This window comes from Candidatus Neomarinimicrobiota bacterium, assembly GCA_012964825.1.
Classification (GTDB): domain Bacteria; phylum Fidelibacterota; class Marinisomatia; order Marinisomatales; family S15-B10; genus UBA2125.
The window spans coordinates 1-44,071 of the sequence record DTTI01000022.1; the positions used below are offsets into that span (position 1 = coordinate 1).

The following is a 44,071-nucleotide window of genomic DNA, read 5'->3' on the forward strand; positions in this document are numbered from 1 at the left end:
TGTCATTTTGTTAAGCACTGCGACCGCACCCACCTCTCAAGCAGTTCATGAACATTCGGGTGTTGGTATAGTTGCGTATGGCAGTGATGAAAATCTTTCTGCCGCGACGGAGGCGTCCCTTTCAATCTCAGGTTTGACAGCAAGCACTGATTATTCTATCTATGTGGTTTTGGAATACAATGAAGAGCTTCAGTCAAGTCCCACAAGAATAGACATTTCCACAGACGTGGTTGCGCCGGCTTTTGCCAGTGGTTATCCAGCCATAAGTAATGAAGGTCAGACATCATTCACTCTCAAAGTGAAAGCGGGGGAAGCCGGAACGGCATACTATGTGGTTCTGGCTGATGGAGCAACACGCCCTGATACGACAAAGATTAAGGCCGGGGACGATGCCAGCGGAACTGACGCTACCGCAAGCGGAAAAATGACCATTGCGGCCAGCGTTGAGAATACAGCCAGTATTACTGGCCTTACGGCGGGAATCAGTTACGATGTCTGGGTAACGGCGGAGGATGCCAACGGCAACATTACAACAGCATCGAAGAAAGATGTGACTACCCTTGCGCTCCCGAAAAAACTGACCGTGAAGCAGGATGGGAGCGGTGATTATCCAACCATTTCATCCGCCATTAGTGCCGCATCAAGCGCAACTGCAGATACGGTTGTGGTCTATGCCGGGACTTATCAAGAGAATGTGAATTTCGGTGGAAAAAATCTGGTGGTCAGGAGCGATACTGGAGCGGAAAACACCATCATTACACCTTCTAACAATGGTCTTGCTATTGTCTGGTTTTACAGTGGAGAACCGTCAACGGCAAAACTGATTGGCTTTACATTAAAGGACGGTGGCGCTCTTCAGGGGAGTGCCTTGAATATTGAGACCAGTTCAAGCCCCACTATAGAAAACTGCATCATCACCAATTCAAAAGGTTATCCTGTCCGATTCTACAATTCTGCTTCCGTTATCAAGAATACACTTATTTACAACAACACCGGCGATGGAGTCTTTTATTTCGATAACTATACTACTACTTCTTATCCAGAAATCATCAACTGCACTGTAGCGAATAATACTGGTTATGGCATCCAGAACGCCAAGTCGTACAAGCCCATTGCTAAGAACAGTATTTTCTACGGGAACAGTTCCGGCGGCGCCTTTGGAAATCTGGATATCACCTATTCCATAGTTGAGGGGACTTATACAGGAACAGGTAACAAGGATTCAGATCCACTTTTTAAAGGGAGCGCAAATGCTTCTGATTACAAATTAACCGACTATTCACCGGCCATTGGTTCGGCCACTGCTACCGGTGCTCCCACAACTGATTTGGCAAGTACCAACCGAGGTTCCCCTCCGGACATAGGTGCGTACGAAAACAGCCTCAGCACGCCCCTTTCAGACACCTATGTGCCTGTAGTGAGTCACGTAAGGGAAGGCTCCGCAGGTGATCTATCTTTTATCGGTACACAGAGCCAGATGTCAGCACATTGGAATGGAAGTGATGAAGGGAGCGGAATTAGCTATTACGAGTATGCTGTTGATACTGATAATACAAATATCACCGGCAGTGTAGTAGCATGGACCAACGCAGGTACGGATACGTCCGTTACCATTACTGGGCTTAGCCTAACTGAGGGAACTACCTATTATGTTTCTGTCAGGGCTTACGATGTGGTAAAAAATGTATCGGTTGTTGTTACGAGCAACGGAGTAAAAGTGGATATAACAACACCCATCGCTGGAATAGTTGTTCACGGTACCGATACTGGTACGCACTTCTATTGGACCGGTAACAGCAGTTCAATAACAGCCACCTGGAGTGGTTTTAGCGATGCGGCTAGTGGGATAAAGGAATATGAGGTTCTTCTGCGTGATACCTTGAATAATACTAATATTGTAGACTGGACAAATACCGGTACAGCTCTAACAAAGACTTTTTCAGAGCTGACATTGGTAAATAATGGGCAGTATTATTTTAAAGTGAGAGCATCAGATCTTGTGGGGAATCTCTCGCAATTTGCCGCATCAGGTATTGTTCAGGTTGACACAGAAAAACCGGTTGTCACCACACTTGTAGAAACAGCGGAAGGTTCAGAAGAAGATATTGACTGGGTTGGGCCTGGTATGAATGTTATACATCGCTGGAAGGGTCAAGACAATGGCCAAATATTGCACTATGAGTTTTCAGCTGGAACCAGCGAAGGTGCTACAAATGTCATTGCTTGGGCGAATGTCAGTCTGGACACAACTGACACAACTTCTTCTGAGAATTATGAGGAAGGATTAACCTACTTCACCAATGTTCAGGCAAAAGATAAGGCAGATAATCTCAGCGATGTACTTACAAGTGACGGTTTTCAGTTTGATGAGACTCCGCCAAAAACCGGCAGTGTAAGCGATGGTGCATCCGCAGATATCGATTTTTCTGGATCCGAGAGTTCCATAACCTTCAACTGGACCGGTTTTGAAGATGCGGGGAGCGGTATAAATCACTATATGGTAGCCCTGGGGACGACACCGGAAGGGGAGGATGTTCTTGAGTTAAAAGATGTGGGCGATGTTACGAGCGAGACACTTTCAAATCTTTATCTAGATCACGGTGTTACCTACTATTGCTCAGTGATGGCCGTTGACGAAGTAGGTAACGAATCAGATCTTGTCTCATCTAACGGATTTACTGTAGACATTTATCCCGGTCCTCCCACCGTAGCAAGTTCGTCTCCGGCAGGAGAAGTGTTCCTTTCTCTCATCAGTGAATCTGAGATCGTTTTCAAGTTTTCTGAACCAGTCGATTACGGTGATTTTGACATTTGGTCAGATATGAGCGAACTCACCTTCTCTACATCGGAAGACCAGGACAGCATTGCATTTATCCTAACTCCGCCATTGACAAGTCTCGATACAGTCTACATAAACCTGAGCAATTTAACGGATCTAAGTGGGCTCACAGGGGAGGATACTCTCTTTACATTTGCCACAGAGTTAATCGCTGATTATAACCATGATCTTGTTATCGATGCCTCTGATCTATCCTCCCTGGCTAGCGGTTGGATGAATGAGGACTACACCTATGAGTTGGGTCCCGTCACTGGGGAAGCGCCTCATTTCGTTCCCCAGCTGGATGGTGATTACGATCTGAGGGACGTCATGGCCTATACCCGTATGTGGCACTGGTATCACGAAACTCCAAAGCTATTGAACCTTGCGCGGGCTAATCTGGGTGAAGAGCTTGAAGTTACGGTTAATGACAAATCGCTGGCCGTCACCATTCCCGAACATGTTATTGCGGGGCAGCTGGCTTTCCAGATGACCGGCAGTGAGGCTATTATCACACTTCCGGCAGAAAAAACTGGAGATATGATCGTGTTGAGCCACGTTGAAGAAGGCCTTCAGCAAAGTCTCATCGATTTTGCTTATCTTGGAGGTGAAGGGAAAAGAAATTTTGTTCTGCCGCTGGAGTTCGGCAGGTACAGCTCCACCATCACTGTCTCTTATGCACTCTATGCAGAGGGCGGAACCATCGACCGCCAGGGTGTGAAGACCATGGATATTACGCCTGTCCCGGTTGAATTTGTCTTAGATCAGAATTACCCTAACCCTTTCAACCCTACCACACGGATCGAGTACGGCTTGCCTGTAAATGGGCAAGTGAAACTGACTGTCTATGACCTGCTTGGCCAGGAAGTCCGCACCCTCATTCCCGGTTCGGATCAGATCGCGGGGTTCCATAATATCATGTGGGATGCTAGGGATGAGAGAGGTGTGGCCGTCAGCGCTGGTGTCTATATCTATCGCTTAGCGGTAAGGGGAGAGGACGGTCAGAAATTTTCCAGGACGAAAAAGATGGTACTCTTAAAATAGGCCTTATCAATTCCTCCTTCTTTCTTTTTTCTATTATAATTTTCACATAATTTGAATTTCCATGGATTTTCTTAAAGATCTTACCATCGGTATCGAGGAAGAATACCAGATCGTGGACAAGGAAAGCCGCGAACTGACCTCATTTGTTTCAGACTTTTTGGAACAGGGGGCGATCCTTTTTCGAGATCAGGTGAAGCCGGAATTCCTCCAGTCACAGATAGAGGTGGGGAGTAAGGTTTGCAAAAATGTTCAGGAAGGGCGGGAAGAGATCTGCCGTTTGAGGAATATAGTTGCGGAGATTGCCGAAAAAAATAACAGGATGATTGTTGCGGCAGGGACACATCCTTTCTCAAGCTGGCAGGATCAGCTGGTCACCGATAGGGAACGCTACCACGGGCTTCTCGATTCCATGCAACTGGTGGCCAAACGTCTGCTCATCTTTGGCATGCATATTCATGTAGGTATCGAAGACAGGGATCTACAGATAGATATCATGAACCAGATGAGTTATTTCATGCCCCATATTCTGACCCTATCAACTTCTTCTCCTTTCTGGCTGGGTGAGAAAACAGGTTTCAAGTCTTACCGCAGTATCGTGTTTGAAGATCTTCCCAGAACGGGAATACCTGAAAGGTTTGATTCAGCCCTGGAATATGATAAATATGTGAATACCCTCATTGATTGCGGCAGTATCGATGAGCCTTCCAAGATATGGTGGGATATCCGTCCGCATTCGAAGTTTCCCACACTGGAATTCAGAATCTGTGATTGTACCACCAAGGTGGATGAGGTGATAGCCATTGCGGCCCTGATTCAGGCCCTGGTTGCAAAACTGATCCAGTATCGAAGAAACAACCAGACATGGCGAACCTACCGTCCTTCCATGATTGCTGAGAACAAGTGGCGAGCAATGAAGGATGGGATTAATGGGAGTCTCATCGATTTTGGAAAAAAGACAGAAGGGCTTGTCCCTTCACTGATTGAAGAAATTATTGATCTGGTGGATGACGTTTTAGACCCTCTTGGTACCAGAGAAGAAGTGGAATATGTCCGGACTATATTGAAAAATGGAGCCAGTGCTGACAGGCAGCTAACCTGTTTTGAGAAAACCGGCAGTATGAAATCGGTGGTGGACCAGCTGGGGGCTGAGACTTTGGAAGGAATCTGAAGCAACACAACCCGTATCTTTTGCTTTAAACCCGATTTTTCAGATCGGGTTTATTGTTTTCTGAGCTATTTCTATCAGTTATTTTCTCCCTCATGTCATTACCGTTCTTCAAATGTCCAACCCATTTGCGAACCAAATGGCTCATCACAATTTACTTGCTTCAGCTTTTCACAGGATGCGCAAGGGATGATCTTTACAGAAGCGAATGGCAAACACCTTCCATTTTATCAGTTAACCGTCTTCCAGCCAGAGCGTCATTCTTTCCTTTCGAAAGTGAAGAGCTGGCCCTGGAGAATGATCCCCGGAAATCATCCCGTTTTGTCTCTCTCAACGGAAGGTGGAAGTTTCACTATGCAATCAATCCGGACGATGCTCCCGGACGATTCTGGGCCCGTGAGTCGAAGATAGATAATTGGTCTGAGATCAGTGTCCCAGGCAGCTGGGAGTTACAGGGATTCGGTGTTCCTATTTATTTAGATGAGGAGTACCCGTTTGATCCCGATCCGCCCAGAGTGCCCCATCACTATAATGCGATCGGTTCATACTTCCGTACGTTCACTTTTCCCGATGGGTGGATTGACCAGAGAGTCATCATCCATTTCGGCTCTGTACGGTCGGCCATGTATCTGTGGGTTAATGGAAAAGAGGTAGGTTATGCCCAGGGGTCCAAGCTGCCGCACGAGTTTGATATTACTGATTATGTGAACCGGGGTGAAAACAGGGTGGCGGTTCGGGTCTACCGCTTTTCCGACGCTTCCTATCTTGAAGGGCAGGACACTTGGCGAGCCAGCGGCTTAGAAAGAGAAGTCTATCTTTATGCTCGTCCCACTACCCAGTTTGAAGATTTCTCAGTAGTGGGCGATCTAGATGCACTCTACACAACTGGTCTTTTTTCTGTCAGTGTAAAGGTTGCGGTGTCGGAGAAGCTTGAAGGATTAAGTTTAGAGGCATCTCTGTCAAAGCAGAGTGAAAACCAACCTGTTCTTACCTGGTCCAAAAAAGTCCCTCCCGAAATCGGTACAGTTGCTTTAAACGGACAAGTTGATGACGTGGCCAAGTGGACAGCAGAGACGCCGAATCTGTACCGATTGCATTTGACACTGAAGAAAGCTGACGAAGTTCTGGAATCGACATCGGTCTGGATCGGTTTCAGAAAAGTGGAAATGAAGGGCGGACAGCTGCTATTGAACGGGAAACCGCTTATGTTCCGTGGTGTTAACCGTCATGAACATGATCCTGTCAGGGGCAGGGCTGTATCGGAGAAATCCATGGTCCGGGACATAGAACTGATGAAACAGTTTAACATCAATGCCGTCCGGGCAAGCCACTACCCAAACCATCCTTTGTGGTATGAACTGTGCGACCGGTATGGTCTGTACATCATTGATGAGGCGAACCTGGAAGCACACGGTATGCAGTTTCACGCTAACAGTTACGGTGAGTTAGCTGACAATCCCGAATGGGAAAAGGCATGGCTGGACCGCGGGCTGAGAATGATGGCTCGTGACAAAAATCATCCTTCCATCATTATGTGGTCCATGGGGAATGAAGCGGGAGATGGAGAAAATTTCAGAACAATGTATGCCGCTATGAAGAAAGCAGATCCCACACGACCGGTGGCCTATGAACCGGCAGGGCTGAACAGTCACACTGATGTGGTGTTTCCTATGTATAAGTCCATTGAGTACATCAGGGATTATGCTGAGAACCATAATAATACTAGGCCCCTCATTCTGTGCGAGTACGCCCATGCCATGGGAAACAGTGTCGGCAATCTTCAGGACTATTGGGATACCATGGATGAATATGATCAACTCCAGGGCGGTTTCATCTGGGACTGGGTGGATCAGACATTCCTGAAAAAAGCTGAAGACGGTTCGCCTTACTGGGCTTACGGTGGTGATTTTGTTCATGAGCACGTTGAGGATGATTCGAACTTCTGCGCCAACGGTCTCATGGCAGCTGACCGGTCACCCAACCCTCATGCGTGGGAAGTAAAAAAAGTTTATCAACCGGTAAAATTTGATCTGGAAAATTGGGAAGAGGGAAAAATTGCTGTACTGAATCGCTACAATTATAACGACCTTTCTCATCTCGACTTCATATGGGAGATTCATAGAAATGGATATCTTATGGGAAATGGTCGCTTTGAAGTTCCAAAAATCTTAGCCGGGGAACATCAGCAAGTGTCAGTCAACTTTCCTGAGCTGAACCCAAAACCAGGCGGTGAGTACTTTCTGACTCTCCGGGCAAACTCCAGACACAGTGATGCCGTATTACCAGCTGGACATGAGGTGGCTTGGGACCAGTTCAGATTACCAATAAACTCACCCGCCGTGGCAAAGGCTGAGAAATCAGGAAGCGTGATTTTGCATCAGGGGGATAGTATAATTACGGTCATAGGTAATGATTTCGAGATCGAATTCAACAGCGAAGCGGGGAGTATGACACAGTTCTGGTATGGAGGCCAAAATCTTATACTGACAGGCCCCCTGCCAAACTTCTGGCGTGCTCCCACCGACAACGACTTGGGGAACGGTATGCCGCAACGTTTAGGGATTTGGAGAAACGCGGGAGAGGAAATGGAAGTCCGGCTTTTTCAGGGTAATATGAAAAGTGAGAAGGGGGTAGTGACCATTCAAAGGGAACATATGAAAAGCGGGTCTTCAACGAACACTGTTTACTCTATTGCGGGTGATGGAAGTGTTGAAATTCATCACAGTTTTCAAGTTGGGAGTAAAGAACTTCCAGAGCTGCCCCGTATCGGAATGATTTTTTCACTTCCCGGCGATTTCACTGAATTAAAGTGGTACGGCCGGGGACCCCACGAAAGCTACTGGGATAGAAAAACTTCCGCAGCCGTAGGTCTCTATTCTGGAATCGTTTGGGAGCAAACATTTCGATACGTTCGCCCGCAGGAAACGGGGAATAAGACCGATGTTAGGTGGATGAGTCTTTCTAACGGTAAAGTTGGTTTGAAAGTGATCGGGAATCCCACCTTTGACGGGAGTGTTCATCACTATCCTTATGATGACCTTGACCATATTCCCCACAGTCAGCGGCACGGTGCCATCCATATCCAGCCTACAGATATAGTGACATGGCTAGTAGATTACCGGCAGATGGGTCTGGGTGGTGATAACAGCTGGGGCGCCCGGACTCACCCTGAATACACTCTGCCGGCGAAAGATTACGAATACAGTTTCACCATGAAACCATTTATTGTCCAGAATGCATTAGTGGGTGGAGTAAGGGAGTGATGAAATATCTTTTATCACTTCTCCTTAAAAATGCTTATCCTAAAATAATTGCTGAGCTAGGTTGTTGATTTCCAATAAAAAAATAGATCCATGAATGTAATCTCTATTGCTTCGTTCATTTTTGCAACGGGTGCTGTTGCCATTGTTACCTATCTCATTGTAAGTAGAATGAAAAAATCAAAGAATGCTACTGAAGAATATTTCACGGGGGGTAGGGCATTGTCATGGCCCGTTGTAGGTGGTTCGCTTCTTTTGACAAACCTTTCAACAGAGCAGCTTGTAGGATTGAACGGTGATGTCTTTGGGGACAAGGCTTTGGTAGGAATTGCATGGGAAGCTTTGGCTGCATTCGCCATGATTGCAACAGCATTATTGTTTTTACCTACCTATTTAGCAAGTGGTTTTACTACGACGCCTGCGTTCCTGGAAAAACGATTTGACAAAATGACTCGATCCATGGTCTCAGGACTATTTTTGTTTGGATATATAACAGTGTTATTACCGGTCGTGTTATATACTGGATCTTTGGCACTGATCGGAATGTTTGATCTCAATTTTCCATTATGGCTAGTGGCTGCTACTATCGGAGTGCTGGGAAGTTCTTACGCCATTTTTGGGGGACTCAAATCGGTAGCAGTTAGCGATACTCTTAACGGCATTGGTCTATTAATTGGCGGGCTAGCGGTACCTGTCCTGGCTCTGATTGCTCTAGGTGGCGGTTCTCTGTTTGAAGGCTTGAGCATATTAGGAAGTGAAAATCCAGATTACTTGGCCGTTCTCACCCGCAGCAATGTTGATGGGAAGACAGTGACTGTACCCTGGCCCACGTTGCTGACGGGAATGATGTTTATTCAGGTGTTTTACTGGTCAACCAACCAGGTGATTGTTCAGCGGGCGATGGCGGCTCGCAGCCTGGAGGAAGGGCAGAAGGGAGTATTGTTTGCGTCGGCAATGAAACTGGTAGGTCCAATAATGCTCTGCTTGCCTGGCATTATAGCCCTTCATTTACCTCAATTAAATATCGATAAACAAGATCAGGTGTACGGGGCGGTAGTTCGGTACGTTCTGCCGGATTGGTCCCTTGGGCTTTTTGCGGCCGTACTTATGGGTTCTATTTTGAGTTCTTTCAACAGTGCCCTGAACAGTGCATCTACCCTTTTTTCACTACAATTTTATGAAGGCTATATCAACCCGGGTGCACAGGGAGATCAAACTGTTAAGGTGGGAAGGATTTTCAGTATAATCCTGGCTGTAGCTGCAATAATTATTGCGCCGTTACTGGCACAGTTGGAGTCAATTTTCCAGTACCTTCAGCAGGTCAACGGTCTTTATAGTGTCCCCATCATCGGAATTTTCCTTATGGGTATCCTTACCAAGCGCGTTCCTGCTCTCGCCGCCAAGGTGGGGATGCTGGTTGGCATGGGGGCTTACGCATTTTTTACTTTTGTAAACATCAAATCTGTCCCGTCCTTTTTAGCCAATGCAGATGGCGAACTTCACTTTTTACACGGCTATTTCATCAGTTTTGTGGCTGCCGTCAGCGTAATGCTGTTAATAGGTTGGATTAGACCCCGGTCTAAATCAGAAATTGCGACCAGCACAGTCTCCGTTAAGTCTCCGGTGGACATGACCCCTTGGATCTATGCCAAAACTGCTTCTTGGGCTATCATGGGCATTACAGTTATAATTTATATATTTCTTACTGGGATTTCAGGATAGCAACAATCCAAATGGACCTGATTGACATTTCAAATCTGGGGAATTGGGAGGCTCCGAAAAGCTGGTTGAAGATTTCAACAATTGATGCCCACACGGGTGGTGAACCTTTACGAATTATTACAGATGGTTTTCCTGATTTGGAGGGCACCACAGTTCTGGAAAAAAGGTCCTTTGTCCGTGAACATTACGACTATCTTCGTACTGTTTTAATGTGGGAACCGAGAGGCCATTCTGACATGTACGGTGCCATCATTGTTGAGCCCAACTCTTCTGATGCTGATTTTGGTGTCATTTTTATGCATAACGAAGGTTACTCCACGGGGTGTGGGCATGCGGTGATTGCGCTGGCGAAAGTATTTATTGAGACGGAGCTTATCCCCATGGAAGGTCCTATAACTCCTGTTGTCATGGACGTTCCTTCCGGCAGGGTATACGCCGAGGTGCTTTCTGAAAAAGGGAAAGTGACTGGTGCACAATTCCGGAATGTCCCGTCCTTTGTTCAACATCTGGATAACGAAGTTGATGTTCCGAATCTTGGTTCTGTTAAAGTTGACATCGCATTCGGCGGTGCGTTCTATGCATATGTTGATACAGTACAAATAGGACTCGACTGTTCTCCTGAAAATATTTCGAATCTCATTGAAGCAGGGATGGCCATAAAGAGAGCAGTGTCACAATCCGTGGCAGTGGATCACCCAACTGCACCAGAAATGAATTATCTTTATGGAACCATTTTCGTGGGGAAAAGCGCCAGTCCAGATCATCACAGTCGGCATGTCTGTATTTTCGCTGACGGGCAGGTAGATCGCTGTCCCACAGGGACGGGCGTCAGCGGCAGGCTGGCCATTCTCCACGCAAGAGGTGAGATTCAAATGGGGCAGATGATAACCATTGATTCGATCCTTGGTACTACGTTTACCGGACAGATCAAGGAAAAGGTGAAAGTGGGAGAGTGCGACGGTGTGATTCCCGAAGTGGGTGGCAATGCTCACATTACCGGTCGCCAGACATTCTTCATCGATCCCGATGATCCGCTGAAGGATGGCTTTATTCTTAGATAGCAGGGATTAATATGTCACAATTTTTCTCTATGGGTTCTGGTGACAGGTGGTACCTCTTGGTTATCACTTTTTTTTCAGTTGTGGCTTTCATGCCTTGGGCACGGACGGTGGAAGTAGGAGGGATGGCCGTCTTTGGTTGGCTCATGGCAATCCTTATGGTTTTCTCACCGGCAATCGCTCTAGTTCAGCTTTTCATCCGGCGGAAGCGGGGAGAGAACAATGGCCCTTGAACGGACGTTTGTAATTCTTTATCTCCTGGGATGTATTGCCATAGGTATCCTCGCTTCACGCAAAGTTTTGGCGTCCCGGGATGAATACTGGGTGGCTGGGCGGCGAATCGGGACTTGGGTGAACGCTATGGCCATAATGGCGGCGCTTGCCAGCGGCGGTTCCATCATTGGTGTTATGGGTCTGGCCTACGATCGCGGTGTCCCCTATACCTTGTCACTTTTTGCAGGGGCTGTTCTCGGTTTTCCACTGGCGTCTATTCTGGTGGCAAAGCCGCTCCGTAACTTTGGAAAATTCACTATCACAGATTTTCTCACATTCAGGTATCCCCACGTTATTTTCCGATATCTCGTTCCTACACTCATTGTTGTGAGCTTCACGGTGTACATTGTGGCACAGATGAAAGCGGTGGGAATCACCGCCCAGACATTGCTGGGGATCCCATACCAGCAAGCTGTCACTCTTTCGGCGGTTGTATTTGTTCTTTACGTCTCCATTGGAGGCATGCTGGCCATTACTTGGACAGATGTGATTCAGGGAACCCTTATGCTATTAGTGATACTTGGGACTGCCTTTGCTATGATGATGCAAAACGGGACACCCTTGGCCATCATTGCCGATGCGTCAGTTAAAGCGCCTGAACTGGGTCAGGTAGCCAATCAGCCGCTAGCCAGCTATCTAGGCTCATTCGTTATTTGGGCAGCGGCTATTCCTGTCATTCCTCACATTGTCATGCGGGTGTTTACCGCCAAAGATTCCGGAGGAGCACGGCTGTCTCTCAATATCGCCATGGTGATGTACAGCATTATGATCCTCGCAGCGGTGATGGTAATTGTTCCGGTGGGAAAGATGTCCTTTCCTAATCTTCATGATGCAGACCAAATTTTCCTGGAAGTGATGAAAAACCAGTTCCCTCCCCTTGTAAGGGGTCTTGCAGTGGCAGCGGTCATTGCGGCTGTCATGTCCACCACCGATGCTTTGCTACTGGCTTGCAGCTCGGCCATTTCCCACGACCTTCTGGGTGGTTATTTAAAGGAACACGTTTCAGAGAAAACAGAGAACATAATCAATGTGGCCATTGTCTGGGTTGTGGGTATAGCCGCCATGATTTTCGCCTACTCGCCTCCAAAACTGATCACTGAGTTTTATTCCGCCGCCATCGGTATGCTCAGCGCCGGGCTTTTTGTTCCGGTAGTTGCAGGATTGTGGTGGAAGAAAGCCAACCTTTCTGGTGGTATTGCTTCTATTGTTTTGGGAGTTGGTGTCTATCTTACCGTTCAGTTCAATCCGGATGCCCCGCCTTTGGCAGCTATCCTTTACGGACTGCCAGCGAGCGCTTTGGCCATGGTAGTCTTCAGTCAATTCGGTCCGGTTACCTCTGATGATATCCAGTCTAAAGTAGAAGGTCTCCACCGTTAAACAATGAATTCAATCGATCCCGGCATACTTTTCGGCATTAGCCTTTACCTGGCCGGTATGCTTGGGGTTGGGTTCTATGCAAGCCGTAAGATCAAAAACTCAGATGATTTTCTCCTCGCCGGTCGGCGACTTTCTCTCTGGCTCTGCACCGCCACACTGACAGCTACCTGGATGGGCGGCGGGGCCATCCTGGGCGGCGGCGGCGCCGCTTACGAGCGGGGTTTCCTTGGGGTTATTGCTGACCCCTTTGGCGCATCCCTCTGTCTCTTTCTTGCCGGTCTTTTTTATGTCAGGATGATGCGACGGATGAAACTGGTGACTATTATCGATTTCTTCGAAATGCGATTCGGCCGGACCGCCGGTATTTTTTCATCTATCATAATGATTATTGTTTTTATCGGTTGGACAGGTTCGCTGCTTGTTTCCATCGGTTTTGTTCTTCATGCATTGATGGGAATCCCGGAAAATGTGGGGATTATCATCGGTACCGTTATTGTTCTTATTTATACTGTCCTAGGAGGCATGTGGGCTGTCTCCCTCACTGACTTTTTTCAGGTGATCATCCTTATGACTGGGCTGGCTGTTGCCTTTCCTATCATTGCCCAACAGTTCGGCGGCATCCGGGAATTTTTTGCCGCTGCTCCAGAGGGTAGTTTCCGTATGTTTCCTCAGGATGCGACAATTACCGAGTGGCTCGGGTACATTCGAATGTGGATGGTGGCGGCGTTTGGCTATCTTGCTGGACAGGACTTGATCCAGAGAGCACTTTCGTCAAAGGATGAAAATGTGGCACAGAATTCAGCTTACCTGTCATCTATACTCTATTTGATATTCGGACTGCTTGCTGTACTGATGGGTATTGCCGGAAGCGTCCTCATGCCTGGGCTTGAGAACCCGGAGCTTATCATCCCGAAGTTGGCAATGGCTTATTTGCCGCCGTTAATGATAGTTGTTTTCATCAGTGCCCTTCTGGCCGCAGCCATGAGCAGTGCCGATAGTTCTATCCTCGCCACTGCTTCTGTGTTTGGCAATAATCTTGTTCCTCACCTGCCTGATAGTCTTAGAGAAAAAGGGACTCTCTGGTGGACGCGTTTCACTGTTCCAATCTCAGCCCTCATTGCCATGTTGGTAGCTCTTTATGTGGGAGAAGTGTACAATCTGTTACTAGACTCATTTTCCATTCTTTTAGTTGGACTCTTTATACCGCTGACGGCTGGAATCTGGTGGCCGAAAGCTAACACACCGGGAGGGCTCGCCTCCATGTTCAGCGGTACTTTAGCTTGGCTTCTCTTTATGTGGCTTACGCCTACACTGCCGGCTGACGTAATCGGGTGGTGTGTTGGTCTGGCGATGTTGGTAATCGTTTCTCTCATCTCTTCAAAGTCTTCACCTGCACTTCCTCTTAGTGATGTGAATGGAAACGGGTTGGAATACAAAGACCGCTTGGGCACACTTTCTCCTTTCAATCAAACACCGGTGACCTAAGAAAGTATAACCGTGATAAAATCGGTCATTGTCGATGCTGTCCGTTCACCTATTGGTGTAAAACGAGGCCGAATGGCAGACAACATCCGTCCAGATGAACTCACAGCTCAAATACTTAAAGTGTTACTTGAAAGAAACCCCAATTTACCTCTACAAAATATAGAAGATATAATTTTGGGATGTGGTTATCCTGAAGGGAGCCAAGGGATGCTTTTGGCCCGCTCAGCGGCGATCCTGGCTGGAATTCCCATCGAGACTGGGGCCAAAGTGGTGAACCGCCTGTGCGGCTCATCTATGGATGCGATTCATCAGATCAGCAGGGCGGTAGAAATTGGTGATCTTGAAGCGGGAATCGCAGCTGGCGTGGAGGATATGTTCAGCATACCAAGGGGCGGCTTCAATCCCGATTACCATCCAGAATTGGAAAAACAGAATTACTATATCGAAATGGGGTTGACGGCGGAGAACTTGGCAGCGGAACTCAACATATCCCGGGAGGATCAAGAGGCCTTTTCCATAGCGTCCCATGAAAAGGCCCTGGCGGCACAAGCCGAAGGCCGCTTCCACCATGAAATTGTCCCCGTGGAATTGGAGGACGGAACAACCGTCGAAGCAGATGAAGGACCCCGTACGCCCGATTTGGAAAAGATTCGGTCATTGAAACCTGCTTTTTTCAATGAAGGTACGGTAACCGCCGCCACAAGTTCACCCTTGTCCATTGGGGCTGGTGCAGCCATTGTCACGAGCCGCCAGTTTGCTGAAAATCATAGTCTGAAAGTTCGGGCTGAGATCGTCTCCCGAACTGTGTTAGGTGTGGAGTGGGAGCGGATGGGTATAGGACCGCTGCCAGCAACTGAAAAAGCGGTTAGCTTGGCTGGTCTCAGTCTAGACGATATTGACGTTATGGAACTGAATGAAGCCTTCGCTGCTCAGGCACTTTATGTTATCAGAAAAGGTGACTGGTCCGAGGAGAAGATTAATCTAAACGGTGGCGCCATCGCCCTGGGACATCCCCTTGGCTGCTCCGGCGTTCGTATCCTGACAACTCTCATCAATGTGATGGAACAGCGGAAGGCGACCTACGGGCTTGCAACCATGTGCATCGGGAAAGGGCAAGGGATCACAACCATTCTTCGCAGACCGACTTAGTTTTCCCTAAATTTCTATCTCATCATGAAAACCGATGTAGCACCCTACACTCTACCATGGTATTGTTCAGCTGTCACCTTGGCAGCAACGGCCATCGTAATCGGTCTCCAATGGGACATTTCATGGCATGAAACCATCGGCCGGGATACTTTCTGGACGCTGGCTCATATCGTTATCTACATTGGCGGGATCATTGGTGGCCTCACCGGCGGTATTCTCGTGTTAAGAGCTTCATTTGGCGGTCCGTCGCCTCTTAGGGATGCATCGGTGAAAGTGTGGGGCTTCCGGGGTCCTCTTGGCGCATGGGTTTGCATTTGGGGAGCCGTTGCCATGCTCACATCTGCGCCCTTCGACGACTGGTGGCACAACGCCTACGGGCTCGATGTGCAAATCATCTCCCCGCCTCACATGGTTTTGGCGGCTGGTTTTTTCTCGACCATTTTCGGAGCCATGTTCCTTCTTGCGGCCTGCCAGAACAGGACAAAATCCGAGGTTGTCCTTAACACCATGTATGCCTATACGGGGGGTGTTCTTATCCTCATGCTTGTGATCCTCACAATGGAATACATGTTTCCCAACAAGCAGCACTCACAGGAGTTCTTCAACGTTTCTGCTATTGTATTTCCTTTTGCGCTCGCGATGATCGGGAAATCGAGCGGACTTCCATGGCCCGCCACAACTGCTTCACTCATCTTTACCATTCATCGTCTGTTGATTATCTGGGTCCTGCCCCTTTTTCCGGGTGAACCTCAACTGGCACCCATCTACCGTGAGATCACCCATTTTGTCGCGCCTCCTTTCCCACCACTCCTTATCGTGCCCTCAGTTGCGATTGATTATATTTTGAAGAAAGCCGATCTTAAGAATGACTGGCTTGCTGCTGGGCTGTGTGGTGTTTTTTTTGCTGGGATCTACTTCCTAGTTCACTGGCCATTCGCCGAGTTTTTACTCTCCGAGAATGGTAGAAACTGGTTCTTTGCCACTCATGTGAACAAACCTTACTGGGCTCCTATAGGTCCGAATGATTACGACTTTTGGCAATACGATTACAGTCCTCTGGGCGGGGCCATCCCTCTTACGGTTGTTTCTTTCGCTGGGATTCTAAAAACTGTCTTGATGGCCGCAGGTTCCAGCCTTGTCGGTATTTGGAGCGGGAGCTGGCTGAGCAGACTCAAAAGATGAAGTGGTTTTCTGTTGTTTTCGGTATTTTCCTGGCGGTCAGTCATTTGATGGGCCATGTGGGTAACCTCAACGTTTTCTATGAAGGGACTGCAGGGCCTTATCCCGTACGCGTCATCATTCGACCTCCGGGTGTGGTTCCAGGTCTAGCGGAGATTACCGTTCGCGCTCTGGGGGAAGGAGTCAACCGCGTCACGGTTCAGCCCATCAAGTTCGATGCCGGACCTGAAGGGGCACCACCGCCGGATGAAGCTGTACAAATCTCTGATGACAAATTGTTGTACAGCAGTGAATTGTGGCTCATGGATTTCGGTTCCTATAGTGTCAATGTGCATCTGTATGGGGAGAAAGGTCATGGAACAGTCATCGTCCCCGTTAATTCAATCGCCACGCGAACGCTAGAAATGGCCGCTAGCCTGAAAGCAATTCTCTTGATCTTGATGATCTTGCTTGTTGGAGGCGGTGTCTCCGTTATCGCCGCCGCGGCGAGGGAGAGCACCTTTGAAACTGGTCAGCAGCCGAATAATGCACAAATAAGGCGAGGCCGGATCGCTTTCTTAGTTGGTGCGATTTTTTGTGTTGGAATGCTTCTTGGTGGTAGGAACTGGTGGAGTACCGTGGAGGCCCAGTACCGGGCTAATATGTTTAAACCGTTAAAGATAGAGTCCCAGGTCCGTCTGGAGAACAAAGTCAGAATCCTTTCTGTTAATATAGTAGACGATCGGTGGACATCCGGTCGCTTGCCACCTCTCATTCCAGATCATGGCAAGATGATGCACATGTACTTTATCCGACTGCCGGAATTCGACGGCTTTGCCCACATTCATCCGAAGGTCCAGAGCGATGACCAGTTCGATGTGATTGTGCCGCCCCTCCCTGATGGGGAGTACGCCATTTTTGCCGATATCACTCATGAAACAGGTTTCTCTCAGACCTTAATAGATACTGTTACAGTGCCGGAATATCATCCCGATGAAGAGTTGCTCAGCGCGTCCCTGGAGCGCGATATGGATGATTCGTGGCGGGAAATCAAACCGTACCGTAAGACTGCTCAAAGCAAAGACGTCAGTTTTCTTGAGGATGGATCGACAATGACATGGTTGAATATGCCTGATGAGATTGCCATCGATGAGGAACTGGAGTGGCAATTCAGAGTCAATCTCTCTAGTGGCTCACCCGCAGTTCTGGAGCCCTACATGGGGATGATGAGCCACTGTGCCGTACTCAGGACAGATGGAAAAGTCTTTGTTCACATGCATCCCACCGGTACCATCTCCATGGCTTCGCAGATGCTGTTTGAGAGACAGGCCGGAGAGATGGATCATTCCATGCATGGCCAAATGCAGGGAAATGAAAACCAAAAAGGAACGGTTACCTTCCCACCCTTTGAATTCTCTGAAGCGGGTGATTACCGAATATGGATTCAGGTGAAAGTGGGTGGGAAAGTGTTGAGCGGTTACTTTGATATGAAAGTTAATCCGCCAAGAACGTAAATAGTACTAAGGGAGAAAGATCATGAGAACAATCCTTCTGATATGCTTAGTTCTTTTTTCGAACATTCATGGACAGTCCGATATTGATAAAGGGAAAGCATGGTATGACCGGCGGTCTGAAGGGGCAAGCGGCTCTAGGGCCGTGTCTACTCCCATAGATTCAGCCATTTCATACTTTGAAGGCTTACTGGATGGTGGAGATGGAAAAGAGGCCGCTCTCATGCTCGTTAAAGCTCTCTATTTTAAAGGTGAATACACTACAAATAACAAGGAAGAGAAAAAGGCTATTTTCGACCGCGGAAAGCGCTTTGCGGAAAACTACATAGATCGTTACCCTAACTCAGTTTCATTTCGCTACTGGTACCTGGTCAATCTGGGAAGCTGGTCAAAAGCTTATGGTATTCTTACTGCTGCCCGGGAAGGAGTAGCGGACCTTATGAAGGAACATTCTGAAAAGATTATTGAACTCGATCCCGTTTACGAGAACGGAGGGGGATATTTCATGCTCGGGGCTGTCCATTATGAATCACCCTATATACCCTTTTTACTCTCTTGGCCGGATAATGACGATGCTATCGTATGGCTCCGCAAAGCCGTAGAAACCGGCGACGCAAGGTTAGTTCAGATGGTCTATCTTGCAAAGGCATTGCACAAAGATGGGCAGAAAAGTGAGGCCATCACCTTGCTGGAGAATGTGGCAAATACAAAGCCTTCATTCTCATCGCTGGTAGAGGAACGAGACGAGGTTCGCGAAGCCAAAGATTTGCTCGAAGAATACAGATAGTCACTGAATCGTATTGAACTCTCGACGGAATCGTTATAAATTATCCGTCGTGAAGCTGCGAATGAAACCTCGGAGCATTTTCATTCCGGTTCTTTTCATCATGGGGTTGCTCTCAGGTGGCCCGGTGACGGCTCAGACCGATGAGGATTTTCTAGGAATGGGGCTAGCCAAACCCACTTCTGGATTTTCCCTGGAAACTGCTGATTTCGGGAACGGTATGAGTCTTTTCTTCACTCGTCCTATCAATATAAAATTGCAGTGGTTCGGACAATTCAAAATGATGGACGTTACTGGTGAAGCTGAAATGCCTGTTGTTGATTACTGGACAGGGTATGTTTACAAGGCTAATCCGTTCAACCTGTGGCTCATGCCGGCTTTAACTGGTTTCAAGTTCCATCCTTTCATTGGTTTAATCGCCAATAATTTTTCACCTTTTGTTATGGTGGCAGGGGGCCCCGTTATTATTATGGATGTTCCCGAGTACGGGAAGTTCACCTACAAAATGAATAATATTGAGACGACATTTAATGGAGGTTTTGTATTTGGTGCCGGTATCGATTTTATGATGCAGCCCGAACGGGTCATGTCTCTTTTTCTTGGCTACGATTATATTAGTATCGGCGATGTGGTTGAAGGGCGGGACCACTACGGAGGTACTGTCCTGAAGATTATGATCGGCCGAAAATTAAAATAGCCTTGCCGGAGCGCAGACACTTTATCATCAATCCCAAAAGTCTTAGGGGGGACCGTTTTGTCCTGAACGGTCAGGAGGGCCGTCATGCTGCCAGAGTGGCTAGAATGAATTCGGGTGATGGAATTACATTGCTGGATAGATCGGGTGCTGCCTACGAAGCGGTTGTGGAAACTGTGAACGGTGAAAGAATAGAGGGTAGGATTGATTACAAAATCGACCGCTACCACGAACCGGCAATTAACATCTATCTTGGAGTCGGTATTTTAAAAGGGGCGAAGATGGATGCCGTTATCGAAAAATGTACGGAATTAGGTGTTCGTTCTATCACACCACTGGTTCTGGAAAACAGCGTTAAGCTGAGCATCAACCTGCAACGGCTTCAAAAAATTTCCCTTTCCGCCATGAAACAGTGCGGTAGGGGTGGGCAGCCTGAAGTAAATGATGTCCAAAAGCTTTCTGCGTGGGTTGACAAAAGTTCAGGAGAATCCAAATTCGTGCTTCACGATTCACCTGAGAGTGTTACCCTTGCTGCTCATCTAACGTCGTCTTCGCCCTGTTCTGAAGTTTGGCTTGCAGTTGGTTCTGAAGGTGGTTTTTCGCCCACGGAAGTAGAGACCTTTTCTGCTGCTGGCTTTAGGCATGCGTCACTGGGCTCCAGACGTCTCCGGGCCGAAACAGCCGCTATTGTGTCCGTGGCGCTTAGTGAGCAGATTCTAAGTCAGGAGCCGGCTGTTGAGTGACTGTCTTTTTTGCAAAATTGTGGATAAGGAGATTCCTGGTGATATTGTCTATGATTCTGATTCCGTTCTCGCATTCAACGACATCAGTCCTCAGGCACCACATCACGTTTTGATCATACCTAAGAAACATATCCCAACTTTGAATGACATTTCCATTAATGACCGTGATGTAGTAGGTGAACTTCATCTGGTGGCAAAACAAGTCGCTGATGAGCGAGGCATCTCCGGAAGCGGTTACAGGACAGTTTTCAATTGCAACAGCGATGCGGGTCAGGCTGTTTTTCATATTCATCTTCATCTACTTGGGGGACGAAAAATGAGCTGGCCGCCCGGCTAGGTTTCTCAATCGCGGAGAAATTTTCAGAATGATACCTCGGACTTATCTTTTTATAAGAATCATATTTAAATCTTAATCAGGGATAGGTATGTATATATCAGAACTGGAGCTGCACGGTTTTAAATCATTCGCAAATAAACAACGTCTATCGTTTGGTGAAGGGATTACAGCTGTGGTGGGTCCCAACGGATGCGGCAAAACGAATATTGTGGATGCCGTTCGCTGGGTTTTGGGAGAGCAAAAAATCCGCTTGCTTCGGTCAGCCCGCCTTGATGACATTATTTTTAACGGGTCGGATGCCAAGAAGGCATTGAGTGTCTGCGAAGTTTCTCTCACTGTTCACAATAACAAGGGGATGCTACCGCTTGAATACAACGATGTGGAGATTACCCGCCGCATTTTTCGCAATGGTGAAAGTGAATATATGATCAACCGCAACGGTTGCCGTTTGAAAGACATTCACAACCTTTTTGTCGATACGGGTATGGGTGCCGATGCCTATTCCGTTATTGAGCTTAAAATGATCGAACATATCCTCAGTGAAAGCGCCGAGGATCGCCGCCGCATGTTCGAAGAGGCTGCAGGAATCAACAAGTACCGGCATCAGCGGCGGGCGACACTCTTAAAGCTCGACGCCACACATGCGGATCTGGAACGAGTCGATGACATCGTTAGTGAAGTGGAAAATAAGGTGCACAGTCTGCAGCTTCAGATGAAGCGGTACAAACGGCATGCAAAGCTGGTAGAACAGTTGCGGGACAGCGAGATTGCTCTTGCGTCTCTCAGGCGTCAGTTCATCCTGAAAGAATTGGATCCTCTCAGGAAAAATGTTGACACCTTTGGCAAACAACATTCCACCCGTATGGATGAAGAGAAAGGTCGGGAGGACTCTCTTGAAAAATTACGCAAGGAATATGAGAAGCAGCGGGAGGAACTGTCCAAGATCCAGTCTGAAATTGATTCACTTTCCGAGGAACGGCAGATCTGCAGTAATCAAATGCTTATCCTGTCTGAGCAGGAGCGAGGTGCTGAACAGACCATTGAACGCCTGAATGATGAGAAGATTGACGGTGAGAGGAAGAAAAAATCTCACTATCACCGCATTAAGGAGCTGGATGCCGAGTCCGCGGCCTTAGAACCGAAAGTTAAATCGGTGACATTAGAGTACGAGTCTTTGAAAGATACCCTTGACAGTAGCGATGCAAAATATAGTGATTCCAGAAAGCGACTTGATTTTTTGTCCGAAACACAGATAGAACATCTAAAAAAACTAAATAATTCACGTTCTCTTCGGGAAAGAACGGAAGAAATCGTTGATGAAAAATCGCAGGCTCTTTCAGAAATGGAAAAGCGTTCAGCCAATCACGATGAAGATATTAAACGGCTTAAGTCGGAACAGAAGTTGCTCATTGCAAAAAGAAAAAAATGTGAAAATACCGTTCATGAGAAAAAAGTGGAAATGGAAGAGCTGGAATCGTCAATCACCCAGTTTAGGGCTGAGAAACATGACAATACACTGGAGTTTCATCGCATAGCGAACCGTGTGGAGACTCTGGAATCTCAACTTCAGTTTTACAGGGAAGTGGTTGAGAGAGGAGAAGGCTATTCCGGCGGCGTTCGCCACGTTTTGAATAACAGAGGAAAATTTCCGGAAGTGCTCGGTACCGTGGCTGATGTTATAGATGTGAAGGAAAAATACCGCCCGGCGGTGGAGGCGGCACTGGGACCCGTCTCTCAAAGCCTTATTTGCGAAAAGAGGAGCGACGCCTTGCAGCTCATTGAGCAGCTTTCAGATGATGGTATGGGCAGAGTGTGGATCATTCCGCTGGATGCCGTTCTCAACAGAGTATCGACAGCTGAAGAATCCCAGATCGGTGTTGATGCGTCATCTGTTGTAAAGTGCGAAAGCAGGTACCAGCCTATCGTTGACTGTTTTCTTAAAGGGATTCCCATTGTGAAAAAATCCGCTGATGCCGAAAAGTGTCTCACCGGAGGTGATTATTTTAGTAATGTGGTAGACTTGCAGGGTAACCTTTATGCAGGCACAGGTCTCATTATGTCACGGGAGAGCAGTAATGGGATTACACTTCTTGGCCGCAAAGAGAGGATCGATTCTCTGGATAGAGAGATCGGCAAACTGGTTAAACATAGTGAAAAGGTGAAATCGAAGATCAACTCTATGGACGTGGCCCTTGATCATGCTGAGAAAAAACATGGGAAGCTATCAACTGATCTTCGGGATGTTATCGATCTACTAACCCAAACTGAAAACGATATCAACAGAATAGAATATGGTATTTCACAGAATCTAGAAGCACAGCAAGCTACAACCCATGAGATCATTTCCGTGAAATCTGAATTGCTTAACTATCAAAAAAGTCTGGATAATCTTATCCCGATTCTGAAAACTCAGGAAGAACAGCTGGCCACATTTCAGACAAAACTGAATGAGGCAAAAAGGCGGGTGGAAACTGCTCAAAATGAAAGAGAAGAGAAAAACCAAAATGTCCAAGATTGTAGAATTCAGCTCATTTCTCTTGAAGGCAGTCAGGACAATATTGAATTCAGAATCAAAGCATCCGGTGAGGCTATCAAGGAAAATAATGAGAGAGCAGATGCTATCACAATCGAAGTATCATCTTTAGGAGAGCAGATCAAAGGGATGAAGTCAGAGCGTTCGGACGCCAAAAAGAACCATAAAAAACTGTCAGCCAAGTTGAAAAAATTACTTTCGGTCAAAAATCTTAAGGATGATGCTTTTCAGGAGACATATCGCCAGATTGAAGAGGAGGAGCAGGTCATCCGGGTAGAACAGCGTGAACGGGAGCGAATGGCTGAGGAAGCTAAAAGAATTGAGCTTCGTATTGCCGATCATGAAGGTGAGTTACGCCGCATCAAAGAGAGGATTCAGGAGAAGTATGGTGAAAAGATTCCTGATGTGGTGGAGCGAAACATATCAGACAGCGATTTGGCACTGGAGATTGATAAAATCGAGAGAAGTATTGAAAGAATTGGTCCAATCAACATGGCCGTTAAAGATGAGTTCGAAGAGGAAAACAGCCGCTTGAGATTCTTACAGCGCCAGAAGACCGATCTTTTGGAATCGGAACAAAAGCTTCTTGAAACAATGAAGAAGATTGATACGGAAGCCAGAAAACAGTTTTTGGAAACATTTGAGCAGATTCGGACCAATTTCAAAAAGACATTTACCATGTTTTTTGAGGGAGGGGAATCGGATCTCGAATTGATAGGTGACGATGATCCGCTGGAAGCCGACATTAATATTATCGCCAAGCCACCTGGAAAGCATACCAGAAACTTGCGGATGCTCTCCTCAGGTGAGAAGGCGCTGACAGCTATTTCGCTTCTTTTCGCTATCTATCTTGTGAAGCCCAGTCCATTCTGCATTCTCGATGAAGTGGACGCACCTCTGGATGATAACAATATTACCAAATTCACTCGCGTACTCGGGAAGTTTTCCGAAAAGACACAGTTCATCATTGTGACGCATAATAAACTCACGATGGAGGCGGCGCAATTTCTTTACGGTGTCACCATGGCCCAGTCGGGTGTCTCAAAGATTGTTTCGGTTCAGCTCGACTGAGCACTCACATTCATCTCAATCTCTGTTTGTATCTTTTACCTTTACTATGTAATTATAGATAATGACTCGTCTTGAAGTCACCTCACCACCGCAGTGGAATTACCATGATCTAATTCCTTTTCGTGTTCATGAGATCCTAATGGTGGCATCCCCATATGATGCTTACATCCTGGAAGAAGACGGGCGTTTAACTGAACAAATTCTCACTGAATATATTGGGATGCACCTTCATTATGCACCTCATGTGTCTCGCGCTTCTACAGCTTCCGAAGCCATGAAAATGCTGGAGGAGAGAAGTTTTGATCTAATCATTACCATGCAGAGGATTGCGGACATGGATCCCATCACCTTTGGAAAACTGGTGAAAAAAGATCGCCCCGATTTACCCGTTATTCTATTGGTATTTGATGCCACAGAATTGAAAAGAATGAAAGTACTCTTGAAGGGGGATGCTATTGATAAAGTGTTCGTTTGGAGTGGCAATGCGAACGTACTTCCAGTAATCATTAAATATGTTGAGGACAGGAAAAATGTTGAAAGCGATATGGAGATGGGAGATATACGTGTTATTGTGGTAGTGGAGGACAGTCCCCGGTTTTACTCCATCATTTTGCCGCGCATCTACAGAGAAGTAATGCATCACACCATATCCCTTATAGACGAAAGTTTGAACGATACTCATAGGCTACTCCGGTTGAGAGCGAGGCCGAAGATCCTCCTTGCCTCTAATTATGAGGAAGCTGTTGAGTTAATTGCCATGTGTGGTGATAATCTTATGGGTGTTATCTCTGATATCAGATTCCCAATAAATGGAAAATCTGATATTTCGGCGGGGTTCAAACTTGCCCGTTGGATTCGAGACCGGGAAACCGCAATGCCCATTCTTTTGCAAAGCACAAAGCCTAAGGGAGAGACTTGGGCTAGTAAACTTGATGCAAGATTTCTCTATAAAGAATCCTCGACCTTTTTACAGGATATGTCTGATTTTATACGTCAGAATTTTGGTTTTGGTGATTTTGTTTTTCGTCTTCCTAGTGGTAAGGAAGTTGGGAGGGCTTCAACGCTCAAGGAAATGGAGAAAGTGCTCGAAACAGTATCGCGCAAATCCATTGAATATCATGCATCCAGCAATCATTTTTCGAATTGGCTGGCCGCCCGCAGTGAGTTTTGGATCGCTTCCCGCGTCAGGAAGGTTAAGACATCGGATTTTAAAAATGTGGAAGGCTTGAGGCAGTATCTTATTGAAGTTGTGGGAATGACCAGGCAGGCCAGAGTACATGGTCGTGTGATCCAGTACAGGGGTGGAGATGAGGACACGACTGCTGATTTTATCAAGTTTGGAAGAGGCTCTTTAGGGGGCAAAGCTCGCGGACTCGCATTTGCTCAGTCCCTCGTGGAATCAGATGAGTTTAAACAGAAGTTTCCTGGCGTCAATATCAGCATTCCTAAGGTGGCTGTCATTGGTACGGATCAGTTCGAAATGTTCATGGATAAGAATAATCTTTGGACTACAGCGCTGAAAACAAAGAATTCAAAGCGTTTGGCGAAAAGATTTTTAAGTGCACCCATTCCCAAAGAATTAATGATTTTTTTGAAAGCTTACTTAAAAAAGATGAAATCACCTGTAGCCATACGCTCATCAGGGTTGTTTGAAGATATGCAGTATCAGTCGCTTGCGGGTCTCTATTCAACATTTTTACTACCCAACAATGACCGTTCACTGAAAATTCGTGTTGCAAAGGCTGCTGATGCCATTAGGCTTGTGTACGCGTCCATGTTCTCTCAGGAGGTGAAAAGCACCACCGCTTTAAGCGGTCATCACTTGGAAGATGAAAGGATGGCGGTAATCATGCAGGAGGCTGTAGGGCAGAGACACGGTTCCCGGTTTTATCCCACTTTCAGCGGCGTGGCGCAAAGCATTAATTATTATCCCATATCATACATGAAACGGGAAGACGGTGCTTCATACCTTGCTCTCGGATTGGGCCGGATGATTGCTGAAGGGGGAAAAGTTCTTCGATTTTCACCAAAGTATCCGCGCCTTATGCCGCAGTTTTATTCACCTGATGCCATGCTGGAAAATTCACAAACAGAGTTTTACGCACTTTCCCTCGATGCTCAGCAGGATTTGCTAAGCGCCGGAGAAGATGGGAATCTATTGAAAGAAACACTCTCAGTGGCGGAAGAAGATGGGGTATTACGTTATGTGGCAAGTGTGCTTTCTACAGAGGACAACATTGTGAGAGATTCTCTCAATTATAACGGTCCTAGGATTGTTACTTTCTCGCGCATCCTTCAGTCCCGCGGATTTTCGCTTCCTGAACTGATCAGTGAAATACTGACCCTTGGTTACGAAGCCATGGGGTGCCCAGTTGAAGCGGAGTTCGCATGTAATTACTCTGTCAAGCCCGATGTACCATCTGAGTTCTGCTTGCTCCAGATCAGACCCATGCCCAGCGATACATTTGATAGAAGCGTTCAACTCAAGACAGCGGACAGACACGAGGTTGTCTGCTCCAGCACATTGGCTCTCGGTAACGGTTACCTCAATGACATCTACAATCTAATTGTTGTAGATCCTGAAAAATTCGATTTTGCTAATTCAAACAAAGTTGCCGAAAAAATAGAAAAGATTAACAAAAAGATCAGGCAGGGGAGTTCAATTTTGATCGGACCTGGGCGGTGGGGGAGTGCTGATCCCTGGCTCGGTATTCCCGTTCGCTGGAATCAAATCTCCCGGGCGAGGGTGATTGTGGAAGTAGGGCTAGATGGAAAGCCTATTGACCCGTCTTTCGGCAGTCACTTTTTCCAGAATGTCACCAGCTTCAGGATTGGTTATTTTACTGTGACGGATAATAAAGACTTTATAGACTGGGACTGGCTCAGATCTCAAAGGACGCATGAATTCTCAGATGACGTCCGGTGGATCAAGCTGAAGAATCCTGTTGCTGTCTGGATCGATGGGAACACGGGTGATGGACTTATATTAAAAAATCGTCTTGAGTTTTCCGAAAACGGTCGCCAGAATGGTGTCACCTAAACAACTCCCTGATCCAGCATTGCATCGGCTACCTTAATGAAACCACCGATGTTTGCCCCTTTTACATAATCAACTTTATTGCCGTTATCACCGTATCGGACACACTGATCATGAATGTTTACCATGATCCTTTGAAGCTTTTCGTCAACTTCTTTTCTTGACCACTGAATGCGCATGGCATTCTGGCTCATTTCCAAACCTGAGACAGCGACACCACCGGCGTTGGCTGCTTTACCGGGTCCGAACAGGACGCCATTTTCCTGGAGTATGTTAACGGCATCAGGTTCCGTAGGCATGTTGGCCCCTTCGGATACACAGAGACAACCGTTGTCGACAAGTATCTTTGCTTCTTCAGCGTTAATCTCATTTTGCGTGGCGGATGGGAGTGCCACCTCACATTTAACTTTCCATGGTCGTTCAGCTTCGAAAAAATCACAGCTGTACTCTTTGGCATATTCCTGAATGCGGCCACGCCGTACATTCTTTAGATCTATAACGTAGTTCAGTTTTTCTTCATCGATACCGTCAGAATCATAAATGGAACCGGAAGAATCGGAAAGCGTCACCGGTTTGCCTCCTAGCTGGTTCACCTTCTCAGCGGCGTATTGCGCTACATTGCCCGAACCTGAGATGGCCACTGACTTTCCTTCAAATGATTCGCCTTGTGACTTAAGCATCTCATCAGCAAAGTAGACGCAGCCGTATCCCGTTGCTTCCGGCCGAATGAGACTCCCGCCCCAGTTGAGCGCCTTACCGGTCAGCACACCTGTAAATTCGTTTCTTAATCGTTTATACTGACCGAATAGAAAACCAATCTCGCGAGCGCCCACACCGATATCTCCTGCCGGAACATCTGTGTTTGCTCCGATGTGGCGTTGAAGTTCAGTCATAAAGGACTGGCAGAAAGACATTACCTCATTGTCAGATTTACCTTTGGGATCGAAATTAGAACCGCCCTTGCCGCCGCCCATTGAAAGAGTAGTTAGACTGTTTTTAAGAACCTGTTCAAAGCCAAGAAACTTGAGAATGGAAAGATTAACGGAAGGGTGAAATCGAAGGCCTCCTTTGTAAGGTCCGATGGCAGAGTTGAACTCCACCCGGAATCCTCTGTTTACCTCTGTCTCTCCGCGGTCGTTTCGCCATGGCACGCGAAACATCAATACACGTTCGGGCTCCACAAGACGGTCAAGAATCTTTGCATCCATGTAATGGGGATTCTCTTCGAGGAACTCCCACAGTGATTCCGCCACTTCGTGGACTGCCTGGTGAAATTCAACCTCACCAAGATTTCTCGATTTAACAGAGTTCATGAATTCATCAACTGAGCTGTACATGATTTATCTCCGAATTTGATTATTAACCGATCCTATAACTGGTATAATATTACGACACTTCAGCAGAAGCAAAATAAACCTTTTTCGAACGGGTGACAGTTCTCAATGATTATGTAAATTTCACCGAAGGTTAATTTTATGTCGACTTTATTTCTGAACTCACTGTTAAGAACAGGATTGTTTGATCTTCTATACTCACCTTTTTACCGCTTGTGCGATCAAAGGCTCATCACAGATGAAATAGTTTACTGCAGCTCAATGTTTTGACATCCGTTCCACTGCACCCCGTGCGGTTACCTGAGAGAGGATACAATCAGAGCGTCCTGCTCGGTGAGGCCGTCTCCAAGCGTCTTGATTTGCCTTACTCAGCCAATCTTTTGCAATGGTAAAAGAATACGAAATCAAAACAAATCTGACTGCGAACGAGAGGATGGATAATGTCACTGAAGCTTTTACTTCAATTACTCAGATGCCTGTGAGAATTTTGATCATTGATGATGTGCTCACGACCGGGTCTACAGTTTCGGCATGTGCCGGGGTCCTGAAGACGTCCAGTGCGAAATATGTTGCAGTATTAACTGCGGGAACGCCTTATTTTCACGGCCTGAATTTGCGAGGAAAAACATGAGATCGTTGGAGTCTCAGGAGTTTGACAATAAGCGGGTATTGATCAGGGTCGATTTCAATGTTCATATGAAAGAGGGAAAGGTGGTTGACGATTTCAGGATCCGTGCCGCCTTGCCTACCATTAAGCATTGTCTTGATCAAGGCGCATCTATTGTTCTCATGTCACACCTTGGTAGGCCAGGAGGAGTTCCATCGGATCATTTGAGTCTTGTACCGGTGGGTGAGGCCTTATGCGATCACCTTGAAATGTCCATCAAGTTTTCCAACGATTGCGTTTCTGATGATGCTATTGATGTCTCTCAGGATCTCCAGGCGGGGGAAGTTCACCTTTTGGAAAACCTTCGATTTCATATCGGCGAAACCAAAAACGACCTCGATTTTGCTTCTCGGCTTGCGCAGCACGGTACCTGCTTTATCAATGACGCTTTTGGCACAGCACATCGCGCCCACGCTTCCAATGTAGGGGTCACTGATTTCCTACATAATGGCACCCCAGGATTTCTCATGGAAAAGGAATATAAATTCCTTCATTCTGCTATGATCCGCCCTAAACAACCCTTTACAATTGTTCTTGGTGGTGTAAAAATAGGAACAAAACTTCCGCTTGTGACTCGCTTCATTCGCGAAGCTGACAATGTGATCATAGGCGGCGGTATGGCTTTCATGTTCCTGAAAGTTGCTGGTAATAAAATTGGTAAATCACTTTATGATAAGTCATTATATCAAAAAGCTAAACAAACAATTGAAATGTTGAATTCACTGGACTGTGAGTTTCAGCTACCGAGCGATGTTGTAGTTACCAAGGATATATCCTCAGGTCAGGATTCAACCGTTCGTAAGGTATCTGAGATATATGACAATGAAATTGGAGTTGACATCGGCCCTGAAACTATAGATCAATTTTGTGAGACGATTAATAGAAGTAGCACCGTTATCTGGAACGGTCCTATGGGAATTTTTGAGACTGCGGCCTACAGCGGCGGCACCAAGGCTGTAGCAGAAGCCATGGCAAATATTATTGGGAAGGGAGGTCTCTCCATCGTTGGCGGTGGTGATTCAGCATCGGCTGTCCGGGACTTAAATTTATGGAATAAAATGACACACATTTCCACAGGCGGTGGTGCGTCACTGGAACTGCTTGCTGGAAAGGAACTCCCGGCCATGAAAGCTTTGGAAATGGTGTGATGAAAAAACCTGTTGTAGCGGCAAACTGGAAGATGTATAAAACTCCTGAAGAATCGGTGAACTTCGTCGAGAAACTGAAGAAGAAGCCTTTGGATTGGGATGAGGTCAACATTATATTATGTGCTCCCTATACTTCGCTCTTTGAAATGGGAAATTCCCTTCGGGATGATGGCTTTGTGAGTCTTGGTGCTCAAAACCTGTTTAGTGAACGGGAAGGGGCATTCACCGGCGAAATATCCGTCGAAATGCTCAAAGCCTGTGATGTCGTGTGGGTAATTGTCGGCCATTCGGAAAGACGAACGTTGTTTGGCGAATCCGATGAGGATGTCTGTCGTAAAGCTAATGCGGCACTGCAAAGCGGTCTTTCGGTTATTTTCTGTGTAGGTGAATCACTTGAACAGAGAGAGAACGGCAAAACCGCCGATGTACTCCAACATCAGGTGACGGCTTTACTGTCCAAGTTAGACGAACAGCTGTTGAGTATGGTTGTTATTGCTTACGAACCCATCTGGGCAATTGGAACTGGATTAAATGCCACGGGCGACCAGATTGAGGAATCTCACCGGTTAATTCGCGGGTTCATTGAAAAAGAATTTACCAGTACTTCTGGAGAGGTGTCCATCCTTTACGGTGGGAGTGTCAACCTCGGGAACTGTAGGGAATTAAGTGAAGTTAGTGAGGTTAACGGCTTTCTAATTGGCGGGGCAAGTTTAGATGCCGATCAGTTTGCTGAAATTGTAACAACAATCACTGAGGTGAAAAAAGAATAGATGTACGGATTTCTGGTGTTTTTGCATGTGGTCGTCAGTATTTTACTCGTGACAGTGATTCTCATGCAAGCGAGTAAAGGTGGTGGTCTGGCCGGCACTTTTGGTGGTTCATCCACGGCGATGTTTGGTGGACGGGGTGCTGGCGGTTTCCTCAGCAAGGTTACGGTGGGGCTCGCTACAACGTTTATGGTTCTGGCCATTCTCATCAGCCTTGTGAATGTGCCTATGGACAGTGGCGATTCTATCGTTAGAAAAATGGCTGGAGAAGAGGTTGTGTCTCCAGCGGCCAATCTGCCTGTTCCTCTCTCTCTGCCGCAGGAATACGAAAAGGAAAAGTGAGATCTTTAATTCAGTTTGCCGAAGTGGTGGAATTTGGTAGACACGCTATCTTGAGGGGGTAGTGTCCAACAGGACGTGCGGGTTCAATTCCCGCCTTCGGCACGGTTTGAATAAAAAACAGGGTTAAGAATGAAAAAGACAGTATTAATAGCAATATGGTTCATAACAATCTCAACTGCTCAAAGCAGTGATCAACTTTTTGCTGAAGGTAAAAAGTTGTTTGAAGACGGATTTTTTCCTGAGGCGGAGTCCAAACTTCTTGCTGCTGTGCAGGCTGATCCAGCTGCCGCTGATGCACACTTTTTCCTCAGCAAAGTTTACCTCCGTCAGTATGATTTGGATAAAACTCGTGAGTCTCTGAGAAATGCTATTGAATACGATAAGGCAAATCAGGAATACCGCGATGAGTTCGATCATCTGAATCAACTGGCCTCATCCATGGCGAACGCTATGAGATCGCTGAACGGCGGCGATCCTGATGGTGCTATAACAAAGTTTGAAAAGGTGGTTGAGGATTACCCCGAGTTTACTGCTGCCGGAATGTATTACACGGGTATCGCTTATATGCGTTCAGATCAGGCTAGTGAAGCTTCCAAATATTTTCGGGAAGCAATGAGTTTTGATCCCAATTATGAGAGGCCGAGAGTTGCACTGAAAGGTTTGACGGACCGTGCTTACAACGAGGGGAATCAGCTTCTCCGGAGAGGTGACTACGAGGGAGCTGAGGAGTATTTTAACGAAGTGTTGCGGTTGAATCCAAACTACTATCAGGCCTACTTCCAGCTTGGCTACCTGAACACAAAACTGGGAGACTATGAACTGGCACTGGTAAACTATAAGAAAACAGTGGAAATGAATCCTGGGTATACTAAAGGGTGGTTTGCATTAGGGCTCACTTACCAACGTAACGGCGATTATGACAGCGCTATCAATGCACTTGACAGTGCTGTGGGTGCCGACCCCACCAATGTTAAAGCGCTGGTTCAGAAAGCTAAAATCCTAATGAAACAAGGTGATTATAAATCGGCTGAAGGAGCTTACAACCAGGCAATTCAGGTTGACCCTTCTTACGGCGCAGCGTATGCGGATCTTGGGCAGATATATGTGACTCAGGAGCGATGGGACGATGCCATTAGTGCACTCTCTACAGCTACAGCTCTAGATATTAGACTGTACAAAGCGTGGTTTCTGCTGGCCCAGTCGCAAAATGTTAAAGGTAGTTGCGACGATGCGAAGGAATCCTCCCGTTCCTCCCTTGATGTGAAATCAGGTTACGCACCGGCACATTATGAGCTTGGCATAGCTGAGATTTGTTTGGGTAATAAGACAGCCGCGCTTGCATCTTTCGAAAATGCCAGGAAAGACAGATCATGGCGCAAGAATGCTGAGTATGAAATAGACAAGATCAAGAACCCGGGAAAATACAGGAATCCCTGAGAAGATTTAACGGGGCGCTTCGGCGCCCCTTTTTTTATCTACTCTTTCTAATCTGGAAGGCTAGCCTTATTTTTATATTACTATGATCAAAGCCGTTATCTTCGATCTCGATAATACGCTTCTCGATTTCAAAAATATGAAGCAGAATGCTATTTCAGCAGCTGTAGATGGTATGGTCGAAGCTGGGCTCCAGTTGGACCCAAAAAAGTCATATGATCGAATAATGGAGCTTTATGAGACCAGTGGATGGGAAAACCAGGAGATCTTCAACGATTATTTGAAAGAAACTACCGGAGAAGTGGATTACAAATTCCTAGCAGCGGGAATAGTGTCGTATAGGCGGGCACGGGATGCGGCACTCACCCTTTACCCCGGTGTGAAGAAAACACTTATTACCCTGGCGAAAATGAGTATCAAGCTTGTTATCGTCTCGGACGCGCCTAGGCGCGAGGCGTGGCTCAGGATCTGCTATCTTAACCTCCACCATTTTTTCGATCTGGTTCTCACTTTTGATGATGTGGGCGAACGAAAGCCGTCTCCTAAGGGTTTCAGTATGGTTCTAAAGCAGTTGAATCTGACCAAGGAGGAGGTGCTTATGGTAGGAGATTGGCCCGAGCGTGATATGGAGGGAGCTCATCAGCTGGGAATCCGTACAATATTTGCGCGCTACGGGGACACCTTTGGCACCGTGGAATCAGGTGCTGACTGGGACGTGGAAGATATTTTCGAGACTGTTGGTATTGTTGATTCACTGAATGAAGCCTGAGAGCAAACTGGGCACCGATATTGTAGAGGTCTCCCGGATTCGCCAGCTTTCCGAGGAGTACGGAGGACGATTTTACCATCACGTTTACACAAAGGGTGAAGTGAAATGGTGCCGAGAGCGTGCCGTGCCTGAAATGCACCTCGCCGGACGCTTTGCAGCCAAAGAAGCAGTTAAGAAGGCCCTTCTTGCGTCTGGAGAGGAAAATATTCCGCTTAGTGGTATTGAGATTATCCGGCAGGATAACGGCCCACCGGAGGTATTCTTGCATCTTGATCTAAAAAGATTTTATCACTGCCAGGTTTCCATCTCTCACACAGATTCGCTGGCAACGGCAGTAGCCATGGTGATGCCGCAATGAGGATCCTTTCCACGCTGGAAGCAAGAGAAGTGGACAGAGTCACTATGGAAGAGCTGGGTATACCCGGTGTGACACTTATGGAAAGTGCCGGGCGTGCTGTGGCTGCAAGGGTTACTTCCATGGCGGATGGCGGAAAAGTGGGCATAATCTGCGGAAAGGGCAATAACGGGGGCGACGGATATGCGTGTGCCTCTTTACTGAAAGAGATGGAGATAGAATGCGAACTCATATCAACAATTCCTGAGGGAAAGATAGCAGGTTTTTCCAGACATTTCTATGATGAGTGCATAGGTAAGGGGATCAGGTTCAGTCACACTAAGCATTTTGAGGAAGTCGATCTTGGGCACTTTGATCTCATTGTTGACGGTCTTCTTGGCACGGGAATTTCTGGGGAGGTGAAACCTGATGCAGCTGAGTGGATCGAAGCCATGAACTCCGTATCCTCACCGGTTCTTTCCATTGATATTCCGTCCGGTATAAACGGGACCAGCGGCTTTGTTTGCGGCTCTGCAGTACAAGCCACCGCCACTGTAACCATGGGGTTTCTGAAACAGGGCATTGTGGTACAGCCGGGAAAATCGCTGGCGGGGGAGATCACAGTGGCTGATCTTGGTTACCCCTCTTCCGCTTTTGAAGGTCTCGGGATGATGAAGAAAACTTTTGATGAGGCACTCGCCCGGGAACATCTGTCTCCGCCGCCTGCAGAAACATATAAGCATCGTCAGGGTAAACTGCTCATTATTGCCGGGTCGAAAGGTTTCACCGGGGCGGCATGCTTAGCTGCAGAAGCCGCCGTGAGAAGCGGTGCCGGACTGGTGGTTGCTGCCGTTCCGGAGTCCCTTAATTCAATCTTTGAGATAAAATTGACTGAAGCTATGACGTTGCCGATACCCGATAAAGGAAAAGGGTTTCTGGACAAAAGTGCTCTCGATTTTCTTCAGGAGTGGTTCAACTGGAGTGACGCTCTTCTCATGGGTCCTGGGGTCGGAACAGATGCTCAAGTGGGGGAATTGGTGAAGGATGTTATTCACAAGATCAATAAGCCCCTTGTTCTGGATGCGGACGGGTTGGGACACATCAAAAACGATCTGGATATTCTTTCTCAGCTGGGAGACGCATTCGTTATTACACCCCACCACGGCGAAGCTTCCCGGTTGTTCGGGGTCAAGCAGGAGGAAATCGGTGATGATCTATTCAAATTTGCCTCTAGATCTGAAGGACGATCAGGAGGTGTTCTGGTTTTGAAAGGCGCGCCTACGCTGACGGCTTTCGGAAATAAGGTGATTGCCAACATATCTGGTCATCAAGGGCTAGCTACTGGCGGTACGGGGGATGTCCTCGCTGGAATTATTTCTGGTTTTCTCTGCCAGGGAATGCCGGTTCAGGCCGCCGCCCAACTAGCGGTTTTTGTCCATGGCCGGACTGCTGATCTGCTCCTGGAGGAGAGAGGCTATCGCGGCCTCGCGGCTTCTGATCTAATTGAAAAAATATCCGCTGTCATTGCCAGTTATGAAACAGGCAGATAGTCACCGGGCAGAGGCGTATGGATAAACTGGTTATACACGGCGGCCGCCTGCTGAAAGGATCTGTAAGGATCGGTGGTGCAAAGAATGCAGTTTTGCCTATCATGACGGCCACCATCATCGCACCCGGCAGGTACAAAATCAAACGTGTCCCTAATCTCCGGGATACAAGAACGATGATCAGGCTTCTGGAAATCATCGGTGCTGAGGTGAGCTTTGAAGACGGCACACTTCTTATCGATTCCACCAAGTGCGACAATCCGGAAGCACCTTACGATCTGGTGAAGACCATGCGTGCTTCTTTCTATGTACTCGGGCCGCTGCTTTCACGGTTCGGCTATGCCAAAGTTTCCATGCCCGGCGGGTGTGCATGGGGCCCGCGGCCCGTCAATTTCCACGTTGATGCCATGGAGCAGATCGGTGCTGAGACGATTCTGGAAGATGGGTACATTATTGCGAAGGGTGAGCATTTGAGGGGAGGTGAAGTTTTGTTTGAGGTCTCTTCCGTGGGCGCCACAGGGAATGCTGTTATGGCTGCTGTAAAAGCGTCCGGCCGGACATCCATTTTTTATGCTGCCATGGAGCCGGAGATTACATGTCTCTGCGAATTTCTGAATGCTATGGGCGCCAGAATAAGCGGCATTGGTACCAATAAGCTTCAGATTGAAGGTGTGAGTGAAATGAAGGCTGTGGATTTTGAAATCATACCTGACCGGATAGAAACAGCTACCTTTCTGATTGCCGGAGCGATGGCCGGCGAAAAAGTTATAGTTGAAGGGGCGGAGCCCAATCATCTGCAAGTGGTTCTTAAAAAGCTCCAGGAAACAGGTAGCGAACTTGAAGTAAAGAAAGACAGTATTACCATTGAGAGAAAGGGGAGACCGCGGCCTATCTCCGTGGAAACAGCTGTTTATCCTGGTTTCCCCACCGACGTCCAAGCCCAATGGATGGCGCTCATGTCGCTGGCCGATGGCAACTCCACCATTACGGACAGCATCTACCACGACCGCTTTACCCACATTGCAGAACTGAGCCGGTTAGGCGGAGATATAAGGCTGAAGTACAATGTGGCGAAAGTGAAAGGAAAGGAGCGTTTGCTTGGAGCCCGTGTCATGTCTACTGACATTCGTGCCAGTGCATCTCTGATCCTTGCCGGCTTGGCGGCGGAAGGGCAAACAGACATTTCGCGCATATATCATATTGAACGGGGATATGAGAAGATTGAAGAAAAATTTCAATCCTTGGGAGCTGAAATTTCTAGGGAGTCTGAGTAAAAGCTAAAGATTTTTCAATACTTTCAGGATTTCCTTGGCGGTCACCTCAGGGGTTAGATTGTCGGTAGCAACTCTTACGTTGGCCCGTTGATAATACTTTTTTCTGTCATCCAGCATTTCTTGAAGGATATTGCCAGGATCGCCCCCAGCCTCGATGACCATATCCTTCGATTCCATTCTTTCCACTAGATCTGCAACAGGCGCATCGAGCCAGATAGTGGCACCTGTGGTGTCCATGGTCTGGAATATGCTTTCTTCCAGAACGGTGTCACTGTTGCAGGCGAAAACCTGATGCTCCCCCTGAGACAATTCCTGGAGCATGGTCGCCTCCATTTTTCTCAGTGAATCTTCTCCGAAGGTTTCGATGATTTCCTGTAGAGGTCTGCTGTAGATTGCTTCCAGCATTTCGTTTACATCAATGAATGCCCACTTGAGATGGTTAGCAAGTATGCGTCCTATTGTCGATTTACCAACACCTATCATGCCAATGAGGTAAATGTTTCGAAGTGATCCATTCATATTGTTAGCACGATTATAACAATAGTTTCACATTGGAATCAACTCGGACTCAGAATAAATTGACCTCAGTGCATTGAAGCCAATTCTGCCCAAAGTTTTTTCTGGGAGTCCATTGGCTGAAAAAAGCTGGAGAGGTGGCCGAGCTGGCTGAAGGCGGTCGCCTGCTAAGCGACTGTAGAGGTAAAACCTCTACCGCGGGTTCGAATCCCGCCCTCTCCGCGGTTCCGGGTTGGATTATCTTAATATAGGTTTGAGGCTTGTAAAGAAAAGTAGGACCTCCTTGCCAGGTTTTATTTACTGGTAAGTGCATTTAGCCCTAAATGTAATTCTGTCAAGATCATGGGAAAATGGTGAATTAAAGAAAAGGGATTCCTCGCAAGGGAGGAAAGGTTCTCCTTCTTTATTGATTATTAAGCTCAGTTAGTCAGAGGCGGGAGAGGGAGACACCAATAATTTGCTATTTTGGTCACCAGGTTTGCCCGTGTGTGGCAAAAGAGCTGTTCGTAGTATCTTTTAGCGTTTTGGAAATTCCAACTTAGTACAAGTAGCTTATATTGAACGCCAGGAAACGCTTTGTCAGAATATGGCGATAGGCGTAAGCTCAAACATCCTTGGAGGCGTGGCAGAGTCTGGTTGAATGCACCGGTCTTGAAAACCGGCGTCCGCCTTTCGGCGGGCCAGAGGTTCGAATCCTCTCGCCTCCGCGAATTCTCAGAACGTTGCCTTGTGGCGGCAAACACCACTTCCTTTCTCTTTTTCTCGATTCACGACTAACTTTAACCATGCCCATTGTTCCGAGAGTCCGTTTTGCTCCCAGTCCTACTGGTGAATTGCACCTAGGAGGTGCCCGAACCGCCCTGTTCAACCATCTTTTCGCCAAAAAGAGAGATGGTAAATATTTTCTTAGAATAGAAGACACTGATGTTCAGCGCTCAAAACAGGAATATGTGGATCAGATTTGCTATTCTCTAGAATGGCTCGGTCTCAAGTGGGATGAACCCATCGTTTACCAATCCAAGCGGCGGGACCACCACCACAATGCTGTCCGACAACTCCTACAAGGTGGCGGAGCCTATAGGTGTTTCTGTACGGTAGAAGATCTGGCACTGAAGAGGGACGAAGCTGCCAAAGCGAAAAAACTGTACCGCTACTCAGGCAAATGCCGGGATCTGTCGGACGAAGAGCTAAAACTGCGACTGAACAGGGCCGATCCTTTTTGTATCCGGATCAGTGTCCCGGGCGGAAAGACCAAATTCACTGACTCCGTTTACGGAAAAATTGAAGTGGATCACAAAGAGATAGATGACTTTATTATCCAGCGGACCGACGGGTCACCCACCTACAACTTTACAGTGGTGGTTGATGATATAGATATGGAAATCAACTGGGTTATCCGTGGTGAAGATCACTTGACGAACACCCCCAAGCAGGTTATTGTCTATAAGGCTCTCGGATCAAAACCGCCTCGATTTGCGCACTTGCCCATGATTCTTGGCCCGAACGGCCAACGCCTCAGCAAACGCCACGGTGCCATAGGGGTCCAGGCTTACCGGGATATGGGATTCCTACCTGAAGCTCTGCTTAACTATCTTGCTCTGTTGGGGTGGTCCCCCGGTAGTGATCGAGAGGTTTTTTCCTTAAAGGAATTGACAAAAAAGTTTTCTTTGGATAAAGTGGTGAAGAAGGGAGGAGTTTTTGACGAGAAAAAACTTAACTGGGTTTGCGGCCAGCATATGTCGGGAAAATCTTCGCAGGACCTTCTAAACACCATGCGTGAGCTGGAGCCAGACTGGCACAGTGATCAAGATGAGAACTACCTGTTCAATGTTATCGAGATGGTGAAATCGAGGACCAAATCGCTCAGCGAGCTCAACGAATTTTCCGGTTACTTTTTTGCCGATCCCCAATCTTTTGATGAGAAAGCGGTGAGGAAACGGTGGAAAGATGCCTCTGTGACCAAACTGATGAACAGGTACTGGATGAGTCTCCATGAGCTGACCAAGTGGGAGCCTACCGCCCTGGAGGAGCATCTTCGGACACTTGCCGAGACGGAAAACGTTTCTGCAGGCAAGTTTATTCACCCTGTGCGGATCGCTATTTCTGGACATGGGGTAGGGCCGTCTCTCTTTGATCTTATGGCACTTTTGGGCCGAGAGCGTGTATTGAGACGAATGAATTATGCAATTGATAATTTGCCGCCATCCTAATAGATTGATCTGATATGAGGCGATCAATGGTTATAGCTCTCACAGTTTTCAGCCTGACGGCCTCGCTGCAGGCCAATTCTCGGTGGCTCAATCTTTACATTCCGGAGTTTGACAACCTTCGAAACGATCCATCGGTGGCGTGGCTCAGCTCAGGATTCGCGGACATCCTCTCCAAGAAGTTTACCGATCTTGATGGCGTGCGCGTTTACGGTCGTCCGGCACTAGAGAAAATTCTGCAGGATAAAACTATTCTTTTGACGCATCGTGCGGGTACAGACAATATCCTTATTATTGGGACATTCAGCAGGGAGCTAGACCAGGTGACAGTCAATGTTCAAATAATCAACGTCTCCAATTGGGCTGAACTGGGGCTGGTTCGGACGGTGGGTTCAATGAACAACATCACAATTTTAGGGAGTGATCTGTTTGCCAAACTTACTGCCGGCCTTAAAGAGAATATTCCGCCTTCACCCAAAGCTGGTGAACTGTACCCTCTTGGGGGCTATACAGATATGCCAGAAATGAATCGGCAGACGAAAGAGGTCGGGAAATCTATTGGTCAGGCGCTGGAAGGTCTGGAGAAAGCGATGGATATTTACATCGGTGCCCGGGGGGTAGCAGGGGGGACAGTCCCTTCCCGTGGAAAGTTCAGTCGGGAACTCAATTTTGGCACCAAAGAGACCCCATCAGAGCCGGCTTCTAAAGAAGCCATGATGCTGGAAGAGATCCTTGAGTTGGTTGCTGCGAATCCTTACGGTGTTCAGATTGGTGAGCCAAAAGTGGAGGTCGATCCGGAGAACAAGGGGAAAATGGTTTTTCTTTCCCTTCCGGTGAAGTATTCGCTGAAAGAGGATCTCATCAGCGACATGTTGCGCTCTTTGCCCTACACCGGGGTCCGGCAAGAGGGGACACTTACCACCATTGAATTTGCCCGGAACAAGTTTCCCATCTCCAACAAACTAAGCGATCGCATTGCAAAAGGTGAATTCCGTGTTGTTCCGGTAGTTCAGTTGCTGGACCAGAGTGGAAACGTCTACACTACCATTCTTGACAGCGGTGATCCGTACTGGCACAGCCAATCCCGAAAGAATACTAATACCAGAACAGAGCATATTTTTTCACAGCTGGTTGCTTTTACGGTTAGCGGTTGGTCGCTGCAGGTGACCATGGAAGCTGTGGATATTAATGCAACTTATACTGTTGAGATGCCGAGAACTGAAGTGGGGCAGTTGTCGCAAGTTGTTATTGAATTTGTGCCCGAATCGAAGTTACAGAAGTTTCTCGCCAACGTCCTTTAGAACCAAGTGAGGAGAGATTGATCATGAGACAGAATGTCGTTAAGGCAGTTGTGGGGTTATTTCTTGCGGCCACAGGTTTGGCTTTTTCTCAGCCTGGGGAGATGACTTCAGCCAAGAAAACAGCAGCCAAGTGGGTTGACAAGAATAGCAAGTCCATTCAAAAAGCTTCCAAAACAGTGTGGGATTATGCGGAAATTGCTCTTAAAGAACACAAATCAGCAAAGCTCCTTTCTGGTATGCTTGCCGAAGCGGGATTCAAAGTAGAGCGGGGTGTTTCGGATATGCCATCCGCTTTTGTTGCTGAATATGGGAAAGGTAAACCGATCGTAGCGTTTCTTGCGGAGTACGATGCCCTTCCGGGTCTTTCCCAAAAGGTTAAGACAAGTATTGATCCGGTTGTGGAAGGTGCCGGCGGACACGGCTGTGGTCATTCCCTTTTTGGTGCCGGTACCATCGGCGGTGCGTTGGCGTTAAAGGAAGCCATGGTTAAGCACAAACTAAAGGGGACCATCCGGGTTTACGGCACCCCGGCAGAAGAACAGGTGGTGGCAAAAGTTTTTATGGTGCGGGACGGTCTTTTCGATGATGTGGACGTCTGTTTTGACTGGCATCCATCCAGCAAAAACCGAGTGAGTGTTCTCCCGAGCAAGGCCCTCAGGTCGTTCGAGGTGACGTTTTACGGCCGATCGGCCCACGCCTCCGGAGCGCCGTGGGAGGGGGTTTCGGCACTGGATGCTGTTGAAGCATTTCAGACAGGCGTGAACCTTCTCAGGGAACACATGCCCACAACTGGGCGAATTCATTATGTGGTGACCCAGGGCGGCGGAGCACCTAACGTCATTCCGGCGAAAGCTTCCATTTGGCTGTATACTCGTGCCAAGGACTGGCCTGAGGTGATGAAGATATACAATCATGTGGAGACAATCGTAAAAGCCGCCGACATGATGGCGTGGGGTGAGGAGTACGGTAATCCCAAATCGGGCTTCAAACCGGCGGAGATTAATATGCTGACAGGTGTCTATGAATACAACCACAATCACGCAACAGCCAAAGTGATCCATTCAAATCTTTCTCTGATGGGTGCCCCCTCGTACACCAAGGAGGAAGAGAAGTTTGCACGTAACCTTCAAGAAGCGTTTGGTGTTGAAGTGGAAGGCTACCACACGGAAGTTGCGGAGCTAAATCTCGATCCGCCCAGAGAATCAGGCGGTTCCACCGATGTTGCCAATATTTCCTGGACGGCTCCCACTGCTTCATTCGGGGTTAGCAACTGGCCGCAAAATATTCCTGCCCATTCATGGGCCTCTACGGCTGCTTCAGGTAGTGAGCCGGGATTGAAGGCAATGCTCAATGCATGCAAAGTACTTGCTTTCAACGCTATCGATGTGATGTCTGACCCGAGTCTTCTTGAGCCCATGAAAAAAGAGTTTGCCGAGAGCAGGAAGAAGTTTAACTATGAACCGCCGGTAGGACCTGAAGTAAAGCCCAGCTTACCTTCGCATATGAGGGAAGAGTAGAAATTGACCGATTTGTTTCTTTATTGTTTTCTCATTTAATTTTGGTCGTGAGGCTTATATTTCCCTTCCTGGTCTTAGCTAATTTATTGATGGCCCAGACCTATTCAGTCGGCGATACTGTCAAGGATTTTTCTAAGTCTATTTGTTCCAACGGTGAGGGAGATCTTTCCTTTTACAGCTACAACGGTGCTGAGAATGGTGGAGACAACTTTGTCATCTGGATCAACTTCTTCACCTCCTGGTGAACCTCCTGCCAGGCGGAGGCTCCGACCACTGAAACGATCTACCAAGAATTCAAAGATGACGGATTGATTATGCTTGGTGCCGGTTCTGATTGGGGGCAACCGTACAACTGCAGTCAGTGGGCCAATAAATTTGATCTAACCTATCCACTTTTGGACGATTCAGGGTCCAACCTCTTTTTTGACTTTGCCTGGGACGGCAGTTCACAAGCTGGTAACCAGTACTATATCCCCATGAATATTATTATTGATCACAATATGGTGGTGAGGTATCGTGCCTATGGCTTTAATGAAAATGGAGTAAAAAACGAGATTGAAGATTTAATAGGAGAGATGAAATCGGCTTCAATTGTAGGGGAAGAGACAAAGCACATACAACCTTCATTCATCACGCTCCACTCTGCCTATCCCAATCCCTTCAACCCGTGGACCAACATAAGCTTTACTCTTACTGAAGCAACCGTTACTGATATTGTTATTTACAACAGCCTCGGAAAAGAAGTAGATAAGCTGACCGGTAGGACTCTTTTTGATATCGGAACCCACACAATCCGCTGGGATGCTGAGGATGTCCCATCCGGTGTTTATCTAATCCGGCTGGAAACGCCCCTGGCATCCGCCACCACAAAAGCGATCCTGATTAAATAAGAAAACCCATCGTTACTGAGGGGTTTTAATGGGGCAGTAGCCTGTAAGGTAGTCGAACACCTTTTATCCTGACAGGGATCGCGACGTCCTAATAGCTAAACGAACTGTCAAGTGTACACCCGGGAGGACTCGAACCCCCAGCCTTCTGGTCCGTAGCCAGACGCTCTATCCAATTGAGCTACGGGTGCAATTGTCTGTAGCGCGTACGGGATTTGAACCCGTGTTACCGGCTTGAGAGGCCGGCGTCCTGACCCCTAGACGAACGCGCCATGCTGGGGAGTAGGGACTCGAACCCCAATTACCAGGGCCAGAACCTGGCGTCCTGCCGTTAGACGACTCCCCAAAAATTATCGAAAAACAGGCCGACAAATTTACCCGCTCCATTACGCCTTCACAAAAGGAAATCCCCTCATTATCGTGCCTGACCCACATTCCCCAGAAATATTGTTTTCTCTTGCTGACAATTTTATATTCATAGTTGACAACGTCTGTCGACGAGAAGAGGTAAGGTACGTTCCGACGGAATGAAAAATAGGGAGAAACATTAGGTTCTCTGGAAGATGATTTATCTTCGATTGATGAGAATAATAGCTATCGCCATAGTTCTGGCGGTCACAGCCGGGATGGCCCCTCTCTGTGCCCAGGAGGAAGAAGAGGGAGAGGGGATTATCTGGGGTGAAGAGGAAGAAGGTTTTGATGAGGACTTCTTTGGTGAGGATGAAGAGTTTTTTGATGAAGAGTTCTTTGATGAAGGAGAGGAATTGTTTGAAGATGAGTTTGGTGTGGAAGAAGAATTCGGGGATGA

At 47.3% G+C, this 44,071-nt stretch carries 34 protein-coding genes and 6 tRNA genes; 34 read left to right on the forward strand and 6 right to left on the reverse strand.

Going from position 1 to position 44,071, the window contains the following annotated elements; translation table 11 throughout:
* From EYO21_01290 to EYO21_01370, 17 genes are all read left to right on the forward strand, one after another.
* Positions 1-3,862: T9SS type A sorting domain-containing protein (locus EYO21_01290; protein HIB02448.1), on the forward strand; the 3,862-nt coding region annotated here is incomplete at its 5' end.
* Positions 3,863-3,923: 61 nt separating this feature from the next.
* Positions 3,924-5,030: a carboxylate-amine ligase gene (locus EYO21_01295; protein HIB02449.1), complete on the forward strand. Its 1,107-nt coding sequence runs from the start codon at positions 3,924-3,926 to the stop codon at positions 5,028-5,030.
* Between the two features lie 92 nt (positions 5,031-5,122).
* Complete coding sequence (locus tag EYO21_01300) at positions 5,123-8,290, forward strand: DUF4981 domain-containing protein (protein ID HIB02450.1); 3,168 nt, start codon at positions 5,123-5,125, stop codon at positions 8,288-8,290.
* Positions 8,291-8,380: 90 nt separating this feature from the next.
* Positions 8,381-10,009, forward strand: a complete 1,629-nt coding sequence (locus EYO21_01305; GenBank protein HIB02451.1) for a solute:sodium symporter family transporter — start codon at positions 8,381-8,383, stop codon at positions 10,007-10,009.
* 11 nt (positions 10,010-10,020) lie between these two features.
* On the forward strand, positions 10,021-11,070 hold the full coding sequence (locus EYO21_01310; GenBank protein ID HIB02452.1) for a proline racemase: 1,050 nt from the start codon (positions 10,021-10,023) through the stop codon (positions 11,068-11,070).
* A gap of 11 nt (positions 11,071-11,081) precedes the next feature.
* A complete protein-coding gene (locus EYO21_01315; protein ID HIB02453.1) occupies positions 11,082-11,300 on the forward strand; it encodes a hypothetical protein in 219 nt (72 codons plus the stop codon).
* The gene (locus tag EYO21_01320; protein ID HIB02454.1) at positions 11,290-12,717 is read left to right on the forward strand and encodes a sodium:solute symporter family protein; all 1,428 of its coding nucleotides are present in this window, start codon (positions 11,290-11,292) and stop codon (positions 12,715-12,717) included. The genes EYO21_01315 and EYO21_01320 overlap by 11 nt, the downstream gene beginning before the upstream one ends.
* Before the next feature lie 3 nt (positions 12,718-12,720).
* On the forward strand, positions 12,721-14,202 hold the full coding sequence (locus tag EYO21_01325) for a hypothetical protein (protein ID HIB02455.1): 1,482 nt from the start codon (positions 12,721-12,723) through the stop codon (positions 14,200-14,202).
* Positions 14,203-14,214: 12 nt separating this feature from the next.
* A complete protein-coding gene (locus EYO21_01330) occupies positions 14,215-15,351 on the forward strand; it encodes a thiolase family protein (protein ID HIB02456.1) in 1,137 nt (378 codons plus the stop codon).
* A 24-nt stretch (positions 15,352-15,375) separates the two neighbouring features.
* Complete coding sequence (locus tag EYO21_01335) at positions 15,376-16,533, forward strand: hypothetical protein (protein HIB02457.1); 1,158 nt, start codon at positions 15,376-15,378, stop codon at positions 16,531-16,533.
* Positions 16,530-18,023, forward strand: a complete 1,494-nt coding sequence (locus EYO21_01340) for a hypothetical protein (GenBank protein ID HIB02458.1) — start codon at positions 16,530-16,532, stop codon at positions 18,021-18,023. Before EYO21_01335 ends, EYO21_01340 begins: the two co-directional genes overlap by 4 nt.
* A 22-nt stretch (positions 18,024-18,045) precedes the next feature.
* Positions 18,046-18,807, forward strand: coding sequence for a hypothetical protein (locus tag EYO21_01345; protein ID HIB02459.1), 762 nt, complete (start codon positions 18,046-18,048; stop codon positions 18,805-18,807).
* A 61-nt stretch (positions 18,808-18,868) separates the two neighbouring features.
* On the forward strand, positions 18,869-19,501 hold the full coding sequence (locus EYO21_01350; GenBank protein ID HIB02460.1) for a hypothetical protein: 633 nt from the start codon (positions 18,869-18,871) through the stop codon (positions 19,499-19,501).
* Entirely contained in the window at positions 19,492-20,241 is a 750-nt protein-coding gene (locus EYO21_01355) for a 16S rRNA (uracil(1498)-N(3))-methyltransferase (protein ID HIB02461.1), read from the forward strand. Before EYO21_01350 ends, EYO21_01355 begins: the two co-directional genes overlap by 10 nt.
* Complete coding sequence (locus tag EYO21_01360; GenBank protein HIB02462.1) at positions 20,234-20,578, forward strand: histidine triad nucleotide-binding protein; 345 nt, start codon at positions 20,234-20,236, stop codon at positions 20,576-20,578. The genes EYO21_01355 and EYO21_01360 overlap by 8 nt, the downstream gene beginning before the upstream one ends.
* A gap of 88 nt (positions 20,579-20,666) precedes the next feature.
* Positions 20,667-24,182 carry a chromosome segregation protein SMC gene (gene smc, locus EYO21_01365; protein HIB02463.1) on the forward strand — a complete coding sequence of 1,172 codons (3,516 nt, stop codon included), beginning with the start codon at positions 20,667-20,669 and terminating at the stop codon, positions 24,180-24,182.
* Between the two features lie 61 nt (positions 24,183-24,243).
* A complete protein-coding gene (locus tag EYO21_01370; protein ID HIB02464.1) occupies positions 24,244-27,222 on the forward strand; it encodes a response regulator in 2,979 nt (992 codons plus the stop codon).
* Here EYO21_01370 and EYO21_01375 read toward each other — a convergent pair.
* Positions 27,219-28,556, reverse strand: a complete 1,338-nt coding sequence (locus EYO21_01375; GenBank protein HIB02465.1) for an NADP-specific glutamate dehydrogenase — start codon at positions 28,554-28,556, stop codon at positions 27,219-27,221. The genes EYO21_01370 and EYO21_01375 overlap by 4 nt on opposite strands.
* Before the next feature lie 382 nt (positions 28,557-28,938).
* On the opposite strand from EYO21_01375, the gene EYO21_01380 reads away from it, so the two are divergent.
* The 10 genes from EYO21_01380 to murA all read left to right on the forward strand — a co-directional run bounded on the left by EYO21_01380 (position 28,939) and on the right by murA (position 36,835).
* Positions 28,939-29,184, forward strand: coding sequence for a hypothetical protein (locus EYO21_01380; protein HIB02466.1), 246 nt, complete (start codon positions 28,939-28,941; stop codon positions 29,182-29,184).
* Positions 29,181-30,368 carry a phosphoglycerate kinase gene (locus tag EYO21_01385; protein ID HIB02467.1) on the forward strand — a complete coding sequence of 396 codons (1,188 nt, stop codon included), beginning with the start codon at positions 29,181-29,183 and terminating at the stop codon, positions 30,366-30,368. Before EYO21_01380 ends, EYO21_01385 begins: the two co-directional genes overlap by 4 nt.
* Positions 30,368-31,138, forward strand: a complete 771-nt coding sequence (locus EYO21_01390) for a triose-phosphate isomerase (GenBank protein ID HIB02468.1) — start codon at positions 30,368-30,370, stop codon at positions 31,136-31,138. The genes EYO21_01385 and EYO21_01390 overlap by 1 nt, the downstream gene beginning before the upstream one ends.
* A complete protein-coding gene (gene secG, locus EYO21_01395) occupies positions 31,139-31,477 on the forward strand; it encodes a preprotein translocase subunit SecG (GenBank protein ID HIB02469.1) in 339 nt (112 codons plus the stop codon).
* 17 nt (positions 31,478-31,494) lie between these two features.
* Positions 31,495-31,579: transfer RNA gene (locus tag EYO21_01400), tRNA-Leu, on the forward strand.
* A 27-nt stretch (positions 31,580-31,606) separates the two neighbouring features.
* A complete protein-coding gene (locus tag EYO21_01405; protein ID HIB02470.1) occupies positions 31,607-32,914 on the forward strand; it encodes a tetratricopeptide repeat protein in 1,308 nt (435 codons plus the stop codon).
* 82 nt (positions 32,915-32,996) lie between these two features.
* Entirely contained in the window at positions 32,997-33,680 is a 684-nt protein-coding gene (locus tag EYO21_01410; GenBank protein ID HIB02471.1) for an HAD family hydrolase, read from the forward strand.
* On the forward strand, positions 33,670-34,038 hold the full coding sequence (gene acpS, locus EYO21_01415; GenBank protein ID HIB02472.1) for a holo-[acyl-carrier-protein] synthase: 369 nt from the start codon (positions 33,670-33,672) through the stop codon (positions 34,036-34,038). Before EYO21_01410 ends, acpS begins: the two co-directional genes overlap by 11 nt.
* The gene (locus EYO21_01420; protein HIB02473.1) at positions 34,035-35,564 is read left to right on the forward strand and encodes an NAD(P)H-hydrate dehydratase; all 1,530 of its coding nucleotides are present in this window, start codon (positions 34,035-34,037) and stop codon (positions 35,562-35,564) included. The genes acpS and EYO21_01420 overlap by 4 nt, the downstream gene beginning before the upstream one ends.
* 17 nt (positions 35,565-35,581) lie before the next feature.
* The gene (murA, locus tag EYO21_01425; GenBank protein ID HIB02474.1) at positions 35,582-36,835 is read left to right on the forward strand and encodes a UDP-N-acetylglucosamine 1-carboxyvinyltransferase; all 1,254 of its coding nucleotides are present in this window, start codon (positions 35,582-35,584) and stop codon (positions 36,833-36,835) included.
* Positions 36,836-36,838: 3 nt separating this feature from the next.
* Here murA and EYO21_01430 read toward each other — a convergent pair whose 3' ends face one another.
* Positions 36,839-37,354: a hypothetical protein gene (locus EYO21_01430; protein ID HIB02475.1), complete on the reverse strand. Its 516-nt coding sequence runs from the start codon at positions 37,352-37,354 to the stop codon at positions 36,839-36,841.
* A gap of 128 nt (positions 37,355-37,482) precedes the next feature.
* Between EYO21_01430 and EYO21_01435 the strand changes: the two genes are divergently transcribed.
* The 5 genes from EYO21_01435 to EYO21_01455 all read left to right on the forward strand — a co-directional run bounded on the left by EYO21_01435 (position 37,483) and on the right by EYO21_01455 (position 42,376).
* Positions 37,483-37,573 (forward strand) — tRNA-Ser (locus EYO21_01435).
* A 394-nt stretch (positions 37,574-37,967) separates the two neighbouring features.
* A tRNA-Ser gene (locus tag EYO21_01440) sits at positions 37,968-38,061 on the forward strand.
* Between the two features lie 75 nt (positions 38,062-38,136).
* Positions 38,137-39,561, forward strand: coding sequence for a glutamate--tRNA ligase (locus tag EYO21_01445; GenBank protein ID HIB02476.1), 1,425 nt, complete (start codon positions 38,137-38,139; stop codon positions 39,559-39,561).
* A 26-nt stretch (positions 39,562-39,587) separates the two neighbouring features.
* The gene (locus EYO21_01450) at positions 39,588-40,859 is read left to right on the forward strand and encodes a hypothetical protein (protein ID HIB02477.1); all 1,272 of its coding nucleotides are present in this window, start codon (positions 39,588-39,590) and stop codon (positions 40,857-40,859) included.
* 23 nt (positions 40,860-40,882) lie between these two features.
* Positions 40,883-42,376 (forward strand): amidohydrolase, encoded by a 1,494-nt coding sequence (locus EYO21_01455; GenBank protein HIB02478.1) that lies wholly within the window; start codon positions 40,883-40,885, stop codon positions 42,374-42,376.
* A gap of 104 nt (positions 42,377-42,480) precedes the next feature.
* Here the strand turns inward: EYO21_01455 and EYO21_01460 are convergent, their stop codons facing one another.
* A complete protein-coding gene (locus EYO21_01460; protein HIB02479.1) occupies positions 42,481-42,720 on the reverse strand; it encodes a hypothetical protein in 240 nt (79 codons plus the stop codon).
* Here EYO21_01460 and EYO21_01465 point away from each other — a divergent pair.
* Positions 42,691-43,266, forward strand: coding sequence for a T9SS type A sorting domain-containing protein (locus EYO21_01465; protein HIB02480.1), 576 nt, complete (start codon positions 42,691-42,693; stop codon positions 43,264-43,266). The two genes, EYO21_01460 and EYO21_01465, sit on opposite strands and share 30 nt — an antisense overlap.
* A 114-nt stretch (positions 43,267-43,380) precedes the next feature.
* Here the strand turns inward: EYO21_01465 and EYO21_01470 are convergent.
* The 3 genes from EYO21_01470 to EYO21_01480 all read right to left on the reverse strand — a co-directional run bounded on the left by EYO21_01470 (position 43,381) and on the right by EYO21_01480 (position 43,609).
* Positions 43,381-43,454 (reverse strand) — tRNA-Arg (locus tag EYO21_01470).
* Between the two features lie 9 nt (positions 43,455-43,463).
* A tRNA-Glu gene (locus EYO21_01475) sits at positions 43,464-43,535 on the reverse strand.
* A 3-nt stretch (positions 43,536-43,538) separates the two neighbouring features.
* Positions 43,539-43,609 (reverse strand) — tRNA-Gln (locus tag EYO21_01480).
* A gap of 235 nt (positions 43,610-43,844) precedes the next feature.
* Here EYO21_01480 and EYO21_01485 point away from each other — a divergent pair.
* A partial coding sequence (locus EYO21_01485; protein ID HIB02481.1) for a hypothetical protein occupies positions 43,845-44,071 on the forward strand: 227 nt, incomplete at its 3' end.

What these genes read in the sequence shown, in the direction of transcription:
- murA (HIB02474.1), top strand. Translation starts at nt 35,582, where the DNA reads ATGGATAAACTGGTTATACACGGCGGCCGCCTGCTGAAAGGATCTGTA.
- acpS (HIB02472.1), top strand. Translation starts at nt 33,670, where the DNA reads ATGAAGCCTGAGAGCAAACTGGGCACCGATATTGTAGAGGTCTCCCGG.
- EYO21_01450 (HIB02477.1), top strand. Translation starts at nt 39,588, where the DNA reads ATGGTTATAGCTCTCACAGTTTTCAGCCTGACGGCCTCGCTGCAGGCC.
- secG (HIB02469.1), top strand. Translation starts at nt 31,139, where the DNA reads ATGTACGGATTTCTGGTGTTTTTGCATGTGGTCGTCAGTATTTTACTC.
- EYO21_01445 (HIB02476.1), top strand. Translation starts at nt 38,137, where the DNA reads ATGCCCATTGTTCCGAGAGTCCGTTTTGCTCCCAGTCCTACTGGTGAA.
- EYO21_01385 (HIB02467.1), top strand. Translation starts at nt 29,181, where the DNA reads ATGAGATCGTTGGAGTCTCAGGAGTTTGACAATAAGCGGGTATTGATC.
- EYO21_01350 (HIB02460.1), top strand. Translation starts at nt 18,869, where the DNA reads ATGAAACCTCGGAGCATTTTCATTCCGGTTCTTTTCATCATGGGGTTG.
- EYO21_01325 (HIB02455.1), top strand. Translation starts at nt 12,721, where the DNA reads ATGAATTCAATCGATCCCGGCATACTTTTCGGCATTAGCCTTTACCTG.
- EYO21_01375 (HIB02465.1), bottom strand. Translation starts at nt 28,556, where the DNA reads ATGTACAGCTCAGTTGATGAATTCATGAACTCTGTTAAATCGAGAAAT.
- smc (HIB02463.1), top strand. Translation starts at nt 20,667, where the DNA reads ATGTATATATCAGAACTGGAGCTGCACGGTTTTAAATCATTCGCAAAT.
- EYO21_01320 (HIB02454.1), top strand. Translation starts at nt 11,290, where the DNA reads ATGGCCCTTGAACGGACGTTTGTAATTCTTTATCTCCTGGGATGTATT.
- EYO21_01455 (HIB02478.1), top strand. Translation starts at nt 40,883, where the DNA reads ATGAGACAGAATGTCGTTAAGGCAGTTGTGGGGTTATTTCTTGCGGCC.
- EYO21_01405 (HIB02470.1), top strand. Translation starts at nt 31,607, where the DNA reads ATGAAAAAGACAGTATTAATAGCAATATGGTTCATAACAATCTCAACT.
- EYO21_01380 (HIB02466.1), top strand. Translation starts at nt 28,939, where the DNA reads ATGGTAAAAGAATACGAAATCAAAACAAATCTGACTGCGAACGAGAGG.
- EYO21_01390 (HIB02468.1), top strand. Translation starts at nt 30,368, where the DNA reads ATGAAAAAACCTGTTGTAGCGGCAAACTGGAAGATGTATAAAACTCCT.
- EYO21_01370 (HIB02464.1), top strand. Translation starts at nt 24,244, where the DNA reads ATGACTCGTCTTGAAGTCACCTCACCACCGCAGTGGAATTACCATGAT.
- EYO21_01315 (HIB02453.1), top strand. Translation starts at nt 11,082, where the DNA reads ATGTCACAATTTTTCTCTATGGGTTCTGGTGACAGGTGGTACCTCTTG.
- EYO21_01465 (HIB02480.1), top strand. Translation starts at nt 42,691, where the DNA reads ATGCTTGGTGCCGGTTCTGATTGGGGGCAACCGTACAACTGCAGTCAG.
- EYO21_01340 (HIB02458.1), top strand. Translation starts at nt 16,530, where the DNA reads ATGAAGTGGTTTTCTGTTGTTTTCGGTATTTTCCTGGCGGTCAGTCAT.
- EYO21_01410 (HIB02471.1), top strand. Translation starts at nt 32,997, where the DNA reads ATGATCAAAGCCGTTATCTTCGATCTCGATAATACGCTTCTCGATTTC.
- EYO21_01420 (HIB02473.1), top strand. Translation starts at nt 34,035, where the DNA reads ATGAGGATCCTTTCCACGCTGGAAGCAAGAGAAGTGGACAGAGTCACT.
- EYO21_01295 (HIB02449.1), top strand. Translation starts at nt 3,924, where the DNA reads ATGGATTTTCTTAAAGATCTTACCATCGGTATCGAGGAAGAATACCAG.
- EYO21_01335 (HIB02457.1), top strand. Translation starts at nt 15,376, where the DNA reads ATGAAAACCGATGTAGCACCCTACACTCTACCATGGTATTGTTCAGCT.
- EYO21_01430 (HIB02475.1), bottom strand. Translation starts at nt 37,354, where the DNA reads ATGAATGGATCACTTCGAAACATTTACCTCATTGGCATGATAGGTGTT.
- EYO21_01305 (HIB02451.1), top strand. Translation starts at nt 8,381, where the DNA reads ATGAATGTAATCTCTATTGCTTCGTTCATTTTTGCAACGGGTGCTGTT.
- EYO21_01310 (HIB02452.1), top strand. Translation starts at nt 10,021, where the DNA reads ATGGACCTGATTGACATTTCAAATCTGGGGAATTGGGAGGCTCCGAAA.
- EYO21_01345 (HIB02459.1), top strand. Translation starts at nt 18,046, where the DNA reads ATGAGAACAATCCTTCTGATATGCTTAGTTCTTTTTTCGAACATTCAT.
- EYO21_01300 (HIB02450.1), top strand. Translation starts at nt 5,123, where the DNA reads ATGTCATTACCGTTCTTCAAATGTCCAACCCATTTGCGAACCAAATGG.